Source organism: Sphingomonas sp. CFBP 8760, from assembly GCF_014841615.1.
Classification (GTDB): Bacteria; Pseudomonadota; Alphaproteobacteria; order Sphingomonadales; family Sphingomonadaceae; genus Sphingomonas.
In genome coordinates this window covers 229,384-285,860 of record NZ_JACYUG010000005.1, presented here as the reverse complement: position 1 = coordinate 285,860, position 56,477 = coordinate 229,384, and the positions used below count along the sequence as shown (strand labels likewise).

Genomic DNA, 56,477 nt, shown 5'->3' with positions numbered 1-56,477 from the left:
ATCGCGGCGACGCCGGCGTTGAAGCGGTCGATCCAGTCCCGCATTGTCGGGCGGTCCTCGATCGGGATCGAGGCGGCGACGTCCTGAAACCGGATCAGGTCGGTGGGCGCATTGTTCCAGATGCGGTCGATTTCGCGCGCCGGGAGCAACCCCTCGTTGCGGATGAAGTCGGTCATCCGGCCAGGGCGTGCCTTGGTTCCCTTGCGCCACAGACCCTCGACGGTGTGCAACCGCGGGGCGGCACGGGCCTCAACCAGCACGATCAGGCGCAGACACCAGCGCGGCAGATCGCGGATCTCGTTCGGCTTATTGGCTATGCACAGCCAGCACGCCGATTTCGGAGGGACCGGCAGGCCTTCCGCCACGATCCGGGCGGTGCAGGCATCTCTATCCCAACCCCACTGCCTGAGCGGATATTCGCACTCGTAGAGTGGATCGTCGATCGATAGCGCATGGTTCGCGCGTAGTGTATCGCGCGGACCAGCATCATAGCCAATAAGACGTCGGACCCGTTGACCACGCTCCCATGCGTCTATCGCTGGTTGCCATGTCGATAGGAAAGCGTCCTGCGGCGACTTCTTATATTTTAGGCTGCACGAACTGCCTCCGAGGCTCTTGCTAGGCAATGTTGCGTTGGTCAAGCACATCTCTAGCAGCCCGTAATATGGCGGCCAATGCTTGAACCTCTTGGGAATATACGAGACTATCTCATGGCGAATACCGCGCGCGTCCATCCAGGGCCGGATGACGTCGAGATAGGCATAGGTCGCCGGCTTCTCGACACCTGTGTCTGCGGTCAGGACCAGATCGATCTTCTCGCCGCGGGCGACCTTCTCGATCAGGAGGGCGGTGCTGTCGACCCCTACGCCGTAAGCGAGGACGACAGGCGCTGGAGGCATGCCGTCCATCTCACTTGGCCTCGGTCGTGCGTTCGGCGATCGCTACCGCCAGTGCATCATTGGTCATCGTGACCGTCACCGTCCGGTCGGCCGGGACCAGCCAGCGGTAATTCGACAGCAGCGAGCGCACCTGGACTTCGAGCGCGGCGTCGCTGCCTTCCAGAATGCCGATGACCCGTTCAGTCGCGTCGCGGATGAAGCGCAGCCGCTGGGTCTGCGGTGTATCGGCGTCGCAGTCGGTATCCGGATCGAATGCCGCACGACGGGTCAGATCGATGACATCGCCGGCGACCAGCTCGGCACCACGGCGAATGAAGATCGCCAGATCATCGATACGGCAGGACATGTCATGGTCCGGCGCGAACGCCACATCCGCCTCACAGAGCACCTCGGCGAAGGAACCGCCACGATGAAGCATCACGGACATTTCCAGCCCCTCGACATAGCCGTGATCGACATCGGCGGGAGCGCCGGTGTTCTCATCGACCGTGAAGGTGCAGCCGTCCTGGGTGACGTAGAACGCGATCGCCCCGACCCGGGCCAGCTCGTCATACCAGCGATATCCGGCGAAGGCCGTTTCCTCGTTCACCAGTTGACCGCCGAAAGGCGAGTGACGGGCGATCGCGAGCGCGGCGGGCTGGGCGATCAGGCTATCGATCTCGGGCATGACGACCATCGCAGGATCGGTGATGCGACTGCCGCTCGCATAGTTCTCGTCGTGATCGGCGTGCAGCGGGAGCCAGCCGTTCAGATACGGTTCTGCCTCGGGCATTTCGATGCCGAGCGCCTGGGCCTGCGACCAGTTGTCGAAGGCGAGCCGATGCAAGGGCTGCGCCGCGATCGTGCGGAAGATGGCTGCCGTGACTGCGCTGCGCAGGTCGCCCAGCGCGTCATTCTGCACGGCCTCCTTGCGGGCCGGCAGGACCAGCTGGATCGCCAAGCAGTCGAGGATATCGACCCGGGCATTCCAGAGGTGGCCGCGCCCGACCTCGCCGATAGTCGGCAGGCTGCACGCTATGGTCACGCCGTGGAAGTTCAGTCGCGGATTGCCGCTGACCTTCAGCTCCTCGCGGTAGATGCCGATCCGACAGCCGTTCCAGTCCTCGATGCGAACCGCGCCATCAAGCCAGCCGCTACGCGCGACCGGTTCGCCATTGAAGGTGACCGGCAGCGGATAATGACATGCCACCTGCCGAACGGCTTCTTCGAGCCCGTCGGACCATTCGTGCGGTATCCGTACCGTGATGGCGGTGCCGCAGACGATGGGATCGTTCGAGATCGCGATCGACCGACTGCTTGCCCAGGCACCGGCCGGAATGTGCGCCATCCACCCCTGCCGTTCTGGCTGTGACCACGACCGGATGATGACGTCGCGCCCGGCAAGGCTGAACACGCCCATGCCGGCAGGATCCTCGCGCGTTTGCGTTTCCTCAGACCATCCCGATCGGCCAAGCGTTACGACCGCGGCCGGGTCGGCGATACCGCTGCCATCATCGACGACGTGGAGCAGCTGATCGGCGGGATGTCCTGCCGTCGTGATTACGATGTTCGTCGCACCAGCCCTGCGGGCGTTCTGCAACAGTTCACTTAGCACGTCGTGTGCCGACCCGTTGAACAGTTGCCCAACCTTGGCGATGGTCTCGGGCGCGACGCTGGTGGCGATGGTGGCGGGGAGCATGGGCAGGACCTTTCGGACGTGCGCGGGGCCTTTCCCCGCACCTGCCTGTCCCCTCCCCCTCCCTCCTTGCGCCTTGGGGCCTATCTGGTCGCTTCAGACCTGATGCGGGGCGCGCCAGGTCCCCTTTCGTCCAGACATGAGCGCTGGCACGATCATACCGGTCAAGCGATGATGGTCAGGACGTCACCAAAGCGGACCGTATCGAGGAGCACGCCATTGGCATCGTTGATCTCGATCCGATTGCTGGAACAGATGCATTGGCCATTACGGATATGGCTCACGATCAATTCCCGGGCACCGACGATTGCTTCCTGCTTTGCATGTTCAAGGCTTGGCCGGTCGATCCCTTCCTCATCATAGGCATCGACGTGGGCAAACACGTGTAGATGAAACCGTGACATCTCCTAACTCCTTCCCGGCCAACTCTACGACCCGCCCGGTGTCGGGATACATAATGGGTTAAGGTATTGTAATATAATCGAATTTTGTTGGCGTCACTCTCGGTGTCGGCTTTCGTCGGAGGCGAAGACGGACCAGAGGTGAGCCTCGGCATCGATCAGGTGCTCGAAGCACTCGCTGGTGATCGCGACGTCGACGATCCAGCCGTTGCCGTACGCCTGGATGAAGCCGACTTTGTAGACGCGGCCGGCGCTATCCGATGGTGGGATCGTCGCCAGATCATGGCCTTCAGCCGCGAGGCTCGACACATCGCGGCCGGTGACGCGCCAATCATCGAACCGGGCTGCCTCGTCAGAAGCCGTCAAATAATCGCGAGTGGCGATGGTCCAGGCCGCGTTGACGTGGTCGAGGTCGAGGCCAAGCGCAGTGGCATCGCCGTTACCGACGATCGCAGGGTCGCGTGTCGCCTGCCACGACGCCAGCATGACCATGTTGGCGTCGAGGAAGTCGTGCCACGCGCACACCCCTGCCTCCACGGTCCGGTTGCGGATACGCATCTTACGCCATTCGGCCGGGTCGAGCTGCTGCGCCAATCGATGGGCAAAGTCACAGTCTAGCTCTGCGACGTGACCAAGGATTGCTGCTGCGATAAGGAAGAAATTCCTGCTTTATAGAATTTTATCAAGGTGTTATAATCGAATCGATAGGCCCACATATTGAGCACTTAAAAATTTGTTGACCGAAGGAATGAGATAAACAACACTCATCAAACCAATACAAACCGAAGAGGTGTGATATTAAGCAGGTGAAGAATCTTGCCTTTATTATTGCCAATTTGGCACTAACTTGTGGTGCCCCCGCATACGCACAGTCCGGATGTGGACCTTGCGAGCTCACTTATCAACGTGAGCGGTATGCATGTGCTAGCTACCCTAACAATAACTATCCTGCTAATTGCTATCAGCAGGCTGAGATTAACTTTGCTCGATGCAAACAAAGCTATGGATGCCCAGGATAAGTAATAAGAATAGGAGGCGACAATGCGTGTGTTAAAAATAGCAGGTTGGGCGTTGTCGCCTTTTATGGCATTTCTATCACAAGATGTGATAGCGGCGCAGTCCGCATATACCTGGGGAAAGCCAGGGGTTTCGCGTACCGATTATGACGCTGATGCTATTGCCTGTAGCCTTCCAACGGCCTTACGTGATGTAAAGCGGGATAGGGAAGCTAAAGTCTACGTACAGGGCTTCGAAGCCTTGGAGCGAGAAAATAATATGCCGCCCATGGCGCGGCCTGCTGATGAAGAGGGAATTGCAGCTCAAGCCAACCGGAATGTGCTATTGAAAAGAATATACGACCCTAGGCGTCAAGTTAATTCTTTACAGAACAAGTTGCAAAAAGAAGTAGAGACATGCTTGATAGGCCGTGGATATAGTATATTTCCACTGTCGAAAGACCAATCTCGGAATTTGAAGAAATTCGTACCCGGATCAGAGGAGCGTCGTGATTTTCTTTATCGCCTTAGCACGAACGCTGGCACCGTGGCATCCTCATCCTTAAATAAGAATAGTCACTAACGCGACCGCATAAATAATGCATCATTACGCATCGAACTAGAATTATTTATAATAATTATCTTATAGATGTCAAATTTGCCCCACAGCATATATGCATCTTACCATTTAAAATGGCCAATCTGCTAGCCAGTTATTGCTCGTTCCGACAGATCAGTGTCGTCCCAAGCGGTGACCCCTGGCCATGGCATAAGCTTATCAAGTCTATTGACGGGATGACCTTGCTCGATGCAGTTGAAGACGTTGGCAAGCCACTCCTGCGGGTTGACCGCGTTCAGCCAGCAGATCTCCAACAGCGTATACATGGCCGTGACACGCTCACTGCCACAGTCGGCATCGCAAAAGTCCAGTTTCGTCTGCCGAGAGCAACGGCATGTAGCGCATTCTCAGCTGGGTTGTTGCCGATCTCCAGCTGGCTATCGGTCTTGTAGGCAACGAGGCGGGCTTTAGTTTCACCGCATAGCGCAGCGCCGCTGCCACCGGCACACGCGCCGAAATCTTGGCGAGGACACCATTGGCCTAAGCGAAGAAGTCCAGCAGATACAGCCGCGACAGTTTGCGCATCCTACGTGAATCTGAATGCGGGGTCCGGTCAGGCGTCATGTGAGGCTCGATCTCGTATCGCTCGCGGATGATCGCCATCCCCTTACGGTCGACCGAGGCTTAGCCTACGACTCCAAACATTTTTTCACCGGTTCCCACCTTGTTTAAACCGGCAAAACCGAGCGCCTTGTCATCGGCCTCGGTCATCACGGTCAGGGTGCGAATGTCAGCCATCATAGTCTCCTCTGGGATGAAGTTGGGAAAGGGGGTGGCGTCGGCGTCAGCCGCGCCCGTCCATCAGCCGGGTCGCGCCACCAAAGGTGCGCAGGGCAGCCGCCATCTCGCGGCGGATGTTCGTCTTGTTGGAGACGATGATCTCCGGCACGAGCGGCTCGCCGGCCGAGGTGGCGTAGCCATGTGCGGGCTCGCCGCCTTCAGCCTCGATCCGGATCAGGTGACCACGCCGCGGCGCGGGTCCGACATAGCGGGCGGTGAACTCGCTGAGCTTGCCGGTCAGGCCCTTGATCGCCTTACCCCAGCGGATGTGGCCGGCACCGATGTTGCCCGCCCCGCCGTAGCCGCGGTCGAGCCAGCAGCGCAGATGGGCACGCTGTTGCAGCAGCGAGTTTTGCGTCCGCTCCATGTTCGCGCATAGCGGCAGCGCACCGGCAAAGGCGTCGACGATACGGAGATAGTCTCCCTGCACCGCGATCAGGACGTCATCGATCTCGACGCCGGCAAGGATGGCGCGAAGCGCATCGCCGTGGCGAGGGTCGGCGATGATCTCATCGGCGCGGGCTGCGGCGATCGGCACCGACGTCTTGACCGGGCAGTCGCTCACAACAAAGCCGGCATGGCGGTCGATCGTGACGATCGTCATTGCCTCAGTACCCGCGCGGGCGCGAACCTCGCCGGTCAGATGAAGACCGGTCACCCGCATCAGCCCCGGCGTCACCTCCTCGATGGTGGCGTCCGAAACAATCAGCAGCCGGCGCGACCACCGGGTCGGGCGGGCATGGTCGCTTGGCTTGGGCCAGCTGCTCGGCGCCGGGCGGGCGATTGGCTGCGCTGAAGCAATCGGCCGCTGATTGTCACGCCGCAAGGCAACAAGGTTGCTACGGCGGGCAGCGTCGAAAAGGTCGGACTGGTCACCGCCACCATCGGCGAAGCCGCGATCATAGGCGGCACGCTTCTCGGCCTTGCGCTTCGACCCGTCGACGAAAAAACGATGCTCGCAGCCGGCGTCAGCGGCAGTCCAGCCGCTGGCATAGGCGACGGCGATATCCCAGTCATAGCCATGCTCGTCACGGCCTCGCAGGATCGCGACCTCGTTATCGGAGATCGTGCCGTCCACGATGTGGGATTCTGTGAAGGCGAAGTTGCGCGCCTGCCGCTCGGCTTCCGTCCTGGCGCTGATCGCGTCGTTCAGAGGCTTCATCTCGGCTAGCCGTTCGCCACAACGCGCCATCCGGTCCTCCAGCGACGCACCGGGAGGCAGGTCGGGATACGTCCGCCAGATGCGGGCAAGCTCGGTTGCATGTTCAACCGATCGGCCCCGGTTTAGCCAGCAGCGCATGTCGGCGGAGTCGAACTTCTCCGGGGATACAGCCTCGGCAGGCCCGAATGGCTGTGCAGGCGGGAGCGATCCCGCCGGGATGGTCCCGGCGGGTTGCGATGTCATCATCAGCATGGGTTCGATCCTTCAGGAGAAGGCGAGCGGTGCCGGCATCGCCAGCCATTCCGGCTCGGTGTGCGCGATCGGCTTGTCGAAGCGTGTCGCCTCGTCCTCGCTGAACACCGTCGCCAGTCCGAGCCGGCCGAAGCCGTGATCGTTGTTCCAGAAGCTCAGGCCGTGTTCCTGGTCGGCAAGCGCCAGCACGAAGCCGTCCACCGCCTCATCGGGGTCGGCGATCGTGCGGGTGATCACGCGATCAAGGATATCGCGGGTGTTATGGTAGTCGATGCCGGCCGCGGTGATGACGACGCAGCCGCCCCCGAACTCGCCGACGCGAAGACGATCCATGCCGTGCGCCCATTCGAATGCGCAGGGCAGCGCCGACTTGCAGGCGGTAAAGATCAGGCGGGCGATCACCTCGATCTCGACCTGCTCTCCACTGAAGGTGACCGAGCACAGGCCTTCGGTGCCGGGCTCCTCGATGTCGATGTCGCAGCCGAGGCTGGGATGGGCAGGATCATCGATCAGATCGAGGAAGCTGCCGAAGGCGTTCGGCCCCTTGGCCGGAAACACCTCGCCGAAACGCACGCCGAGCGCATCGAACGAGAGCTTCAGATCCTCGTCGTCGCTGACGGTATCGAGGATACCGATCGCCTTCACGGCGAGGCTGAGCATCGTCGCATCCGCCGGCGACATGAGGATGCAGAAGGCGGCTTTGGTGTAGCTGTTAGACACGGGCGTTCTCCGGTCACGCCGGGGTTAAGCCGGCGCGCCATGCTTGTGGGGCTTGGGCTGGATCAGGCGGCGGTGAGGCGCTGACGCGCGGCTTCGGCCTGTTCCGGGAAAGCAGCGGCGAGGTTGCCGTGCAGGATGGCAAAGTCGGCGACCGGGAAGGTCCCGTCCGGGCCTGGCCGCGTCGTCAGCAATGCGCCGATCACCAGTTCGGCATGTTCGGCGCGTTCGATCGTGGCGACCTTGCCGGCATAGCCGACGGGCGGCGTGAACCCTGCCTCGATCCAGGAACCGAGACCTTCCTCCACGGCCTGGGCATAGGCTGCGACCGCCTCGCTGTCCTCGTCCTCCACCCGCAGGGCGAGCGTGCGATAGCAGCCGAAGTCGTGGCGGTTGTTGTGGACGATCAGCTTGCACCCTTCGGGGGGCATGCCGTGGCGGGCGATGATCGCCAGCTTATAGGTCATCACCTCGAGCGTATTGGCCACGTCGAAGTCGATGGTCTGCCCGAGCTGGGCGCATTCCTCATTGGCAGGCGCGCCGCCAAGATCGAAGATGTGGGACATGGGGTTTCTCCGTCGATCCACCGTGGATCAACAACCCCATCTCCCTCCCCTCCATTGCCCTTGCGGGCGCTTCAGGACCGCTTGAGGAAGGGCCGGGCTGCGATTTGGGCCGGACCGTCGGGCGTGGCCACGGTCTTCAGGCGATCGGTCTCCAGCGTCGCACCAAGCGTGTCAGGCAGGTCGGCATAGGTCTTGGCAATGGCGATCGCCTCTGCGGCGGTTTTCAGTTCATCGATATCGGTGCCGGCCCACCGCAGCATCTTGCTCTCTCCGGCCTTGGTCGGATGCGGCTTGCTCACTTGCACGAAGAACGTCCGAAGTGGCCGATCCCAGCCGATCGCAACGTTAGTGCCGGCCCTGCCGGCGAAGGTATGACGGCTCATTGTTTGATCCCCCAATCAGTCAGGCTGCCAGTGTGATCCATTCAGCGTGCCACGGGCGCGGATACGGCGCAAAGCGCATCACTCCGGGCAGCGGCGCATTATCGCGGGTCTGGCGGTCGATCAGCCAGTCGATGTAGCGACCGGCCGCGGCCCAGTCGTCTTCGAGCAGCTCATCCAGCATCGACGCCTGCCGCGCCTGGCTCTCGCTCAGCAACGACCAGTCAAGCATGTCGAGGAAGCGCTCTCGCCGGTCCATGTAGCGCGACAGGTGGGCGGCGTCGCCCCTTGCGACGCCGAGCGCGTGTTGGATGTCCATCGGAGCCCTCCTTCAGGCGGCAAGCTGGGTGGGGAGGTCATTCGGCCGGCCGGGACGGCTGAGGCCAAGGTCGCGGCACAGCCGGTCGGCGAAGCGGTCGGGCTTCAGCAGGTCGCGGATCGAGGCGAAGCGGTTTTGCTGTTCGAGACCGCCCGACACCGCCCGGTAGGATACCTCACGACCTTCGTGACGCGCGCCGATCTGCAGCATGACGGCGAGGTCGGCTGCGGCGAGCAGGATGTAGCCAGACTGGTCGACCGTGCCGGTGACCGCGCGGACCTCATAGGATTCGGTCGCTAGGCCAAGCGCACTGGCGAGCAGCAGCATGGCGCGCTTGCCGTCCTCGTGAAAACGGGCCTTGGCAGCGGCGTCATATTCGACACCGCGGATCGCCAGCGCCAGCAAGGTCGGGAAGCGCTTCAGTTCCTCGACCCGGCGGGTGCAGGCGGCGCGGAGCACGCCTTCATCGGCGCGGTTGGCCGAGACGGTGGCCATATGCCGGGTCAGCAGCGTCACGGCAGGATCGCTTTCCGGGCTGACGCCGGCGTTGCGGCAATCCTCCACCGCCTTCTCGATCGCGTGCAGGGTCGCGGTGACGGTGGTCAGGGCGCTCGGGTCCAGCGCTTGTTGGTGGCGGAAAGGCACATCGTAAATCATCGACGCATGCTCCGAAATGAGGACCGCGCGCTTCTCTTGCGCACACCCCTCACCCCCCTCTTTTCTCCGCAACACCGGCATCGCGCTCGTATCGTCAGCCCCTCAGGGCTGGGCTCCTGGGCATGCCTCGGGGACAAGATATTGCCGGTTTTTGGAAACATCTTTCCGGCCGTCAGGCGGCCTCGCGCTCCTCGGCATATAGGTCCGCTGCCCATGTCTCGATCCAGCTGGCGGTGATCTCGTCGTGTGACAGGTCGCCGGAGGCGATCAGGTCACGGACCTCGGCACGCGCGCGGGCAATGGCGCGCTCCCATGGGTCATCGCTGGGGGTCGGTAACGGCATCGGTGCTGTCGCGGGGGCGTGGCACGGCGGTTCAAGCAGCCGGTCGAGCTGGACGATCGTCCAACGCTCCATGTGATCTGCAGCGAAGGCGTCGGTCTTCGACCTCCCCGTTCGGTGCGCTTCGCGGCGTGCGGCCGTGCCCCATGCCTGTGAATCGATCGACGCGACGCGCCCGGCGAACGGTAGCAGCCATGGCAGTGCGGAGCCCTTCACTCCGAACAGGTGCGCGCGGACGCCGATCGGCAGGACGCGATCGAGGTAGCTGACGACAGCGATCAGACCTTCGGGTCCATGTATGTCACGCCGGCACATGCTGCCGACACCGACGACGGTCCCGGGCAGCATCGACAGGTGGAGAGCCTCGGCGCAGCGGCTGTAGTCCTCCGGCGTCCGGCCTTGCAGGACCGGCATCAGCCGCTCGATGATGCCGAGGTCAGCGGCGCGTTCCCGGCACTCGCGATTGGTCGCGACCGTGCGGCTGATGCGATCCAGGACCTCGTCGCGGTCGCCTGCGATCTGATGCTCGCAGCAATAATCGGCTGCGGCGATGCGCCGGAACGGATAGCTGGCCGCCAGCGCCATGTAGTCGGCGATCGACCATGGGAAACCGCCATAGCGACTAGCCAGAACATAGCCGGCACTATCAAGATCGAGGCTGCGCAGTCCTGTGGTATTGGCAAGTTGCCCGTGCCGCCAACCCTCCCAGCTGCGCCAACCGGCCCGGTCGCGCCATTTCGAGAGGCAGTTGGCTGATATCAGCATTGGTTGCTGCATCAGCTTGGCGCGGGCGAGGATCGGGCCGTTGTTCAGGTGCGGCAACCCGACGACGATCTCGATCGTCACGACAGTAGCTCGACACCCAGCGCCGCGAAGGTGTTCACGGGTTGGCCAGAGTCGTAGCGAGCGGCATCGCAGAGACCTTTGAAGTCCGGCCCATCATATTGGGTGAAGCCAAGGTGGTCGCAGCCGATGATGCGTTGGCCATAGACGCCGACCTTCCCGGGCGGCACCCAATCGGCCCAATCGCCAGAGGCGGAGCGCACGCCGATCTCGCCGATCGCCGCCTCGATGCTCGCGACCTTCTTCAGGACGTAGCTGTCGCTGGGGGTGATGACCTGGCCGGTGAAGCTGCCGTAGCGTTCCGGTCGCCAGTGTCGCGCGGTCTGGTGGGCGAGTCCGCGCTCGAACTCGAAGTGCTGGTCCTTCAGCGCGGCGAACTCCGCTTCGAAGCCAAGGATCACCAGCGTCCAGTCGACGTGCTCCTCGTAGTAGATGCTGTCGAGGCGCAGCGCCTCCGGCATCGCGGCCTGACGCTCGTCGGACAGGACGAAGCCGCCATGGGAACGGGTCTTCACCGACCAGATGCCGGGCAGGCGCTGGGTGGCCATTTCGGGCGTGTCCCAAATCGTATGCACGGGTGCAGGCGTGGAGGCGAAAGCGGGCATGGTCTTCTCCTTGAGCGATGCCCCTCCCTGCCCTCTCCCCTCTCCTTGGGCTTCAGCTGCCCCGGCGATCTCGGGAGCGGCTTTCGCAGGAAAGGCGTTCGCCGCGACGCCATTTGGCGGGATCGATGAAATAGCCGGCATGGACGCCGGCGTGCTTGGCCTCGGCGCGTTCATAGGCGGCGACATAGCGGTGGGCGCGAGCCGGATCGTCCTTCAGGTAGCTGGTCGCCGGGACGGCAAGGCCCGCAGCGATCATGTTCTCGCCAAGGTCTTGGCCCTGGATCTCGACGGTCCCGATCGGGCGACCGTAGCTCTGCTTGCCGGTGAGGCGGATCGTGCTGCTCCCGGCCTTCAGCAGCTTTGATGCATGGTCCTGCGCCGCCTTGCCGCACGGCCAGCAGCCATCGGTGGTGCGGCACAATTGCTTTTTTTCGAAGGCATCTGCACCCAGAAGCCTGACGTCGAAGGACACGGTATCGCCGTCAATCGCGCGGCCATCGGCGCGGATGACCGACTGGTCTTCGGCCTGGGAGGCTACACCCCCGCAGGCGGCAACGGCGAGAGCAAGGGCGACGATCATGCGCATGCGCGGGTATCCTGATTGATGGTGGTCGCTTCGACGATCCGCCATGGTTGCAACGGATCGTCGGTGGCGACGATCGCGGTGTCGATCCCGTCGCGGCGCATCCAGCGCGCGACGCGGACCGCGTTGGAATGGCTGTACAGCACCCGGCGCAGCGGTGAGAGGGGAGTGTCGTCTGGCATGGTCAATTCCATCATGCTGCTATTGGGGAAGCGGTAGGCGCAGCGAAGACGGTGCGGTGGACCTTCGTCTCGGGCACGACGGTCCAGGACATGTCGCGGAAGCCGGTGATCCGGTATCGCCCACGCCCTTCGGCGTTACGGAAGGTGATCTTCTCACCGATCTTCACGACGATGAACTCGGTGCCGCTGTGACCGTCACCGAATGAGATCGGTCGCGGAAACCGGAGCCGCATGCCGTTCTCGACCTTGCGGCCGTGCATACGCAACCGCACCAGGCAACGGCGCCGCCAGTTCAGGGCATGCTCCTTGGCGGTGGCCGAGAGGAGGCGAAGGATTCGGGCGGGGCAGCCGTCGTCGCATGGCCCCTCTGACTCGGCATTATCCTTGTAGGCAAAGACGTAGCCGTCCTTCGCCTTCGGGTTCCAGCGCACCTGACATACCATCGCCGTGACGTATTGGGGTTCCCCATTCCCGATGATTTCAACCGCGGCATACCAGACGCGGTTTCCGACGAACGCGCTGTCGATAACGCGCATGCCGCGCGTGCCGCCACCATCCAGCGTATTGTTGAAGGTGAATTGGTCGTCGAGATAAGCCTTGGGGTTTGCATGGCCGGCCATGCCGGCGCTGGTCATCGAAAGCCAACCCATGTCGTGTTCTCCGGTGAAGGTGGGTCATGCGGCAAGCCGCGCCTGAGGGGCATCGGCTGCAGCGGTTGAAAAGGCGCGCAAATATGAGAAAGCCTGTTCGGCCTTGCTCGCAGCGAGGAAGATCGCGGTCTTGTCCGCTTTCAGCACTTGTAGCCAACTCGCCAAGTAACTAGCATGACTGTCGTGTAGTTCGGTCGGCAAACCGAGATCACCGCAAATCATCGCTGCGCCAAGCTCGGCAACCAGCTCTTCCATGGCATAATCCTTGTCACCAAACTTCTTGCCAAAAGTGCGGTCTAGCCGGGTGCGGTGACCGGACCAGTGGGTGGTTTCGTGCGCTAAAATCGATGTGTGGCCGTCGGCCGACTTGAAGGTGCCAAGCCGTGGCATCTGGATATAGTCGAAGGTCAGGTCGAAGAAGGCGGCACTGCCGCCATGCCGAACCTTGGACGGGATCGCGTCGAAGAACTCATCGATGCGGTCCTGCCGATCGGACAGTAGTCGCGGTGTCGGCGCGATTGCTTCCGGATAGTAATAATCCGGCAGGCCGGATATTTCGTCGGCGTTGAAGACCTCATAGGAGCGCAGAAAGCGGATCATTCGGTCGGCGGACATGCCGAGCAAGTTGGGCACGCCGGCCTTGCGGAAGGTGTTGGCATAGACCGAGTAGGACGGTCGGGCGTCCGGACGGACCTCCCCGCCGAGTTCACGCGCCTGGCGTGCGGTCATCCAGTAGCGGCTGCGAAAGCCATGGGTGTCGCCGATCGCCCACAGCCACAGCGCATTTATTCCCGTGTATTCGATTCCTTCATGGCGGAGCGGGCGGCCGCCCTCGCCGATCAGCGACCACGGCCGCTGCCAGGGCGTAGTGCCGGCTTCAAGTTTGGCGATGATGGTGGCGGTGATATCGGCCGCGATATCGCGGGTTGCAGCGGGCATGGCGCTGTCCTTTTGGGCGGTATGAAAAGACACTGCCGGCGCCGCGTCGTCGCGGGCCGGCAGTGAGGTTGCTCAGAGGGGAAGCGGGTCCGCCCTATTCGGCCGCAACCATCTCGGGTTCGACCGCGTCGTCGTTGTCGTGCTGCACCTCGGCGACCACGTCGGTGCCGTCCTGTCCATCGACCGCGCCGCCATCTTCGTGACCGTCGCCGATCAGGGCAGCGAGGTCGTCACCGCCGGCGTCGACGTCCGTCGCCTCGGCATCGGTCTCGTCGCCGTCGCCGTCGCCGTCGCCGTCGATCAGGTCGGCAACGTCACCTTGTGCGTCATCGCCCTCATCGGCATCGGCCGCGATTGGCTTGTCGGTGAAGCACATCGCCCCCGGCAGCCACTTCAGCGCCACCTCCGTGATCGCCGGCTCGACGATCGCGTCACCGCCGAACAGCTTCTCGCACGTCTCCGAGATGACCGGCTTCTTTTCGGTGGCATGCCGGCTCGACAGCGCCGGTCCGCCAACCTCATGGAGGAGCGAGATCAACGACTTCTTGGAGACGCGGTCGAAGAAGTTCTCCGAGGTCGGCCGCCACCAGCTGGCAACGTCGATGTCCAGGATGGTGGCGAGGCGGCCGTGCATCGGGTTGAGCTCGTTGGTGCTGTAGGAGATCTTGGCCTCCAACGAAGTGGCGACGATGTACGCCAGCCATGCCGTCTTGACCTCGTCGTCGAGCGCCCGGAAGGCCTCGAACCGCACGACCTGATGGTCGGACGCGCGCCACGACGCATCCAGCCCCTCATGCACCTCGGTGAGGTAATCGCGCGCGCGCGCCTTGGGCATGTTGGTGAACAGGATCGGGTCCTGCGGCCGGTTCGCCCGGATCGTCGTGCCGACGTTCGCCGAGGTGCCGGAGCGCTCGTCGATCATCGCGAAAAGCAGATAGTCGAGCGCCAACCCCGGCGCCCCGATCAGCGCCGCTCCCAGCACGTCACGGCGCTGCATCGCGAGCTGGTCACTAAGGACCTGGCTGAGCGCCTTGCCACCCGGCGCGGCGTTGTCAGGCTCAACGACCTTGTCGCTGCCGCCCTTGGTCGGCGTCGGGGTGCCCTCCTCAATTCGGAAGGTAGGTGCCTGAATACCGCGATCGGCGACGTCATTGGCATCGCCCTGGCCTTCGCCATCGCCGTCACCCTGTCCGCCCTCGACATCGCCCTCGACCGCATCGGGCTCGACCACCGTCACCGTGATCGGCGTCTCGCTATAGTAGCTCTCGGTCAGGACCATGGTGCCGTTCTGGGCCAGCGTCAGGAACGCCCCGACCTTTGAGACCAGTTCGGGCGGCATGAACACCGGCCGGTTGTCCAGCGCCTCGAGTTCGGCCGCCAGGGCGTCGTTCTCGGTTTCCATCGCGGTGAACACGTCGTCGGCGAGTTCCTCGTTCTGCATCTCGTCATGCAGTACGGCCATGCGCTGCTCGATCTGCTCAGCGCGCTCGGCTTCTTCCAGCGTCATCGGCTGCTCAGGCAGGTTGATCTTGTAGAGGCCGCGCGTCGCGTCCCAGATGCTGTGCGTCGCGATCGGCCGGATCCAGGCAAGCCCACGTTCCTCACCGATCCGGGTGGCCTCGGCTTCCATCAGCGCAGCCGCGAGGGTGCGGGCGATCTCGGGATTCCGCCACTTCTCGCGGGCATCGCTGAACAGGTCGCGATCGATGACGCCGCCAGCGGCCTCGTAAGCCTCGGCGCCGACCAGGAGCGCGATCGGATCATCAGCGCGCATCATGTCGTTGGCGATGATGCGGCGGATCGAGTCCGCGGTATAGTTGCTGTACGAGCCATAAGTCGTCCAGGCGCTCAGCTGCGCCTCATGGCTGGCGGTCGACGCATAGGCCTTGGCCATGTCGAGGGTGATCTTGTTCTCGGCCAGCGCGGTGAAGATCGGCTCGGCGAGGTCGGCGAGGCGCAGACGGCCGTCGATGAAGCGGCGGGTCACCCCGAAGCGCTTGGCGACCGCGTCGATGTCGGTGCTGCCAGCGAGGAAGTGCTGGAAGGCGCGGCATTCCTCGGTCGGGCTGAGCTTCAGGTGGTGGAAGCTGACCGCCAGCGAGGTCTCGGTCAGTTCGGCGTTGTCGCCCTTCAGGACGCGCACCGGCACGTCATACTGCTCGGGATCGATCAAACCACGCTCGACCAGCATGTTGAGCGCCCGCAAGCGCCGGCCGCCATCGAACACCTCGAACATGCCACGCGAGCGGGCAACCGGCGTCACAAGCAAGTTCTGCAGGACGCCGCGCGCCTCGAGGTCGGCTGCGAACGGCTCGATCAGCAAGGCCGCGTCGGGGGCGGTGCGGACGTTGCTGGCGGAGAGGCGCAGTTTCGCGAGCTTCACGGACTGGATCATGGGAAATCACCCTTCTTATCTGAGCATCCGACCAATTTTCGGACACCCATCCCCTTCCCCCTTCTCTCCTTGTCATTTCAGGGGTCCCGGAATTGTTCGGATGTTCTGTCGCTCCAGTATTGTCGGCGAAGCAAAGCGGGCTATCTTCGCGTGGCCGGCGGACGGCAGACTCTGATGTGCGGACCACAGATGACCACCGAAACTGACACGATCGAATTCGCCACCGAACTGACCATCGCGTGGTTGAGCAATCCCAACACCCGGACATCTGCTGATGACGTGCCGGCGTTTCTACAGTCGATGCACAATGCGGTCGCTGCTCTCGGTGGCGACGTAGACGCGGCCCCGGCCGATGCTGCCTCGGTAGAGTACACCCCGGCAGTAACGGCGCGAAAGTCGCTTGCGAGCAAAGATCACATCATCAGCATGATCGATGGCAAGCCGTACAAGACCTTGCGTCGGCATCTGACATCCAATGGCTTGACCCCGGAGGAGTACCGCGAGCGCTACGGCCTCAAGAAGGACTACCCGATGGTCGCTGCGAGCTACAGCGAGAACCGACGGGAAATGGCCAAGAAAATCGGTCTTGGTCGTAGGCCCGGTCAGTCAGAGAATGCCGAAGCAGAGGCCACCACGCCCGCCGAGCCCGATACGGCCGCAGAGCCCAGTGCGCCTGCTGAGCAGGCCGCACCGAAGCCGCGTCGCAAGTTGAAGGTGGCGACGCCGACCGACGCGGAGTGATGCCGGGGATGGTCGACACGGGCCTACGAAGCACCGGCGTCGACCATCTTCACCTGTGGCAGGGCCCGTATTCGCTCATCGACCTTTCAGGAGCCGCTCCAGGACGATCTGCGCCTCGGCTGCCGGTACGAAAATGCGCGTCTTGTAAGCGATGATCTCGGAGAAGCAGCCGATCGACTTCAGCCATGCGTGTTGCGGCTGCGGGGCATCGACGATCTCGACCCGCTGTTTTCCATTCACGATCGCCCGCCGGATCGTCATCGGGAAGGGGCGGACCACGTCGACGGCGCGCCCGGACAGCACCGAACTGGCAATGGCGTCGATCGGCAGGTCGTCGGTCTTGGCGATGCCGAGCTTGGTGTAGAGCTGGACGACGTGCTTGTCGAAGACCAGGCGGCCGAGCCACGAGTTGCCGTGTTGATCCGCGATGCGGTTCACCGCGAGATGATCGGAGGGCAGCGCCGACCAGATCGGCAGCAGCAGACCGGTCGCGAGCCGGATCGTCTCGGTATCGACCTGATCCGCCGCCTCGGTGACCTCCGCCGTCCATTTGGCGATGAAGGTCGCCTCGTCGACGACGTCCCATGCGCTTTCCATCAGGTCAGCTGCGTGCATGTACTCGCGCCGGCAGGGACGCTGCAGTTCGATGCGCGCGATCGGCTGACCCTCGTTGTCCATCCAGGACGGTGCCTTGCTCCTGAGCGCCACCCGGCCGGAGCGGGCATTGACGACGAAGGCGGCGTCACGCTGCCATGTCGCCATGTTGAGGATGCGCTCCAGCGAGATCGGATTGCGGCGCCGGGCGATCTCGATCGTCAGCAGATGCGACGTCGCGCCGGAAAGCGGATCGGTCCGCAGCAACGTGTCGTCGATCACCGTGGCGGTATCGGCGATGATCGTCTCGACCCCGACATCAAGGGTGCCGGCCTCGCGCGCCGCGGCGACGCGGGTTTCAACCAGTGCCAGGAACTCGTCGAAGATCAGGTTCTGAATGCCGATCGGCAGCGCCAGCAAACGGTTCAGCCACCGCTGGATGGGCGGTAGGTCCTCTTTCAGGACGCCGTCGTTATCGTACAGCTCGAGGCCGGTGCGCGAGCAGAAGTCCTCCATCGTCGTACTGGTCAGCTTGCCGGCGTCGAGCAGCGCGAACCAGGTCAGAAGCGCGTCCTTGGCGTATTCGCTTTCGAGGTTGTCGGCTGGGTCGAACAGGTTCTGCCCGCCGGTCTGGCGCTGGCCGCGGGTGAGGGCACCCAGGCTGTCGAGGCGCCGCGCGATCGTCGAGGTGAAGCGCAGCTCGCCTTTGCAGTCGGTGGTCACCGGCCGGAACAGCGGTGTCGACGCCTGATGGGTACGGTGGGTGCGCCCCAAGCCCTGGATCGCGCGATCGGCGCGCCAGCCCGGCTCCAACAGGAAGTGGACGCGCTGCTGCTGGTTCTTGGCATCAAGGCTGGCATGGTAGGAACGCCCGGTGCCGCCCGCGTCGGAGAACACCAGCACCCGCTTGGTCCCGGCCATGAACGCCGCGGCTTCGACCTGACTGGAACGGCCCGATCGCGTCTCGATCTTCTGGCGTCCGTCGGAGGTCGGCACCAGACGCCGCGAGCGCCCGGTTACCTCGGCGACCATGTCGGTGCCGAAATGCTCGATCAGCGCGTCGAGCGCCGATTTGATCGGTGGCAGCGCGCAGATGTGTTCGAGCAGCTGGTCGCGGGCGGCGATGGCGTCGGGATTGTGGACCGGGTTACCGTCGAGGTCGCTCATCGGCGCCGAGCGCGGGGTGCCGGTGTCGTCGGTGTAGGTCTTCATCTGCCGGGTCGGGAAGGCCCGCATCAGGTAGTCAGCAACATACTCGACAGGCGATAGCTCGATTTCTGGATCAGCGCGCTCTTCTGCCGACATCTGCGACAGGCGGCGATCGAGGATCGCTTCGGCGGTGGTGACCAGCTGCAGCACCACCGACTGGTCGGCCTTCAGATGCTGTTCGACCGCGGCAATGACGGTGGGCAGCTTCATCGAGAGGAGGACCTGGCCAAAGAAGCGCTGCTTGGTCGACTCCAGTCGCGACCGCGCCGACGCCTTGGCGCCGCTATTGAGCGTCTCGTGCTTCAGGCCGTCGACGACGCCGGTCAGTTCGAGCGCGGCTTCCATATTTTGGTGGATGACCGACCACGCATTGGCATAGGTGTCGTAGATCTCGATCTGGGCAGGCGTCAGCGCGTGGCGCAGCACGTCGTACTCGACGCCAGCGAAGCTGAGCGCGCGCGAGGTATACAGCCCCAGTGCCTTGAGGTCGCGGGCGACCAGCTCCATCGCGGCGATGCCACCTTTGCGGATCTCGGCGATGAATGCTTCTCGGTCGGCAAAGGCGGTTTCCGGACCCCACAGGCCAAGCCGCACCGCATAGGCGAGGTTGTTGACGTCGGACGCGCCGGTCGCGGAGGCGTAAAGCACGCGCGCGCCAGGCAGATTGTTCTGGAGGAGGACGCCGCAGATGCCCTGCTGCGACCCTTCCTTCTTGCCCATCGCGCCTTCACCGCCAGCGACGCCGCCCATCTCGTGGGCTTCGTCAAAGGCGATGACCCCGTCGAAGTCGGTGTCGGCCCAGGCGAGGATCTGCTGCAGCCGGCTGTTGTCCGAGCGCATCGAGCGCAGCATCGGATAGGTCACGAACAGAACGCCCTCCGTCAGCCGGATCGGCTCGTCGATCTTCCAGTTCGAGAGCGGCTGCACGTCGCCGATCATGCCGCCAAGCGCGGTCCAGTCACGCCGCGCGTCTTCGAGCAGCGGCTCGTTCTTCGACACCCAGATGTGCCGTCGCCGGCCCTGCATCCATTGATCGAGGATGCAGGCGGCAACCTGCCGGCCCTTGCCGGCGCCGGTGCCGTCGCCGAGGAAGAAGCCCTTGCGATAGCGGCTGCCCGCCTCGTCGAAGCTCAGGCCAACGCCATTCTCGGCCGGCTTGAAGGTGCCCGGCAGCAACTGGCTCCAGGCGTGGCCGGCATAGACCACCGTCTCCAGCTGCGACGACGACAGCATCCGCTCGGCAACGGTGCGTTCCGGCAGGTGCGCGATATGGGTCGGGATCGGTGCCGGGATCGAGCCCATTGCCACGGATTCGACCAGTGCGGTCGGATGGTCGCCGGCGGTGTCGAAGACGATCCGGCTCGGCCGGTAGGGCAGGTAGCAGCCGATCTGATCGGCGAGCGGTGCCGGCGTCGGCAGTGTCCGGTAACCGACTGGCAGCACGTTGTTGCGGATCGGTGCGTGATAGGTACGGGCGACCGTCGCCTTGGCCTGGCGCACCGCGCCGAACAGGCTGGGCTTGCTCACCGGCAGCGTCGCTATCGTGGTTTCACCCACCAGCGCGGCGCGCGGGGGCACGGTCACGGCATCAATGAACTCCGCGACCGAGCTGCGCTGGATGACGACATGGCTTGTCCCGCTGGCGACCTTGTCGATGACGTAGAGCCGCACCGCGATATCGGTGCCGTGCTTGCGGTAGCAGTGTTCCAGCCGGAGCGAGGTCCGCACCGTGCAGCCGGTCAGCACCGCCTCATAGGCCGCCTTCAGCCGGGCGGAGGCTGCGAACCAGTCGGGCATAACTGCCACCACCCGGCCACCCTTGGCGACGCGCCGGATCGCTGCCTGCAGATGGCGAAGCGCGGCTAGGTCGTCTTCGCCGCGGCCGATGCTGCGCGAGAATGGCGGATTCATCACCACCACCGTCGGCTTGGGCAGGCGGGCGTGCAGGCTGACCAGCGCCGCGCCGTCGTGGCCGGTGACCACCGCGTCCGGGAAGATGCCAGCGAGGCGTTCACGGCGCTTGGCGTCGATCTCGTTCAACTGCAGGCTCGCGCACGCCGGCGCCTGGACGATCAGGAGGCCGTTGCCGGCGCTGGGCTCGAGGACGATGTCGTCCGGACCGATCGCCGCCATTAGCACTGCGATCGCCGCGATGTCGACCGGGGTCGAGAATTGCTGGAGGTTGATCTGCTCCTCGCTGCGCACCGTCTGGGTCGGCAGCAGTTGCATGAAAGACGATGCCGCATGGACGTCGGCGAGGTTCGCGATCTGATACGGCCGCGCCGCCAGGTGCAGGGCGATGGCGTGTTCGAGCATCTCGAAGCTGTCGCGCTGCGTCCAGCGGCCGTCGGCGTCCGACCCGCCGAACGCTACAGTCATCGCCTCGTTGAGGTCGCGGCGCGCGATCGGCGTACCCGCTGCCAGCAACCCGGCAATTTCTGCCGCAGCGGCGAGGTCAGTGACGGGCGGGAGATCGAGTAGGTCGAACATGGCAGGGCTCCTTGGTGCTGGCTGCCAATCCGACAGCTCACCGCCCCCTTCCCCCTCCCCTCTCTTTGGCCTCGAGTGCCCCGGCCCAGTCCTTGTGGCCCACGGGGAAGTCGACCTGGATCACCCTGTTGTCGCCTGCGTAGCGGGCAATGCTCCGCGATACCGCCCGGCGTCCGGCCAGGTCGTTGTCGCCGGCGAGGATCAGCTTGGTGACGCTGTCCGGGATGGTGATGATATCGAGCCGGCGCGAGCCGAGCGTTGCCCAGCAAGGCAGGCCCCGGATCTGTGACCATGCCCGCGCCGTCTCGAAGCCCTCAGCGAGCCCAATCGTCGGTCCTAGCCCGCCGCCCCGCCATGCGCCGGTGCCAAGCGTCCCGAGCGTCGCCTTCTGGATGTAGCCACCATCGGGATTGAGGAAGATGCGCTGGAAGGCGACCAGGCGCTGACCTTCACGTACCCCGACCAGCAGCGCCGGCTTGAACACCGTCGTCGGTTTGGGACCAAGCGGGCAGCGCGGATGGAAGCGGACATCCGTCGGCGCCGGCAGCAGGCACCGCGATGCCAGATAGCGCTCCGCGAGGTTGCCGGACACGCTGCCCGCCTCGTTCCATAGCCGATGGATATTGGCGGTGCCGGTCGCCTGGGCCGGGGCTGGTGGTTCATAGCGACGCCCGAGCGGGATACGATCGAGTTCGCGCAGGATGTCGCTGGCGTTGCACCCGGCAAAGCAGGTCACCAGCAGCCCGCGGTCACCCTGCCGGATCGACAGGCTCGGTGTACCATCGGCATGGGCGGGGCATCGGCACGTCGCAGTGTTGCCGTGCCAGGTGCCGCCAAGCGCGCCGACCAGGTCGACCATGTGCTGGGATGGTCGGTTGGCGATGAGGGTCATGGCTCATACCCTCAGCGCGTACCGGCAGGGATGCCGGCGATGGTGTAGAAGGTCCGTGCAGGGTCGAAGTAGGCGGCAATTGCCTCGGCTGCCGCATCTGCATCCGTTGGCAGATCCCGCCCGGTTTTCTGCGTAACGTAAGCCGCAAGCGCCTTATGCGCGGATGCCTCGTCGGCATGGAAGTCGAGGACATCCTTGGCACCGTGATCCCTGATGAAGAGGACGAACTTGTTCATGACTAATGGCCTCTTACTGAGGGCTGCCTTCACCGGCCCGCCCTGGGATTGAAGGGTTGAGGCCGTTCATCACGACCCTTCTCTCACCCTCCCTCTCCACTCCGGTTTTGATGGGCCAACGGCCGTCCCGGTCGTTTACCGACTGCTAAAAGGTGCCTGCTATCGTCATGGGGAACTAGAACCATTGTGCGCCGGTTTTCAGCACTGCGTCTTAATTTGAGGTGACGATGAACCAGTTCTCGCAAATTGAGATTGCCAACTGGATCGCCATCTATCTGGCTGCGGGCATGTGCTGCGCGATCGCCATGGTCCTCTCCGTCAGCGTTACGTTACATGGCCTGTGGCAGGACCGAGCATGGCAAGACGTTCGCAGCGTCCGTGGGGCAGTTCTATTCCTGCCAAAGGCGTGGTGGAGATGGCAGAAGTTGTATCTACTATCTACGCCTGTAACGCTTATTATTGTAAGTTATTTTGCTGCCACGATGACATGGAGTTGATCGCTTAGATATCGAGTGTCCACAGAATTTTGCGGGTGGCATTACCTTGCTCGACTTCGGATGGATCGAGGGTCACGAGGTCACCGAGCGTTTGCATGCGAGGATGGGTGACCGCCTTCGCCGCTTCATAGTCTTCACTATCGAAGCCCATCGCCTCCACCACCAGCGTCTTCACCTCACCGGTCATCCGCGACCTTGCCTCCAGCATGAAGTCCGGTCGGCAGGGACCATCCGGCGTCATCGTATCGAACAGCGGCTTGCCGATCGCGACGTCGACGCCCTGGACGTGAAGTTCGCGCTGGGCGGCGAGGATGGCGCGCAGGGTCTGGCGTTCGAAGTCGGATTCGACCGGTACGAACATCCGGCCGTTGTGGATCGGCTGGGCATAGGCGCGCAGGGGCGCATAGCCACGCGCCTCCGGATACTCGCCGGCGACGACCAGGACGATGAAGGGGCCAGCGATGCGGTTTCCCCGGATCGAGGGTGACTGGACCCGGGTGGCGATCCGGATCGGGTCACCGTCGGGGACATGTATCTCATTGCCTTTGATCGTCTTGGCGTAGAGCGCCACGAAGCCCTGCGGCGCATGGGTCTTCGGCCATCTCGGGGCCAGCACGCGCAGCGTGCCATAGACCACGTTGGTCTCGAGCGGTCGCGCATGTGTCCAGAAGGCGCGGGCCAGCTCGATGCCGGGTGCGATCTCGATCTTGGCAGCCGCACGACCGAGCGCAGCAAATTCCTCTTTGATCGACCATTCCTGACCGAACATGAGCGGCGCGATCTGATTGCAGCCGGCGTTGTCGAGCAGCCGCCAGAGCAGGCGGGCCAGCCGCGGCGTCGAGGCATTGCGGGTGCGATCATCCTGGGCATCGTCCTCGGGACGCTGCGCAAGCTTCTCCGGCGCCGGCCGCAGCACCTCGAAGAACCCCGCAGGCGGATCGGTCGGCGTGTTGCGCGTCCGGACCTCGGTGAGGCGGTTGGTGGCCTGATCGCGGAAGAACGGGCAGTCGGGACGATGCTCGGGACGCTTGGTGCTGGTCAGCCGACGGAGGTAATAGGTTTCGGCCTCGGAGAGGTAAGCCGGCGTCAGGATTGGGGGTGCCTCGTCGGTGCCAAGGCAGTCACAGGCGATCCAGCGCTCGCCGATCCGGGCATTCTGGACCAGCGTCACCCCGGCCTGTTCGTCGTGATACGAGCCCTCGCCGACGTACCAGCGCACCAGCGCCTCGCGCAAAGGTGGCGGTAGCCGGATCCGGTCCCGGCTGTTTCCATCGGTATCGCGGTGGATCAACCACATGTTCGAGTGACCTTGAGGCGCTGATTTGAGCCAGTTTCGGCAGGTCCGGTGGCATTGACAAGCGCAAACTTCCGGACCTCAACTCTTGGATATCACGCCGTCTGGGGGTTTTCCGTGCGTTATCCAGTTGCTGTTGTTGGCCTTTGCGCCGGTCTTATCATCAGCTCGCATGCGCTTGCCGCGCCGAAACGTGGCCTCGTCCGCAAGGTGCAGCTCATCTCCATGACGGGCACCCCTCCGGTCGAGGAAGAGGCAGTAGCGCCAGACAGTGCAGAGCCGCTGGCGGCGGTCGATGCCCCGCCCCTGCCGGCGTCCTTCGCGGTCCATGATCTCAGTCGCCGGTATGTGCAGTTTCGCATGCAGCAGGAGATGGCGGCAGCGGTAGCTTCGCCGGCTGCGACCGCCAGCGAGCCAGCGATCGTCGCGGCGTTCTCCTCGATCCCGGTCCCGGGTTGGCTGCGTGGCGGCATCGGCCCCATTCAGCAGGTGCCCTTCAAACCCGGCTGCGCGCCGCTGGCGTATCAGCCGTCGGGTTTCCTTGGTCGCGGTGCGGAGGCACGCCGGGCAGCCTATTACGGGATGATGAATGCGGTCGCCTGCGAGCACGGCATCCCCACGGGTCTGTTCGACGCGATGATTATCCGGGAAAGCGGTTACAACCCAAGCGCTACCTCTCGGGCGAACGCCTATGGTCTCGCACAATTGATGCCGGGCACCGCGATCGGCCTTGGCGTCGACCGATACGATCCCGTGGAGAATCTGCGTGGCGGCGCCCGATATCTCCGGCAGCAGCTAGACCGCTTTGGCCAAGTCCACTTGGCACTGGCGGCTTACAACGCAGGACCGAGCCGTGTTCGTGGTGGCGTGGTTCCGCGGATCACCGAAACGCAGGCCTACGTATCAAACATCATCGCCAATTGGTCGAGGCTAACGGCTCCTGCCGAATCCCTCTCATCGATATATAATCGACCGATTGGATACAAGAGGATCGCCGCCATGCAGCACTTTTAGGCGGTGAGCACCTTTTGCTTGGGCCTCATGCGAACCGCTGTGTTGACCAATTTGCGTCTACGTCCAAGAGCATCGGTTCTCTCACCTGAAACGACCTCAACAAGACTCAAGTCGTACTCAGGCAACCGGTTTTCCGCCTCGATACTCTTCAGGATTTGCTTGAGTCGTTTCACGGGACCCATCGAGCCAATCTTATGGTGAAGTTCCTCGATAGCTATATCGATCGGTCCAGCTTCACAGTAACAATGCGCGATCTCGTACAACCGCCGTTCGATCGCGCCTAAGCGGAAATAATCGTGGTGGTAATGGTAAATCCGCTGGTCCCGCTGAATAGCACGGTACAGCCAGTTGCACGGACGAACGCGGACGTATCGAAGGGCTTCGTCTCCGTTCGTCATCTTCTCGTACCGGACCTGTGCTTCTGACAGCCAAGAGAACCAACCTCTATCGATTACGGAACCAGTTTCGATATTAGTCTTGATTTGCGTGCCCTGGAGACGTTCCAATGCTTCAGCAAAACGCCGATAATCGCGGACCGAGGGCCGCTCCACGCCGGTTATGCGGAAGAAATCATGAGCGGCGAATGTCACGTCTTCGTCGGCAACCTGACCATCACTGATCGCCTGCGCGACGAGGGAGGCCACATACAGGAGGATTTCCTTGTCCCACATCGTCGCGACGCCGGTTGCGCTTGGCCGGATTTGGATGGTCACCTGGTCATGCTTGTACTCGATTGGCTCGAGATGCGCATTCTTTGAAAGCACGAAGAACGGGTAATCCATGATGCTCCGCTCGCCGCGGACCTTACCATGAAGCGGGCTGTCCATATCGAACAGTGAAATCTGCCGCGCTTCCGCAGGTGATTTCGCCATCGTCGATCCCCTTTGCAAACACCCCTTCTTACCACCCCCTCCCCTCAAATCATCCCCGGCCGGACATAGGGTAACTGAAAGCACGAGCTTTTAGGGCCCAACGGCATCTTCTCCCTCGTATTCCTCCGTAGCTCCCCGGGCTCAGGGTGCTAGGCCTCGTGCTTTCAGTTACCCTATCTCCATTCACCGCGGCGCGGGCGCACCACGGACTGTCGACCGCAGCGCGGTTGCCAAAAGCTGGCCGATGGATCGTGTGTCGGTGCCACTCGACAGCGATCGTATCGGCTGCCTTTTCATGTGATCCTTCAGTCCGTGAAACGTCCGGCCGAGGTTTAGCTTACCTGCTGCGGCATTCTTGTTCATGCCACGAAGGTAAGCTCCGGGACGGTCGACGTCGCCTCGAACATGTTTGTGCGCCGTCGCGAACACCGATGCTGCGGCTCCCTTTTGCCCCATCAGTCGGCAGGCTTCACGCCAAACGTCCGCGGGGATCGAGGCCTGGGCGACCAGCCTCTCGGCGTCACCGATCACAAGACCCCATGTCATTTGTTCACCGGGTCGAGATATCAACTCTGGTGCCACGGCCGCGATGAAGCTCGGATCGACACCGTGATGAGCGAGATCCATCTCGACGTCGCTCTGCGGCTCGTTGTTTCGGACGTCATAGCCCGCATCACTCCGCTTCACCGCCAAGCCTCTACAGTTAGTTGCTTTAGCAATGGAGGGTTGAATTGTAGTTGTATAGCGCGTGTCATTCTCGACGCCCTTGGGTGAATCTTTTGGAGCTTTCGGAGGCACATCCGCAACCTCGACGGCTGTCTTGATGCTGTCCGCTAGCGCAGCGGCGTGGCTTTCCAGCTCTGCTACACAAGCCTGCAGCAGCCCTTCGTCCCGAACCTTCCTCATCTGGTGGACTGCGAGTTGGGCAATTTCGGTGATGCTGGCAGTATCGATCCCACCAATCGCCTCATCGAGCGCGAATTGAGCCAGGCTACGGATGCGACGGCGTGCAGACGTGAGGCGTTTGCGTAACACTTCTAACCGCAAATCCGCCGCTGTACCTTCGGCGACTATGCTGACGAAGTCAGCATAGCGCACGCCGAGTGGGCTAAGGTCTATGCCATAAGCGTAGATCAGGCGGCCATCTCTGCCCCTGGCGCCGACACGTTTGCCGTTGGCGCTGTCACGATGGGCAATGAGGCCCCAGCGGGTTGCACTGGCAAGCAGCTTCTGAAGCTGCCTAACCCCGATACCCAACTTCTGGCTGAGCTTTTCATTAGACGGAAAGACAATCGGACGTTGCCCCTCGGCCCAATCTACCTCTCGCGACCAACTCATCAGTGTGTCGATGGCATGCACGAGGCGCGGGGGTATCCCAATGTAAGGCGCCGCGCGCTTTAGCGCCGTCAGGACATGCCGATGGCTGATGTTCTCAGGCAAACCGGAAAAGCTGTCAGCGAGACGTTCAGTCGATGCTGTACGTTCGTCTACTCGCCGATGCCCAGCCCCCGGAGCGAAGACACAAACACTCATTCGGAGAATCCCCTTTTGGATTTCCGTGCGGACGCAGAAGTCAGTGGCGCCTGAAGCGCATAATCCTACTGCATCATCGTAATTCAGCTATGCTGCTACTATTGAGCAGCACCACCGAAATTCCGAAAATCCCAACCTACCGCCGGGCTTTTCTTTTCTGCACGGCATTCCCTCAATTAGGTTTCGCGAAGCCAGACGACCCCGAGATCGCCTCCCGTGATTCCGGAACCGGCGATATGGACAGCCTAAACATCAGATGTGTGCGATGTCGTGCCCGCTGGCTCGTGCTTTCAGTTACCTTATCGAGGAAATCCTCGTGCTTTCAGTTACCGTATGTCCCCCGGCCGGATAGCGGGGCAACGCGATAGGGTAACTGAAAGCACGAGGAGGCGTGGCGCAACGCGACGCCCGCCCTCGAAAGCCGGGGTTCCACTCGTGCTTTCAGTTACCCTATCTACCGACCGAGCGATCTAGGCCTCAGGGGGCGGTCGCTACGTCAGGAGGGCTGCGCAATCAGTGTAAGTTATTCTTCGCCAAATTCATCAAATCGTTGGGACCGGCGCCGGCCAAGCTTTTTATATTCAACCTCGATCGCGCGCACCAAAAGGTTTTGGGCCGCCTCTCCATGTTCAGGCCTGATATCATCGAACCCAAGCCCATCGACATGCTGCACGACGGTAATGATCTGTTCGGGAAGGCCGGTCACAATACCAAGGCACATCGGTATGACCTTCAGGAGGTCCTTTAATTCGATACCCTCGTTTTTCTGCAGAACTTCCTGGGCGTACATCGCCTCGATCTTGCTGATGGACAGAGCTTCGAGGATCGCTACCAGCTCCGGCATTCTGAGGGCGACGCGCTTGTCGACCTCGCGGTGGAGCCCGTCGTGGAGACGGCTCCGACCGATTTTGGTCATGTACGCCAGCTCCCTGACGCTCATCCCTTTGAGGTCCATCCTGGCTAGGATGTAATCTTCCAAATCGAAGCTTGGAATCGCCCCCTCTGGCTTTTCCGTCCAACTTCGCGTCGCTTCGCCCATGCCCCGTCTCCCCGGTACATCTCGTGGGTAGACGCACGGAATCGCAAAAAGCAACCCTAAGCTGGTCCGAGACAAATCTTTATGGACGCTTCGGCCGCAACCGAATGACGTTGGTGTCTTTCTTTTTCAATGAAACGCGATAACTTTCCGCTTCAGAGGCGGAAAGGCCTAGTTTGGTTAGGACCTCTGTAGCATTGCGCTCGACCACTAGGTCAAAAAGCATCAACGAGACCGCATCCGGTAGTAGAACTGTTTGGCCAAGTGCCTCGCCGAGGGCGACCGCAGCCGCCTCGATCGTACCAGCACTCGTTTCTAAGATAGTGAAGTCTATCTTCACCTTACCTTCGCTTGAGATAATGCGAAGGTGGTTTCTCATATCCTCGGCATCATAGCTATCCGCAAGGTCTGGCGTGCGGTTGGCACGCTCGTTAATTACCATTGGCAAAGAATAATAAAAGCGGTGCTTATTAGACAGGAGCCTGATACTCTCGGTGGTTAGGCGAAAATAGTGATCCGAAACGGAAATATGATACGCCTTTTCAGCCGCCACTGTCGCTAACCCTCAATCTCGAGTCCACTCCGGACTTTGGCTTACCCCGCATACTCCAAAAAGCGGCGAGCTGCATCCTTCGACTCAAGGGCTAAACCAGTTACGATCCGAATGCCAAATTGGATGCCCGGATTTCCCGGGCAGCCTGCCCGCGTTTTCAGGGCGGGTGCCCGGATTTCCCGGGCGGCTGCCCGCCGCAGCCGGGCACGGTGATTCGCAAACGACAGAATTGGATCTGAAAGTTAAAAAAACCATAAGCTTCGGCTTGGTTCCGACGAATGCCGATTGCGGCCGGAGAAACGCACCGGTCAGTCTCCTCTTGGGCGCGCTGAACAGCGCTCGATCGAACGGAGACTCCTACCATGAAGACCATGCTCAAGATCGGCCGTCGCGCCGAGACGACCGCCCTGGCGGTCATCGGCGCCGCAGCTGCGGCCGCTGTCCTTGCCACCCCGGCGCTGGCCGGTGCGGACGCCACGTTCAACACCGCCCTGAATGCCTTCACCGGCTTCCTGGAAGGTTCGGGCGGCAAGATCATCACCGTGTTGTCGCTGGCTGGCGGTGTCGTCGGTCTGGCCTCGGGCCGCTTCTCGCTCGGCCAGGTCGCCATCCCGGTCGGCGTGGGCGTCGGTGCTGGCACCGGTATCCCCATCGTCACCTCGACCGTCACCGCAACCATCTGACCCGACCCGGTGCCGGCGTTGATAGCAGCTTCGCCGGCACCGTCCTTGAAGGTGGCGTGATGTCAGCCGATAAGTACGTGATCCCATCGCATCTCGACGATCCTGAGCTGATCGGGTTCTGGACGCTCGACGAGTTCCTCGCGATGGTCATCCCCTTCACCTGGGGGATCCTGTCCCAACACATCGTCATCGGGATCGGCCTTGCCGTCCTGGGCTGGTGGGCCCTGAGGAGGGCCAAGGCGGGACGGGCGACTTCGTGGTTGATCCATCTGGCCTATTGGCATCTGCCGGGCGGCTTTCCGTCGCTCAAGGCCACGCCACCTTCCTATCTTCGACTGATGGTGGGCTGACATGGATTTCTCCTACCAGCACGCGCAATCCCAGCGCGTCCTCCGCCAGCGTAATTTGCTTGGCATCGCCGCGCTGGTCCTCGCCGGCGTAATTGCGCTGCTGCTTCTGATGTCGGCGACGCGGAGCCGCGAGATCGTGCTGCAGCCAGTACTTGGCTCGCCGGTCACGCTGTCGACGTCGGGCGTATCGCGCGAATATCTCGAGCTCATCACCCGCGATACCGCGGTGCTGACCCTCAACCGCACCCCCAGCAGCCTCGACTATTGGATGAAGTCGGTCCTCGCGATCGTGTCGCCCAAGTCGCAGGGCGCGATCAAGGCAGACCTCCTCAAGATCGTCGACGAACAGCGCGGCTCGAGCATGTCGCAATACTTCACGCTGGAGGGCATGGAGATCGATCCCAAAGCGCTCCAGTCGACCGTGTCGGGCAAGCTCAACACGGTGATCGGTCAGAAGATCGTCTCCTCCGAGCAGCGCACCTTCGTCTACGACTGGGAATATGCCGGCATGACCCTGAAGCTCGTCGGCTTCAGCATGGTCCAACCCAAGACCCGACCGGGAGCCGCGATGTGACCGCGATCTACGCATTTGGCAGTGCCGCGCTCGGCACTGCCCTCTCCACCCGCACCTTCTGCTGGCTGAGCCGCATCGCGGGCTTGGCCCTCATCGCCGTTGCGGTCTTCATCTTCGCAGCGCCGGCCTTTGCTGCTGGCGACCAGACGTTGATGGCCGCTGACGGCGCGCAGGTGTCATGCACCGCGTCCTCGAAGGACCTCACCCGCATCAGCCTCGTCGGCGATGAGTTTGCAGGGGTCTCCAAGATCAACACCGGCAACCCGGCGGACGACTTCTCGGTCGTCAACGAGCCGGTGCGCGGCGACATCTACCTGTCGGTGCCGGAAGGCTTCGGCCGGCAGGTGCTGTCGTTCTTCGGCACGTCGAAGCGCGGCTACGTCTACAAGTTCCAGTGCCGGATCAGCGGCGACCAGGCGGTGCAGGTGTTCGTCTCGAACCCCGCGATCGCCAAGGCCGATGCAGTCGAAGCCGGCACCACCACCAAGATCGCCCAGACGTCCACGCCGGAAGAAGCCGCGGTGACGCTGGTGCAGGCGATGTACGCCAACAAGTCGGTCGACGGCTTCGAGATGCGCCAGCGCTCGCTGAAGCCGGTCTATGTCGGCAACCTCAAGGTGCAGATGATCGCGGAGTATCGCGGCGAGGCGATGACCGGCCGCGTCCTGCGCATCGAGAACAAGGGCACCGCCGAGGCGACGCTGACCGAGGCCAGCGTGGCGCCGGCCAGCGCGCTGGCGGTGTCGATCGCCGAGCCCAAGCTCACGCCGGGTCGGGTCACGACCGCCTACCTCGTCTCGCGGAACGGAAACTAAGCCATGGGCCTCAAGAACATCTTCAATCGCGAGCGCAAGGCCCTCGACGCACCGGAAGCTGGCGACGCGGACGGCGTTTCGCCGGTCGCGTCCGAACTCGATGGCAACATCGAGACCCGCAAGAAGCAGCAGATGAAGCTCGCGGCCGGCTGCGGCGTCGTCCTGGTGGCGTCGTCCTTCTGGATCTTCAGCGGTGATGACGCGGTCAAGAAGATCGACCCCGACAGCGCGGACAAGAAGACGGTCTCGGTCAGCGACATGACCAACAAGACCAAGTCCGAGCAGGAGTGGATGGCGCAGTCCGAGAACCGCTTCCAGTCGACCGAGAACCAGCTGAAGGGCGTCGACGGCACCAATGCCCGTCTCGCGCAGCTCGCCGAGCAGGTCGATGCGCTGCGGGCGCAGAACACCTCGATGTCGCAGGACGGTACGCGCGTCGTCTCCGCCTACCAGGCCGAGAACGAGCAGCTGCGCCGACAGGTCAACGAGCGAGCCGCAGCACCGGCGCCGATGCCGGGACGGCAAGCGATGTACGGTCCGGGCAGTGCTGCCATGTACGGCAATCCCGGCGCTGCCGGCCCCGGCCTAGCGCCCGCGCCCGCCCGGCTCAGCGAAGTGAAGATGGTGTCGTTCGGCTCGGCCGAGACCGGTCCGGCCAGCAAGGTAGCGAAGGGCAGCACGATCTATACCGATAGCCCCAACTATCTGCCGGCGAACAGCTTTGCCTCCGCCAAGGTCGTGGTCGGCGTCGATGCCTCGGCCGGCGTCAACAGCCAGGCCGATCCGCTGCCCGTCGTGCTGCGCATCACCGGGCCGGCGCGCTCGGTGCTGCAGAACGGCAAGCTGCTGACGACAAAGATTCAGGGCTGCCTCATCAACGGTGCCGCCCGCGGCGATCTGTCGAGCGAGAAGGTCTACATCAAGCTCCAGAAGATGACCTGCCCACAGCCGGGTGGGCGCTACGCGGAGTCCGAGGTCAAGGGCTTCATCGCCTTTGGCGGCAAGACCGGCGTGCGTGGACGTGTCGTCAGCCGCGAAGGCTCGCTGGCGATGCAGGCGTTCTTCGCGGGCCTCGTCGGCGGGGCCGGCACCGCGCTCAACTCAGCCTTCACCGCGCCGGTGGCGACGATCAGCGCCAATGGCAACGGTGGCATCAACCACACGCCCAACCTCGGCAACGTCGGCCTGCGCGCGCTGGGTGGCGGCGCGCAGGAGTCCGGCAAGGACCTCTCCAAATACCTGATCGAGCGCGCCGAGCAGTATCAGCCGGTCATCGAAATGCCGACCGGCGTCGACGTCGAAATCGTCTTCCTGGAGGGTGTTTATGTCCGCAACTGAGAACCCGCGTCGGCGCGTCCGGAGCGCGCTGTTCACCGGCGTCGTCGGCGCACTTGCCGGTGCGTCCGCGTTTGCCGGCATGGCGATGGCCGCCAACTTCGGCAGCGCCGGCGACACCAAGGTCGCCGAACGCCTCGAGGCCCGCCTGCCCAAGACGCAGGTGTCGAAGGTCGATTGCGCCGTGGTCGACGGCCTTTGTGAGGTTACCGCCGGCAGCAATCTGTTCTACGTCGATCGTAGCGGCCGCTATCTCGTCATCGGCCGGGTCTACGACATGGAGACGCGTCAGGACCTGACCGCCACCCGGTTGCTCGAAATCAATCCGGACACCCTGGTCGGCGGGGCCGCCAAGGCCAACGCCGCGCCCGATCGAGGCGACGCGCCGCTGACCAGCGCCGATCGGCCGGCAGCGCCGACGACGCCGAAGCATCTGTCGCTGGCTGCCCTGCCCAAGGACGGCGCGATTGTGTGGGGCAACCCACAGGGCAAGACGGTCACCGTCTTCAGCGACTTCGAGTGCGGCTATTGCAAGGCGCTCAGCAACGCGCTGGTGTCACTCAACGTGCGGGTGGTCGAGCGGCCGATCTCGGCGCTGGGTACCCGCGCGCTGTCCAACCAGGTCTACTGCGCCAGGGACCGGGTGAAGGCATTGCATAGCGCTTATGCCCGCGAGCCGCTCGGCACCTCGGCAAGCTGCGACACCTCCGGCCTCGACGCCAATGAGCGTTTCGCCAAGGCGAACGGCCTGCTTGGCACGCCGGTGCTGGTGCGCGGCGACGGCGCGGTCATGGAGGGCTTCCGCTCGGCCGAGCTGGTCGCTGCCTTCATCGCGGGCAGCAAGTCGTGAGCCGCGCCCGCCTCCTCCTCGCGGTTCTCGCCGGCAGTGCCGCGGTCAGCGGTTGCACCACGCTCGACGGCAATGCGAAGGGCAGCTTCTCGTGTCGCGCCCCCGACGGCATCTGCGCGCCGAGTTCGTTCATCGACGATCGCGCGCTCGCGCTGATCTCCGGCGAAGACGGCGATCGCCTGATTACGCCTGCCGGGCCGTACACCGCGCCGCGCGCCGAGGGTCGCGGCTTCGACACCGCTGCCGTCGCTCCGGCGCGGAGCCAGGAGCGGGTGCTGCGGATCGTCTTCCCGGCACAGATCGATGCGGCCGGTCGGTTGCACGAACAGACTGCGGTTCATGCCGTGGTCGAGCGCGGCGACTGGCAGCAGGCGTTGGCCAGCAATGCGGTCGCGACGACGCCGGCGCAGGTGCGGGCGGCAACGGGCGGCGACACGCTGCTCGCCGCGATTGACCGCGCCGATCAGCCGCTGGTTTCAGACGGTGACGCCGGCGTTGATCCGGACCTGCCGAGCGCTGCGGCTGTTGCGGCCGCTCGTGCGCAGGCAGACCCGGTTGGCGACATCAAGGATCAGGTGGCGCGCCGGCTGTCGCGGACCGCGCGCCGCCCGGCACCGACGGCATCCGCCGTGCAAGCGCCGATCGCCGTGCCTACTACCGTCCGGCCTGCCACGATCGCCCCCGTCGCGGTCGGCATGACGACCGCGCCTAAACCCCTCCCCGCATCCGAGTCTGTCCGTCCAAGCGCTGCGGCCACTTCGGCGCCAGTGGCGATCTCTGCGACCTCGGGCATCGCGGTGCCTAAGTACGCTACGCCGGCAGGCCGCGCCGCAATCGCGTCGGTCGCGGGCAATCCTGCGATCCGGTCGGGGCTCGCCCGTGCCGAGCCGGAAGCGCGTGAGGCGGCCAAGTCGGCCAGCCCGCTGCCGGTGCTGCGCGCATCCTCGTTCCCTGGAGTGGACCAATGAAGATCCTTCGCTGGCTGCTCTCGACCATCCTCGGCGACGCCAAGGTCCCGGAGAATGGCCGTCCGGACACCGCGGTGCCGCGGTTCGTCCACTGGCTGCCCTACCGGGGCTACGATCCCAATACCAAGCTCTACTACAACAGCGCCTCGCGCGGCTTCTTCCTCGAGGCGACGCCGATGATCGGCGCGACCGAGCAGAGCCATGAGATGCTGGCGCAGCTGCTGTCCGAAGGCATCCCGACGCCGGGTGCGCTGCAGGTCCATGGCTGGATGAGCCCGCGGATCAGCGATAAGCTCTCGCAGTGGTACATGCCGCGCTATTCGGCGTCGGGCATCTACGAGCGCATGGCCCGGCACCGCACCGAGTATTTGATGGGCGGCGTCTGGAAGTCGCTGTCCAACTCGGCCCCCTTCTGCCTGCGCAATCATCGCCTCGGCATCTCCTATTCGACCCCGGAATCGAGCCGGGTGTCGAACGACGAGATCATCTCGGTCATGGAAGGCATGATCTCGGCGCTGGAATCGCTCGGCGTCCATGCCCGCGCGGTCGATCCCAAGGGCCTCATCTCGTGGATCGATGACATCACCTCGCCGACCACGGCGCCGGGTGACGACACGATCACCTACAATCCGTTCGACTCGATCGCCGATCAGGCGGTGCGCCACGATCTGGAAATGAAGATCGAGCCGGACCGCATCCTGCTGCGTACCGAGCGTTTCCGGCCGACCGGCAAGACCGTCGATAACGCCCCCGAGATCGGCGAGATCTATCCGGACACGTTCGACGTCCGCTCCTTCTCGGTCCGCAACCTGCCGCAGCGTTGGGCGCCGTGGGACATGGCCAAGCTCATCGGCGACATGTTCGCCGACAAGCTGCGCATGCCCTGCCCGGTCTCGACCAACCTGTGCCTCGACTTCCCGGATGCGGAAGCCGCAGGCCAGCGCGCCGGCCGCAAGTTCATGCGCACCACCAGCCTCGCTGACAGCAAGTCGGCGCGGATGCTGCCGCAGCTGCACGACCAGTCGAAGGAGTGGGGCTTCGTCAAGGATGAGCTGCGCCAGGGCAGGAAGCTGGTGCAGGCGTTCTACTCGGTCACCTCGTTCAGCCCCAAGGGCAACGGCGATGCCAACGAGCGCATCCTGAAGTCGGTGTACCGGGCAGCAGGCTGGGACCTGCTCGACGATCGCTATCTGCAGATCCAGGGCCTGCTCGCGGCGATGCCGATGACGATGGCCAATGGTCTGTCGTTCGACCTGAAGAACATGAAGCGGCTGCGCACGGTGCTGACGACGACGGCCGCCAGCCTGATGCCGCTGCAGGGTGAGTATCTCGGCGGCAACAGTCCGCACCTGATGCTGATCGGTCGGCGTGGCCAGCCGTTCTTCTGGTCGCCGTTCGAGAACACCGCCGGCAACCACAACGTCGCCGTGTTCGGCAAGTCCGGCTCAGGCAAGTCGGTGGCGTTGCAGGAGATTTGCTCCTCGATGGTCGGCTCCGGCGCCAAGGTCGTCGTGATCGATGACGGCCGCTCGTTCGAGCATTCCTGCAAGCTGCAGGGCGGCGCGTTCGTCGAGTTCACGATGTCCTCGGCCTTCTGCATCAACCCGTTCTCGATGATCGACCCGGTGCTGGCGGAGACCGATGAGGATTACCTCATGGATTGCTTCGCGATGCTGAAAAGCATCGTCAACCAGATGGCGCGCCACATCGACAAGCTCAACGATACGGAAAGGGGGCTCATCGACGGCGCGATCAACGAGGTCTGGGCGGCCAAGGGCCGGCAGGGCTCGATCAACGACGTCATCGCCGCGCTGGACGCCACCGAGAACCAGATCGCGATCGATCTCGGCATTGCGATGCGGCCGTTCTCGTCGACTGGCACCTATGGCCGCTTTTTCGAGGGCGAGGTCTCGTTCGAGCTGAAGAACCGGCTCACCGTGTTCGAGCTGTCCGACCTGTCGTCGCGGGAGGAGCTGCGCTCGGTTGCACTGACCGCGATCATGTTCATGGCCAGCCAGGCGATGCGCCGCGAAGACCGCTCGGTGCCCAAGGCACTGCTGCTCGATGAAGCATGGCAGATGTTGAAGGGCGGCTCGATGGCCGACTTCATCGAAGCCTATGCCCGGACCTGCCGCAAATACGGCGCGTCGCTGATCACCGCCACCCAGAGCCTCAACGACTATTACAAGTCGGATGGCTCCAAGGCGGCGCTGGAGAACTCGGACTGGTTCGTGATCCTGCAGCAGAAGGCGGAGACGATCGCCGACTTCAAGAAGCACGACCGCTTCGAGATGGACGACTACACCGACGCGCTGCTCCGCTCGCTGAAGCGGCAGGGCTCCGAATATTCCGACGTGATGATCAAGGGCCCGGAGACGCTGGCGGTCGGCCGCCTCGTCCTCGATCCCTATTCGGCGACGGTCTACTCGTCGTCGCCGCAGACCTTCGCCGCCATCCATGACCTGCTGGCCCAAGGCCTGACCATGGAAGAGGCGATCGAGCGGGTCGCCTATCCCGACAATCCCGAAAAATGGACCGATCCCAGCGCCGATGAAGCGCTGCCGATCGCCGCGGAGTGACCAGCATGGCTACCGTTCTTCAGGTGTCCCGCAGCGGCCGCAAGGTCGACTACGGGTACGGCCTCTACTTCGGCCTGCACATGGCGGGCTTCCTCACCACCACGCTGCTGATGACGTGGGGCCTGTTCGTGTTGTTCTTCCTCGCGATCGGCGGCTTCTCGCTCGATGGCATGATGAACCACGTCCAGAACCTGACCAGCCGCTACCTCGCCGCGGACGGGACCCGCGTCGACCAGTTCAAGCTGATCGTCGGCGGGGTCCACATGGTGCTCAGCGCCGCGCTCATCTTCTTTCGTCGTCACGCCATCCTGCCGCGTGACGCTGGCCGCCAGGAGCGCCCCGCATGAGCGACAATCTCGGATTTCACGACAGCTCGATCGACCACGATCTGGGGATCGACCCCCGTTCGCGCACGCCTGTTCGCCCCGCTGCAACCCCTGCTGCGACCTCTGCCGCTGTCGCGCTTCCCAAGCGTAAACCGGTGTTTGCCGGCTACAGCGCGGGCCAGCTCGCCATCGGTGCTGCTATTCTCGTCGCGCTGGTCTGGGCGATGTGGGTGACGCGGGCGATGACCGCCGACAAGCCGCAGCAGATCGTCAAGGCGGACCTGTCGCGGATCGTTGGCGAATATGTCCAGGCACAGGCGCGCAGTGCCACGCCGCCCGATCAGATACAGGCGCAGATGCGCGCCTTCATGGCTTCACTCGACACCGAGCTGCAGCGTCGCGGCGCCGATGGCCAGGTTATCCTCGTCGGTGAGGCGGTGCTTTCCAAAAGCGTGCCTGACATCACTGCCGACGTCGCCAAGGCGGTCTATGCCTCGGGGCTGAAGGCGCCGATGCCGGCGACGCCGACCCAGATGGGCGCGATGATGCAGGGTCAGGTCCCGACCGCGCCGGCGATCACGCCGGTTGCGACCGCGCAAGTTGCTCCGGTCGCACCGGCTCCCAACCCCTTCGCGGACATGCCAGTCCCGGCCGCAGGACAGGACGTGGCAGCGGTCGATCCGTCCGCAGGTGGCGCGTCGGTTTCGACGTTCGGAGGCCCCGGTGTCCAGTAACGCCACCACCCTGCCGGCGCTGGCCGAAGGCTTCCGGCCGCGCAAGCGGCTATGGGCGGCGATTGGCCTGTTCATCGCTGGCGGCATGGCGTTCAACACCATCACCGAGTGGCGTGACACCCACGGGCTGCTCATCAACGCCTCGGAATCGCTGCCGAACTGGGCGTTCGTGATCCACAAGACCGCCGTGCCCAAGCGCGGCGAGTATGTGTTCTTCGTGCCGCCAGCGGTGCCGCTGGTCATCAAGCATTTCGGTGCAAAGAAGCAGATGTTCGGCAAGATCGTCTACGGCATGCCGGGTGACACCGTCGTCCACCGCAGCGCCGACGTGTTCGTCGCCGGCAAGCTGGTCAGCCACATGAAGCCGGTCACCAGGTCGGGCGAGACGCTGGTAGCGGGTCCGACCGGCGTGATCCCGCAAGGCTGCTACTATGTCGGCAGCCCGCATAAGGACGGCTTCGACAGTCGCTATGCCGCGATCGGCTACGCATGCGCCGACAAGATCGTCGGCGTCGGGCAACCGATCCTGTGAACCGGACGCTGGAGTCCTTTGCGATCGTCGCGCTGCTGTCGGTGTCGTTGACCTCGGCGACCCGTGCGCGTGACCACGGTGTCGTCGGGCAGGCGTTCCCGATCATCGAGCCTGATCTGCTCGCGACGATGGAAGCCAAGCTCCAGCATCTGCAGGCTACCGGTGGCATCGATCGCATGAACACCGAATTCGCGCGCCGCGCGGAAGCCCGCGTGCGCCGGCCCAAGCCGGTCGACGGCATCACTGCCGCGACCGAGACGCGCGAATGGGCCTATGACCCGACGATCTTCATCGAGCACGACGTGCAGGACCAGAAGGGCAATTACATCGCCCGCCGTGGCCAGGCGGTGAACCCGCTCGACTTCACCGTTGTCCGGCAGGCGCTCATCTTCGTCAACGGCGACAGCGCCGCGGAGATGGCCTGGGCGACCAGTCAGTACAGCGACCTGAAGGCCAAGATCATCCTCGTGAACGGCTCGCCGATCGAGGAGATGACCGCCCGTAAGCGCCGCTTCTACTTCGACCAGGAAGGTCGCCTCACCGGCAAGCTCGGCATCCGTCACACCCCCGCGATCGCGGTCCAGGACGGCCGGGTGATGAAGCTCTCCGAAATCAAGCTCAAGGGAAACAGCTGATGCCGCTCTGGCTCGACCTGCTGCGCACGCCGATGGCGGCGCCTGAGACCGACGACCTGCGCGCCATGCGCCGGACGTTTCAGGTTCTGTGCGTCCTCTCCGCGATCGGCGTGCTGGCGATCTCGCCGCTGGTGCGGCTGTTCGGCCGCCCCGCGTCGTTCGTGGTGGCGGCGCTGCTCATCACCACCGCGCTGCATACCGCCCTCTATGTCTTCCGGAAGAACCGGGCGGACAACGCCTTCCTCGACGCTGCGGTGTCGGAGGAGGCGTGAGCCAGCTCGCTGACTTTCAGACCGTTCCGGCTAGCGGGTGGGGACGCGGCTTGAAGTTTCTCGCTTCATGCCTGCTCTGGCTGAACGTCGTTCATCTGTTCTTTGTCGCCCTCGTCATTCGCTGCGCGATCGCGGAATGGCTCGATCCGACCGATGTGACGATCACCGCCCGTGATCTGCACTTTGTCGCACTGAATATCGCGGTGCTGGCTGGCGTCTATGTCGGTGTTGCCAAGCTCGCTGCCTTGAAGGTCCGGTCATGAAGACGCTGCGCCTGCTCGCGGTAGCGCTGGCCTTCCTCCTCGTATCGGTGCTGCTCAGCCCGCGCGCCGATGCGCAGGCACCCGCGCCCGCGGTGCCAGCGGCGAAGTCGACCTGCACCGGCAAGTTCGTCAATCCGATCACCGACGTCTGCTGGTCGTGCATGTTCCCGCTGTCGGTCGGCGCGCTGAAGATCTGGCCAAGCACGCGGCCCGATACCGACAACCCCGATCTGCCAGTCTGTGCCTGCGGCAGCCCGGTGCCGCGCATCGGCATCTCGGCCGGCTTCTGGGAGCCGGTCCGTCTCGCTGATGTGACCACCAAGCCGTGGTGCTTCGTCAATCTCGGCGGGACCAAGATTTCGCCGGGCTTCGATATCGGCCAGGGCCAGATGACCGGGCCGTCGCAGGTGGGTGGCAACGGCCAGAACACCAGCAAATGGCATGTCCACTGGTACGTCTATCCGCTCCTGTACTGGATGGAGATCCTCGCCGACTTCGCCTGTTTCGAGGCGGCGTCGTTCGATATCGCCTACATGACCGAAGTCGATCCGCTCTGGCAGGATGAGTCGCTGACCGCGCTCATCAACCCCGAAGCGGTGCTGTTCTCGTCGCCGATCGCGCAGGCCGCGTGTGCCGGCGATTGCATCGCCTCCACCGCCAAGCTGCCGCTCGATGCGACCTTCTGGTGCGCGGGCTGCCAGGGGCCGATGTATCCGGTCAACGGCAACATCTCCGCCTCGATCGGGCATGTGCAGGCGTCGCGTCTCGCCCTTGCCCGCTTTGCCTTCAAGATCCACCGCGAAGGCCTCGCCTGGGGCACGATGGGCTCCAAGGGCCTGTGCAACAAGTACCCGATGCCGGTGCTGCGCAAGCAGCAATACCGCACCCAGATGGTCAACCCGATCCCGACCGTGAACGGCAAGGCTGCCTGCCTGCCGCTCGGTGCCTCGACCATGCCGCCCCAGGCCGGTCGCGCCTTCCCCGTGAAGGGGGAGGACATGGGTTACCTCGTCTGGCGCAAGCGCAACTGCTGCGTGCTTTGAGGAGACACTGATATGCGCCGCCTCACCATTGTCATCGCCGCTCTTGCCGGTTTCGCCGGCATCCAGGCGATCGCCCAGACCGTCGATGGCCTCGACCTCGAGGCGATCAAGCGTCGCGCTGCCGCCATGCAGGGCGATGCCGACGTCTTCGCCGAGCATATCCGCAATCGCGGCGATGCCTTCCGCGAGGAAGCTGTCGCGGTGCAGGCCAAGGCTACCGGCAACCTCGTCAATCTCGCCAAGGCCGATCTGCCGATGAACGGCGACGGCGCGTTCGACTTCGATGAAATCATCAAGGGTGCCAGCCAGAACGTGTCGTCGACCGGTCGCGGTGAGGCGCCGCAGTTCATCGCGTTTGCCAGCCTGTCGATGCCGATCCCGGCGCTGCGCCAGCTGATCGCCGACACGTCGAAGGCGGGCGGCGTCGTCGTCTTCCGCGGCTTTCCGGGCAATTCGATGAAGCAGTTCAGCGCGATGCTGGCGAAGGTCGTCAACGAAAAGGACCAGCTCGCCAATGTCGGCATCGATCCGCGCCTGTTCCGCGCCTTCGACGTCCAGGCGGTGCCGACCTATGTCGCGGTCTCCTCCGACTTCGATCTCTGCTCCGGCCTTGCCTGCAAGACCGTGGTGCCGGCGCATGACCGCATCACCGGCAACGTGTCGGTGCGCTACGTCCTCGACACCTTCGTCGCCGGCCGTGGTCCTGGCGCTGGCGTCTCGTCGGTCGCGCTGCGTAACATGGCCAAGGGCGCCTAGGTGAAGCGCGTCGCCGTCTCCTTGCTGCTCGCTGTCCTCGCCGGCGCCACCAGCGGCGTCGTCGCGCAGACGACGATCGAGGAGGCGCGCAAGCAAGGTAACGACCTCGGCAAGGCGATGCGCGCTGATGCAAGCCTGGGGCCGAGCGAGGCGAAGCTGTCGGGGCTGCCCAATTATGGTGGCACAGATCTGCCCGAGAAGGTCTATTTCGACGATCCCGACCGGCTCGCGGCCGATGGTGGCATGAAGGCCGGCACCAACGACGCGTTCGGCACCGTCACCGACAAGGGCCGCACCCGGCCGAGCTTCAGCAACGCCGAAATCCTTGCTGCCACCTCGCGCGGCACGCTGATCGAGAAGGATCCCGAAGCCTATCTTGGTGGACAGTCGATTGGCGGGACGGAAGGCACCTGCACGCCGCTGCCGCCATCGGTTGGCGGCAAGGGTTATTATGAGGCGACCTGCAACCAGGGCGCCAAGGTCAGCGAGGCGGCGGAAAGCTGCCGTGGCAACGTCGTGCCGACGGTCGTCAACACGCTGCGCTACGAATACTGGGGCGCGACCAACGTCAGCATGCTGGCGCCGCAGGCCTTTCTCAACGCACAGGTCGCGGCCGGCGTCTGCCGCGCCACCGGCGTCACCATGCACGCCTGCGATGCGCAGATCGAGATGGGTGCAGGCGGCACTGACGTCGAAGGCTATCGCCGCTTCTGCAAGCGTAACATCCGCAGCCAGGCCTTCACCGTGTCCTGCTCGAGCGAGCTGCCGGCGGGGCCACTAGAGGGTCACTTCAACTCCAAGGCCGGCACGCCCTACTACCGGACGGAAGGCTTGCGCAGCGTCACCATCGGTCGCAACGAGGGCACCTGCCCGGCGCTGGCGGCCGACGCCAGCTGTGTGCCGCAGGCGGCCGAGGTCTGCACCGAAGGCCCCGAGACGCGGACGATCGACGGCGTACCGGTGACGCAGTCCTGCTGGGCGTGGTCGCGCACCTTCACCTGTCAGCGCCTGACCCCGGCGAGCGATTGCAGCGCCCTCGATGGCAACCGCCTGTGCAGTTTCTTGCGCGATGAATGCCTCGACGAACCGCAGAGCGGGGCCTGTCAGGTCTCGCAGCGCGTCTACAGCTGTCCGCTTCCCGACGATAAGGCGCCGACCGACAAGCAGTATGTCTGTGGCGGCGACGTCTACTGCCTGAACGGCAATTGCGAGACGATCGAGCGGGAGGCGTCGACTGAGTTCAAGGATGCGCTGGTCGCACTCCATGCGATCGGCGACGCCGGCAAGCAGTTCGATCCTGCCAACCTCACCGTGTTCTCGGGCGAGCGCGGCACCTGCACCAAGAAGATCTTCGGTGCGTCGAATTGTTGCTCGGGCAGCGGCGTGCCGCTGCTGACGCCGTGGCTGTGCAGTTCGGCCGAGAAGCAGCTCGATGAGAAGGACGACAAGGGGCTCTGCCACAAGGTCGGGTCCTACTGTTCCGACAAGGTGCTGGGCGTCTGCGTCACCTCCAAGGATGCCTATTGCTGCTTCGGCAGCAAGCTCAGCCGCATCCTTCAGGTCGAAGGCCGCAAGCAGATCGGCAAGGCCTGGGCCAAGCCTAAGGATGAGACCTGCAAGGGGTTCACGATCGAGGAGTTCCAGCGCCTCGACCTTAGCCAGATGGATTTTTCAGAAGTCTACGCCGAGTTCATGGATGCAGCCAAACTGCCCGATGAAGTCTCCGTGATGGCCGACATTCAAACCAGGATTCAGGGGTATTATGATCTTCACGGGCGCTAATGATGTGGAGGGCCCGGGGGGGCCGTGCGCGATCGACATGTCGGTGCTCGATCTCGCCATCTTCCTGCGTATCCACCGCTCCGGTCGCGGCACCTCGGCGGGCGAGATCGCGCAGACCATCTCGCACTGGTTCAAGTGCGACATCGATCCACGCGAGGTCGAGCAGTCGTTTCCACGCATGGCGGAGGCCGGCTGGCTGGTCCGCCGCGAGACCGGCATGCGCGCCACCATCAAGGGCCGCAAGCACGGCCGCAGCCATCTACGCGGCATCGTCCGGATGCTCGATCAGGGCACGCGGATGCTCGATGTCGCCGCGATGATGTCAGTTCTCAAACTCGCAATGATTGAGCTCGACGGGGAGCATGATGATGAAGACGATCAGGACTAAGCGCAGCGGCCGGGTTGCCGCCTCTCTCCTCATGCTGCTGACCACGGTCGCGCCGGCAGCCGCACAAACGATGGACCTGCAAAGCGCAGCGATGGCGGAGGCGGTCGGCGACGACGACGCACGGGCCAGCGACGCCGTCGTGCAGCCCGCGTTCGCGAGCGACGTTCGCGAGCAGCAGCAGGGCGACGACTTTTATTGCGGCGAGCGCAAGCTCGGCCAGTGGTTCTACTGCGAGAGGCCGAAGGCTAAGCCGTCGGCGCCGCAGGCATCCGCGCAGCCGCAGGTGTCTTCGACCGAACGGCTGAAGGCGATCACCCGCCAGCTGGACGAGTTGAAGGCGCGCGCGATCCTGGAGCCGACCGAGGCAAACGTCATCGCCTATGTTCGCTATCAGCGCGAGCAGCTCGACCGTGCGTCGACTTTCTCGGACACCTGGCAGCGGGCGCTCTGGCAGAACCCGGATATGGACTACACGCTGCAGCGGCCGGTCTCCACCATCGCCAAGCGCGCATGGTCGGACAACCGCTCCGCCACTCGTGACCAGGTGCTGTCACGGCTCGGCCAGCGCTACGGGATGTTTTACTTCTTCGCGCAGTCCTGTGCCGCCTGCGAGGTCTTCTCGCCGATCCTGCGCTCGGTTGCTGATAGCCACCGTATCAACGTCATGGCGGTCTCGACCGATGGCGGCCCCAGCCGCCAGTTCCCGAATTACGTCGTCGACAGCGGCCAGCGTCAGCGCATGGGCGTGCCCTTGGCAACGCCGGCGCTCGTCCTGTTCGACACCGTCACCCGCAAGACGGTGCCGATCGGCTTCGGCGTCATGTCGGCCGACGAAGTGATGGAGCGCATCTTCACGCTCACCAACTCCAGGCCCGGCGGTGACTTCTGATGGCCAACACCCCCTCTCCCCGCCCCTCACGCCTCCGCGCCTTTCTGCGTCGGACCGCTGCGGTCGCCATGAGCCTTGGTGCCGCCAGCATGGTGCCGGTCGACATTGCCCGTGCCGACGTCGCCGGCGCGATGAACGACTTCTTTCAGGACGCAGGTGGCGCGGCCAACGTCACCGGCCCGAGCGCCTATCAGGGCCAGACCGCCGGCTACTATTCGATGGGCAACGTCTGGGCGCGGTTCCCGCAGAAGAACATCCAGCCGTTCAACCTGCAGATGCCCAAGGCCACGGCCGGCTGTGGCGGCATCGACATTTTCACCGGCTCCTTCTCGTTCATCAACGGCGCCGAGATGGTGGCAATGATGAAGGCGACGGCCAACAATGCGCTGGGCTTCGCCTTCCAGCTCGCGATCGACAGCGTGTCACCCGAAATCGGCAAGGTCATGGATGGCATGGCAAACAAGGCGCAGCAGATGAACCAGATGAACATCAGCTCCTGCGAAGCCGCGCAGGGGCTGGTCGGCGGGCTCTGGCCGAAGATGTCGCAGGCCCGTAACACGATCTGTGCGACGGTGGGCAACAGCCAGGGTCGGTTCTCGGACTTTGCCCGCTCGCGGCAAAAGTGTGGTGATGACGCTGAGCAGACCGCGACGCTGGACGGGAATACCGATCCGACGATGGCTGACAAAATCCCCGGTGCGCCGCGTAATTACACCTGGGATGCGATCAAGAAGAGCAATAAGTTCGGCAGCGACAAGCAGTTCTCCGAATTGCTGATGACGCTGGTCGGCACGATCGTCATCAACCCCAAGGCCAAGGAAGGCTCGAAAGTGGGCTTCGTCGGGCCGGCGGAAGACGCGGTGGTGACCGCTCTGCTCGATGGTGCCGGCACCGGTACGCCGGTCAAGATCCTGCACTGCGAGGATGAAAATTGCCTCGAGATGACCGAGGACGATCTGCGGCCGGGTCCGGGCCTGCGCACCAAGATCAAGAACCTCATCACCTCGATCAACGGCAAGATCCGCACCGACAGCGCGCTCGACGCGCAGGAACAGCAGCTTCTCAACATGACGACGCTGCCGCTCTACAAGATGCTCGCGGTGCAGGCGATGGCGCACCAGAACTTCGCCGATGGCGAGACCAACGCGCTGGCCGAGATCGTCGCGGTCAACCTTCTGTCCGCGATGATCGATAACATGCTCGATCGGATCAGTCAGGCTACCGTCTATGTCCAGCCGGCCGATGCCGAGATGGGCAAGATGTGGCGTGACCAGCTGACCGCGGCGCGTGCCCGTTATGCGCAACGCGATATCGCCCTGAAGGGCGGGCTCGAGCAGACGATCGCGCTCATCAACAAGTCGGTCATGCTGGAGTCCACCCTTCAGAACAGCATGTCGCCGGCGATGGCGGCGTCGCTCAATTTCTCGCGCGGTTTGAGCGCGCAGGGCCTCAACTAAGGACGTTTGGCGATGGTCGAGGTCTTCACGATTGGCGGTGGCGAGTACATCGTCAACACGTTCAACGCCGTTGCCGCGTGGACCGGCGGGGGCGGTTACCGGGCGCTTCTGCGCGTCGTGATGGTCCTCGGCCTGATTTACGCGTTGCTCGCCGTCGCCTTCACCATGAACGTGCGTGCCTGGCTGAACTGGTTCCTTGGCTCCAGCCTCATCTACATGTGCCTGATGGTGCCGACCGTCAGCGTGAAGGTCACCGACCGGATCAATCCATCGCTCGCGCCGGCGACCGTCGCGAATGTGCCGCTGGGGCTCGGCGTGATCGCCAGCTTCACCAGTCAGGTCGGCGACTGGCTGACCCGAACGGCCGAGACGGTCTTCACGATGCCGAGCCAGCTCAGCTATTCGAGCAATGGCATGGTGTATGGTGCGCGCCTGCTCGATGCGACGCGCAACTTTCAGATCCGTGACGCCGAGTTCTCCACCAACCTGTCCTCGCATTTCAAGAACTGCACCTTTGGCGACATCATGCTCGGCCAGAAGTCGATGACCGATCTTGCGGCCGCCAAGGACCTTTGGGCAGCGATGGGGCCGGGGTCGGCTGCACGCTCGCAGCCATGGGTTGTTCGCAGCGGCGCGGCTACCGATACGCAGATCATCCCATGCCGGGCGGCCTACGCCGAACTAAGCAGGGACTGGGTCGAGATGATAAAGGCGCATACGCCGCTCTGGGCGAAGGAAACCTATCCCAAGCTTTCCACCGCGGTTGCGTCCGCCAAGCTTCAGTCGGATGTGCCGATCGTCAATCAGGCCTTCCTTGCGTCGAGCGCGAATTACGAGACGATCGTCCGGCAGAACACCGCGATCAACGCCTTCATGATGGCGCGTGACGGCATGTCGGGTGGTCCGGGGGCGGCCTCGATCGATACGTTCGCGACGACGAGGGCGGACATTCAGGCGCGCAACACCTACAACTCGATCGCGCAGCAGGCGATGAGCTGGGTGCCGATCCTCAACATCGTCCTGACCGTCGTCTTCTATGCGATGTTCCCGGTCATCTTCCCGCTGTTCCTGATGCCGCAGACCGGCGTCGGCGCCCTCAAGGGCTACATGACGGGCTTCTTCTACCTTGCCGCCTGGGGACCCCTCTACGTCATCCTCCATATGATTTGCATGACCCGCGCGACCGGCGCGGCGCAGGGCGTCTCGGAGGGCGGCATGTCGCTCGGGACCTACGCCGGCATCGGCGCGGTCAACGCGGAGACCGCGACGATCGCCGGGTTCATGCTGATGTCTGTGCCGTTCCTGGCGGCCGGGCTCGCCAAGGGCGCGATGAGCATCTCCGGGCAGGCGACCTCGGTTCTCTCGCCGGCACAGAATGCTGCCGAAGCTGCGGCTGCCGAGCAGACGACGGGCAACTACAGCTACGGCAACACCAGCTTCGCCAGCTCTACGTCCAACATGCGGCAGAGCGACCAGTGGCAAAACGCTCCTACGTTCTCGACCGGTGGCATCGCGTCCAGTTTCCGTCACGGTAATGGTGCGACAAGCAACAACTTTGGTGACGGGCAAAACGTGTATGACACGTCAAAGGCGATATCGAATATCCCGTTCAATACTTCCGCCATTCAATCGGCCATGGCAACAGAGAGCCGTCAGTCTGGTTTGGCAGCACGGGTTGCGGACGGGTTCGAGCAGGCTAGCCGCCGTGAGGTCTCGCATTTGAACGCCCTGCGTAATGGTCATTCCTGGTCGAACGAGAGCTCGTCTGGATTCAGTTCCAGTTCCGGCGATCGGGGTGGAAGCAATACTGAGCTTAGCGACCGGAGAACGATTGCTGACAGTGACGGGGTTCAAAATCGACATTCGGTCGGGGATGGTACTGGCCATCGCGTCGAGACTGGCAAAAATACTAATTGGTCGGACCAAATCACTGGAGGTGTTAAAGTCGGAGTTGGTGCAAGTTCCGACAAGAAGGGATCGGGCGGTGGTCCTCTTGCTGCTGCGGCACGCTTTCTTGGTATTAACGGTGAAATCAGTGGCGGTTACAGTCAGACCTATTTGCGTGCGGATACTACAGGCAATACCGATAGCGCAAATACAAGTCGCGATAATTCCATAAGCCTTACGGATGGCGTGAATAGGGACCACGCATCCGGAAGATCAGTAAGCACGAATGATGGAACCTTCCATCAAAACGAAAGCTTTGCTCGGTCGTCCAATTCGGAGGCTAGGACTCGTGCAATTGAGGAGTCTCTTAGCAAAATCGAGTCCTACAACGAACAGGCTCGGCACTACCGAGAGTTGTCTCAGTCGCTTGAGCAGCACGCAAGCTATTCTGAGAGCAGCGGCTTCAACCTATCGACCGACCTGCGTCAGGACCTTGCTCGTTGGTACGATAAGGAAAATGCGGCCAGTCCTGGTGGCAACATGCTGCCTGGCCTCTGGGAGACTAATCTTGACAGCACCCGCGAAAACGCTCGTAACATTGCGATTGGAAAATGGGCTTCGGAAAGGTCGGGTGCGATTGAACGTGATATTCAATCTGCCCTCGAAAACCCTGCACTTGCCAATATGAAGCTTCCCGGCGTAGCTTCTGAAGCGAGCATAGCGAGGCATTATTCAGGTGGCGCGCCGGTCGGAGCCGCGCATCCGGTTTCTACAGGAAAACCTGACACAAGTTCGGAATCTGATATCATCTCGTCGGGAGCAAGGGAGCTTTTGGACGAAGAGCGTAGACAGAAAACCGAAGGTCGCCGTGCGTTAGCTTCCGGCCCTAAGGGCCCAGAAACCGATTGATGTCAGGTAAAAAGCATATGTGCCCCACCAGCGAGTATGCCTGTAAGGGCGATAAGGAAGATGACAGCGGTCCTCTTCCCGCTGGACGGCGTGCTTTCGCTTGCATTGCTCGATGAGTACGGATTCACATGCCAATATCCTGAACCACGTCCTGGCATTGCGTCCGTGTCAAAAATCATCGGGTTGATTGGATCAAATTGCATGGCGCACCTCGCTCGACAAGGTAGAGCGAAATGAGTATCTTGGCAACTCGGGATCAAAGGCGTTTCTCAGTCGCTCACCATCGCCCGCCGGCGCTGAACGACCTTTCTGGAACCCTCATCTTTGGCTTCTCGTGGTTGCTGGTGATGGCGATCGGCTTGATGCCACTCGCCGAGGCATCGTTAGCGCGCTCGCCTTCGATAACGATGCCAACCACCATCGCGTTCTTCGTGGCTGTTGGTAGCGCGGTGCTGTTACGCCGGCGCTACTCCTGGTTGGGTTTGGTCCTTCACATTTTCGGTCAGATCGCGATCTGGCTGTCGCTTTTCGTCATGTCGCTGGCGATCGTGCTAGCGGTGTTCAGCCATTGATGCTGCCCCTGTGCCTCATCCTTGGCGACAGCACGGCGGTCGGGACAGCTGACGCGCTCGCCGCGCAGGGGCTACAGTGTGCGGTGCATGCCCGAGTTGGCGCCTCCTCGACGGAAACCCTTCGGACTTTTCGCGGTAATGCTCCGGTCGAAAGGGCGGTCATCGGGCTTGGCTCAAATGACCCGGAGAATCCACAGCTCGTTCGGAACCTAGTCGCGCTCCGCCAGCGGCTATCTGCGGTCCGTGTGACCTGGTTGGCACCATATAATGCGGCTGCTGCAGAAGCGGCGGTAGCGATAGCTCGCTCTTTCGGCGACGACGTTGTCCACCTGTCATCAGTGGCGACACGAGACCGGATTCATCCCGTGAGTTACCGGCAGGTAGCATCCTCACTGCGCTGGACCGGCGCTGCGATCGCAGTCAGCGGCTATCGTGTTCCACCTTCGGCAACGCGGCCACCTCCGACCCCGATGATCCGCCAGGCCGTCGTTCTTAGCTTCTAACGCAACACGTCATTGGGATTTCCGGCGACCTGCTGGTATAACCGCTCGTAAGGACTGCAAATGCGAACCTAAGCGCTGCAAAGCGCATCTAAGATTTGCAAAGCCAAGTGCTTTTCGGGGATTGGGCGCTTTTAACCCGCATGCGGGCGCTGCAAACATTTGGATTATTTTGCAACGCTTACATGCTATCTCGTTGATATTGCTTGATCGATTTTGCAATCCTTACGTGCGGTTTACAGCTTTCCACCACGTCGCGACATTCGAGCTATCGATTGGCATCGACCCAAAGCGGTCAGTCGTTAGTCGCCCAGTGGCGGACATCCGGCCAGCCCCATCTCTGCCAAGAAGCAGACGTCGCACTGATCAGGATGGCAGGCTAGGAACGAACCCTATGCCGCGCCCATATCAAATTGCTACTCTGCAAGTCGGTCGTGCAATCGCTGCGATTGTCGTCGTCATCTATCATGCGACGCAGATGACAGTCGGGGTCGCGGGGCCGTTTCCAGGGTCGTCCCTTTTTCTGCACGGCGACCTAGGAGTGGATTTCTTCTTCGTCCTGTCTGGCTTTATCATTTGTCATTCCGTGCCCGGAAACTCGCTTGGATCCTTCCTCCGTGCCAGGGTGCGTCGTCTCTACCTGCCCTATCTACCGGTCGGCATCGCCATGGCGCTGTTTCTCGCGTCGATCGGGTTAAACATGAACAGTTGGTCCTGGCTTCCAACCATAACCCTAGCCCCTGTCGGTAACCCCGCTCTCGCCGTAGCATGGACACTGCAGCACGAGATCGTCTTCTATGCCGTGTTCGCGGCCGCCTACTTTTCCGGTCGTCTTGCCGTCGGGCTCATGTTGTGGGCAATCCTCATCGTGGCCGCAGCGATAGCGGGAGTGGCGTTCCTGCCTCTGGCGCTCATCAACTTGGAATTCCTGATGGGGGTCGCAGCCGCTGCCGCATTTCAACGCGGCTGGGGCAGTCCACGCTGGTACGGCCTGGCCTCTGTGCCGTTTCTTGTTTGGATTGGTCTCGGGGCAAAAAACGACATGTCAGTCTTGGTCGGTCTCGCCATCGCTTTCACTATCGTGCCGGTTGCTCAATGGGAGCGAACCGGAACGCTGATCATACCGCGCTACGTTCTTTTCCTCGGCGCGGCATCCTACTCGATCTATCTCGTTCACGTCATTGCCATCTCGACGGTGGCGAGACTGGTTTCGGGTTGGCCCTTGATGATGACCGGGAGCATCGCCGCCGGCATCATCGCAGGCCTCGTCTATCATATTGTTATCGAACGTCCGCTACTCCGCGGTAGGTTTGGAACGACAGTCCGGCTTGTCTCCTCAAAGATTTCGCTTCGCAAGCGGACTTTCTGAAAGACACCAGTTCTTGTCGTTCACGACGGCTGAATGACGCCCTGCCAACGGCCAAAGAGGATGAGACTGGGACCAAAAATGGTGCGACGGTCCCACCCTCTTCGGCCGTCGATCTATAGCTTCAAAAAAGAAACAGGCGTCACCGTGGCGTGTCCACGACGTCCGCAGCTTCCACAGCGCAGCCGGGTAAGCGCCTCCAGGATCGGTCCGTCAGACTTGAAACGCTCGACGATCTTACCCCCCGGGAGATTGATCGTACGTCCGCACGCGCACACGATCCGCATGTCTTCACGGGCAGTGGCCCATTCAGCAAGCGTGGTGAACTTCGACTGGTTCGATGCCGGCATCTAGCGCTCGCTGTCGATCACGATGGCGTCACCTCCTCGTAGCAGCCCGCCCGGCGTAGCTGACGCACGATCCCATTGAAAGCCGCAGTTACGCCCTGGGCTCTTCCTATGTCATTGGTTTGCGATCCGGAATCCCAGTAGAGCGCCAGTGGCCATTTTTCCGGGCAATGCGGCAGCAGGCAACGAAGCGCCAAGCGGATCTCGGGAACGTCGACGCGGGCCTCGGCACAGCGCGCTACGCCGCAGCGCAGGATATGCACCGACAGCGCGATCACGACGCGCTGATGCCTTGGCAGCTTCGACACGGTCTCAATGGAAGTCGTGCGACTTGAAGCGCACGACCTCCTCTGGATCCATGCCGTCGGCGTGGGGCGGCCAATACTGGTTGCGCGGTTCGGGCTGCCAGCCCTTGTCGCCGCGATCGGGTGAGCCGGGATGCTGGCCGGCGTCGCCGCGGCCGGTCTTGTGCGGGAACGACATATCACCGACGCGGTGCAGGAGGTCGCCATGGTCGATGATCCGGTTGCAGATCACATGGATGATCTCGCCTTCCTTCTGAACCTGTCCCTTCATGCCGACCATCGAGGCGGACATGATCGTGCGGCGCTGCGCCTCGAAGCGATCCGGCCACAGGATGCCGTTGGCGATGCCGGTCTCGTCCTCGATGGTGATGAACAGCACCCCCTTGGCCGATCCTGGCTTTTGGCGAACCAGAACGATGCCGGCGACCTCGACGTAGCGGCCGTCGCGGATGGTGGCGAGGTCAGCGCACTTGGTGACGCCACGCCTGGTCAGCTCGTCGCGCACGAAGGTCAGCGGGTGGGCGCGGAGTGACAGCTGCAGCGCCCGGTAGTCTTCTATCACCTCGCGGCCGTCGGTCAGCGGCCGCAGTGCTACCTCCGGCTCGCCACCTTCGGCGCTGAAGGTCTCGGCCGAGCGATCGGCCGCAGCGAACAAGGGCAGTGGTGCCTCACCGAGCCCCCTCACCTTCCACAGCCCCTGCCGGCGGTCGACGCTGAAGCCGTGGAAGGCATCGCCATCCGCCAGCTTCTCGATCGCGGCGCGCTGCACCCCCGATCGCCGCCACACGTCCTCGACGCTCTCGAACGCCGTCGTGCTCCGTGCCCCAACGATCTTCGCGCCGTCCGCGTTCGACAGGCCACGGATCTGGCGCAGCCCCAGCCGCACCGCGAGGTAGCGGCCGCTGGCGCGTTCCAGCGTGCAGTCCCAGCGGCTGGCATTGACGCAAGGCGGTCGCACCTCGACACCGTGGTTACGCGCATCGCTGACGATCTGTGCCGGCGCATAGAACCCCATCGGATAGGCGTTGAGCAGCGAGGCGCAGAACACGTCCGGATGGTGATGCTTCATCCACGACGACGCGTAGGAGATCTTGGCGAACGAGGCGGCGTGGCTCTCTGGAAAGCCATAGCTGCCGAAGCCTTCGAGCTGGCGGAAGGTGCGCTCGGCGAAATCGCGGGGGTAGCCGCGCGCGACCATGCCCTCGACCAGCTTCTCCGAGAAATGCGACACACCGCCGGTGACCTTGAAGGTCGCCATCGCGCGGCGCAGCTGGTCCGCCTCGGCGGGGGTAAAGCCGGCGCCGACGATCGCGACCTTCATCGCCTGTTCCTGGAACAGGGGCACGCCGAGCGTCTTCTCCAGCACCGCGCGCAGTTCCGGCCGGGGATATTCCGGCCGTTCAAGACCCTCGCGTCGGCGCAGATACGGGTGGACCATGTCGCCCTGGATCGGCCCCGGCCGCACGATCGCGACCTGGATGACCAGGTCGTAGAAGCGCCGTGGCTTCATCCGTGGCAGCATCGCCATCTGTGCCCGACTCTCGATCTGAAAGGTGCCGAGCGTGTCCGCCTTCTGGATCATCGCGTAGACGTCGGGGTCATCGTCCTGCAGATCGGCAAGCCCGACCCGCACCCCCTTGTCCGCTTCGAGCATATTGAAGGCTCGGTTCATGCAGCCGAGCATGCCGAGCCCGAGAATATCGACCTTCATGAATTTCAATGAATCGATGTCGTCCTTGTCCCATTCGATGATCTGCCGATCCGCCATCGCGGCGGGCTCAATCGGCACCAGGTCATCGAGGCGGTCGTGGGTCAGGACGAAGCCGCCCGGGTGCTGGCTCATGTGACGCGGCACGCCGATCAGCTTGCGGGCCAGTTCCAGCGTCAGGCGCAAGCGGCGATCGCCGATGTCGAGATTGAGTTCTTCAACCTGCTTTTCGCCAACCCCGTCGGCTGACCAGCCCCACACCAACCCCGCCAGCGATGACGTCAGATCCTCCGGCAGTCCAAGCGCCTTGCCGACGTCGCGGACGGCACCGCGGGCGCGGTAGCGCTGGACGACCGCGGTCAGCGCGGCACGATCACGGCCATAGGTCTCGTAGATCCACTGGATGATCTCCTCGCGGCGCTCATGCTCGAAGTCGACGTCGATATCCGGCGGCTCACGGCGTTCACCCGAGACGAAGCGCTCGAACAGCAGCTCGTGCTTGATCGGATCGATGCTGGTGACGCCGAGCACGAAACAGACGCAGCTATTGGCGGCTGAACCGCGGCCCTGGCAGAGGATGCCGCGCCGGCGGGCTTCGCGCACGATCGCGTAGACGGTGAGGAAGTAGGGCGCGTAGCCAAGCTCACCGATCAGCCGCATCTCGTGGCTGATCTGGTCGGTATAGTTCTGCGGCACCTCGCCATCGAACATACGGTCGACCGCTTCGGTCGCCAGACGTTCGAGCGCACCTTGTGCACTCAGGCCATCGATCAACTCCTCGTGCGGATACTGGTACTGCAGCTCGCCAAGATCGAAGGTGGAGATGCGCGCGATATCGACGCTCGCCTGCAGCGCGTCTGGATAGGCGCGGAAGCGGCGGACCATCTCGTCAGGCGATTTCAGCGCACGGTCGGCGTTGACCTCGCGGCGGTAGCCAAGCTCGTCGACCGTGCATTTCTCACGCACCGCGGTCACCACGTCCTGCAGCAGCCGTGCCTCTGGCGCATGGTAGAGCACGTCGCCGGTGACGACGGCGCGCACGGCCGCCCCACCCGCTTGCCGCGCCAGCGCATCGATGCGCACCGTGTCCCCGGGCCTGCGGCGCTGGAACAGCGCCATGTAGCCCCGTCTCCCGTAGATCGCCTTCAGGTCCTTGAGCGCAGCAAGGTTCTCCTCGTCCGCCTCATGCGGCAACAGGATAGCGATGATCCCATCCGACCATGGCTCAAGGTCGTGCCAGTGCAGCAGGCACCCGCCCTTCCCGGCCCGCTTCTTGCCGAGCGTCAGCAGTCGCGTGATCCGCGACCACGCGGGACGATCGGTCGGATAGAGCAAGAGCCGCCGTCCGCAGGACAAGTCGACGCGGGTGCCGGCGATCGAGCGGACGCCGGTCGCCTTCTGTGCCTCCCATGCCCGCACGACGCCGGCGACGGTGCCAATGTCGCTGACCCCGATCGCCGGATAACCCAGCAATGCAGCAGCCGCGAACAGTTCGTCCGGGCTGGAGGCGCCGCGCAGGAGTGAGAAGTGCGTCAGCACCTGCAGCTCGACATAGTGGGTCATCCAAAGACCCCGTGCATCCACCAGGACAGGTCGCCGGTGTCGTCCTCAAAGCCGTCGCCGCGGCGGAACACCCAGAAGCGACCGCCTTCCTCGTCCTCGACCCGGTAATAGTCGCGCACCGCCCACACTTCCGCATCGCGGCGCCACCATTCGCCGTGGACGCGCTCGGGTCCGTCGCCGGCGACGACCTTGTAGGTACGTCCACGCCATTCGAAGCGTCGCGGGGNTGAGTCGGGCTCTGAGCTGGGTAACGGATGTCTTGGGGTCACTGACGAACGACGGTAGGTCAGAGACGATCTCACGTACGCCGATGGTCGGTTGATACCTCCCGTAGATCCCCGTCAGCATGACCAGCCCACCTCCCGGATTGGCGTCAGTTGCCGGATGCCACGTTCACGGGGTGCCGCCGGCCGGACAACTGGTGCGCGGCGAACAGAAGAATGCCGATCGCCAGTGGGATCAGGTAATAGATCAGGCGGAACATGAGCAGCGCTGCGAATAGCGCTGATCGATCAACATCCGGTAGTGCGAGCAGCATGACCGCCTCGAAGACGCCGACGCCGCCCGGCGCGTGAGCGAGCAGTCCGGACAGGAATGCCAGCAGATAGCCGATCAGCATCGCTGGAAACACCGTGATGGGCAAACCGGGCACCAGTACGAACAGCGCCGCTGTCGCCAGCATCAGATCAAGTGCAGCGAGCAGGAATTGAACCGCTGCGGTACGAGGTGCGGGCAGGACCAGCGTCCATCCGAACAGCTGCAGCGCCTGACCGGCACGGCGGTGGAGAATGGTGACATAGCCGGCGAGGAAGATGAGGATCATCATTCCTGATCCCGCCTGCAAGGAGTGGCTGGCTTGCCATCCACCCACCGCCAGAGCGTCCGGTATGGCGACGAACCCAATGCCCAGCAGTAGGAGCACGCCCATCCAGAAGGTCATGCCGGTCATGATCATGATCTGCATGACTTCACCTGGCGTCAGCCCCTTGCGCCGATAGATGCGCAGACGGGCCACGCCTCCAGTGATGAGCGCGAAGCCGAAGTTATGACTGAAGACGTAACTGGTGAACGATGCCAGCGCGGCAGTGCGGTATGCCACGCGACGGCCGATGATCCGCAGGGACATGACGTCGTAGCCAGTCAGGACGACATAGCTGACGATCGTCAAT

Annotated in this window: 56 protein-coding genes and 2 pseudogenes (2 of these 58 only partly in view); 27 read left to right on the top strand and 31 right to left on the bottom strand. The window is 63.3% G+C overall.

Features of this window, described 5'->3' with window-relative positions; translation table 11 throughout:
• From IFT82_RS09305 to IFT82_RS09290, 4 genes are all read right to left on the bottom strand, one after another.
• Positions 1–908, bottom strand: the 5' portion of a protein-coding gene (locus IFT82_RS09305; protein WP_192126014.1) for a hypothetical protein. Its footprint begins 25 nt before the window's first position; 908 of the gene's 933 nt are visible here — the first part of the coding sequence; the start codon lies at positions 906–908; the stop codon falls past the left edge of the window.
• Position 909: 1 nt separating this feature from the next.
• Positions 910–2,577, bottom strand: coding sequence for an ATP-binding protein (locus IFT82_RS09300; RefSeq protein WP_192126013.1), 1,668 nt, complete (start codon positions 2,575–2,577; stop codon positions 910–912).
• A 161-nt stretch (positions 2,578–2,738) separates the two neighbouring features.
• Positions 2,739–2,978 carry a DUF6894 family protein gene (locus tag IFT82_RS09295; protein ID WP_192126012.1) on the bottom strand — a complete coding sequence of 80 codons (240 nt, stop codon included), beginning with the start codon at positions 2,976–2,978 and terminating at the stop codon, positions 2,739–2,741.
• A 93-nt stretch (positions 2,979–3,071) separates the two neighbouring features.
• Positions 3,072–3,569 (bottom strand): hypothetical protein, encoded by a 498-nt coding sequence (locus IFT82_RS09290; protein WP_207105770.1) that lies wholly within the window; start codon positions 3,567–3,569, stop codon positions 3,072–3,074.
• Positions 3,570–4,016: 447 nt separating this feature from the next.
• On the opposite strand from IFT82_RS09290, the gene IFT82_RS09285 reads away from it, so the two are divergent.
• Complete coding sequence (locus IFT82_RS09285) at positions 4,017–4,553, top strand: hypothetical protein (protein WP_192126010.1); 537 nt, start codon at positions 4,017–4,019, stop codon at positions 4,551–4,553.
• Between the two features lie 122 nt (positions 4,554–4,675).
• On the opposite strand, the gene IFT82_RS09280 is transcribed toward IFT82_RS09285, so the two are convergent.
• The 15 genes and pseudogenes from IFT82_RS09280 to IFT82_RS09210 form a co-directional block, all read right to left on the bottom strand.
• A complete protein-coding gene (locus IFT82_RS09280; protein ID WP_192126009.1) occupies positions 4,676–4,855 on the bottom strand; it encodes a transposase domain-containing protein in 180 nt (59 codons plus the stop codon).
• Positions 4,825–4,992: pseudogene (locus IFT82_RS21460) on the bottom strand (IS66 family transposase); the annotation flags it as partial. The gene IFT82_RS09280 and the pseudogene IFT82_RS21460, both read right to left, overlap by 31 nt.
• A 381-nt stretch (positions 4,993–5,373) precedes the next feature.
• Positions 5,374–6,783 carry a hypothetical protein gene (locus IFT82_RS09270; RefSeq protein ID WP_244646618.1) on the bottom strand — a complete coding sequence of 470 codons (1,410 nt, stop codon included), beginning with the start codon at positions 6,781–6,783 and terminating at the stop codon, positions 5,374–5,376.
• Between the two features lie 12 nt (positions 6,784–6,795).
• A complete protein-coding gene (locus IFT82_RS09265; RefSeq protein WP_192126008.1) occupies positions 6,796–7,503 on the bottom strand; it encodes a hypothetical protein in 708 nt (235 codons plus the stop codon).
• A 62-nt stretch (positions 7,504–7,565) separates the two neighbouring features.
• On the bottom strand, positions 7,566–8,066 hold the full coding sequence (locus tag IFT82_RS09260; protein WP_192126007.1) for a hypothetical protein: 501 nt from the start codon (positions 8,064–8,066) through the stop codon (positions 7,566–7,568).
• Positions 8,067–8,137: 71 nt separating this feature from the next.
• Positions 8,138–8,449, bottom strand: coding sequence for a hypothetical protein (locus tag IFT82_RS09255; protein ID WP_192126006.1), 312 nt, complete (start codon positions 8,447–8,449; stop codon positions 8,138–8,140).
• A 19-nt stretch (positions 8,450–8,468) separates the two neighbouring features.
• On the bottom strand, positions 8,469–8,765 hold the full coding sequence (locus IFT82_RS09250; RefSeq protein WP_192126005.1) for a hypothetical protein: 297 nt from the start codon (positions 8,763–8,765) through the stop codon (positions 8,469–8,471).
• Positions 8,766–8,777: 12 nt separating this feature from the next.
• Positions 8,778–9,422: a hypothetical protein gene (locus IFT82_RS09245; RefSeq protein WP_192126004.1), complete on the bottom strand. Its 645-nt coding sequence runs from the start codon at positions 9,420–9,422 to the stop codon at positions 8,778–8,780.
• Positions 9,423–9,594: 172 nt separating this feature from the next.
• Positions 9,595–10,608: a deazapurine DNA modification protein DpdA family protein gene (locus tag IFT82_RS09240; protein WP_192126003.1), complete on the bottom strand. Its 1,014-nt coding sequence runs from the start codon at positions 10,606–10,608 to the stop codon at positions 9,595–9,597.
• Positions 10,605–11,210: a DUF7007 domain-containing protein gene (locus tag IFT82_RS09235; RefSeq protein WP_192126002.1), complete on the bottom strand. Its 606-nt coding sequence runs from the start codon at positions 11,208–11,210 to the stop codon at positions 10,605–10,607. The genes IFT82_RS09240 and IFT82_RS09235 overlap by 4 nt, the downstream gene beginning before the upstream one ends.
• Positions 11,211–11,262: 52 nt before the next feature.
• Positions 11,263–11,796, bottom strand: coding sequence for a thermonuclease family protein (locus tag IFT82_RS09230; RefSeq protein ID WP_192126001.1), 534 nt, complete (start codon positions 11,794–11,796; stop codon positions 11,263–11,265).
• Positions 11,787–11,975, bottom strand: coding sequence for a hypothetical protein (locus tag IFT82_RS09225; protein ID WP_192126000.1), 189 nt, complete (start codon positions 11,973–11,975; stop codon positions 11,787–11,789). The genes IFT82_RS09230 and IFT82_RS09225 overlap by 10 nt, the downstream gene beginning before the upstream one ends.
• An 11-nt stretch (positions 11,976–11,986) precedes the next feature.
• Complete coding sequence (locus tag IFT82_RS09220; protein ID WP_244646617.1) at positions 11,987–12,610, bottom strand: DUF6927 domain-containing protein; 624 nt, start codon at positions 12,608–12,610, stop codon at positions 11,987–11,989.
• Between the two features lie 39 nt (positions 12,611–12,649).
• Complete coding sequence (locus IFT82_RS09215; protein WP_192125998.1) at positions 12,650–13,564, bottom strand: ArdC family protein; 915 nt, start codon at positions 13,562–13,564, stop codon at positions 12,650–12,652.
• Between the two features lie 94 nt (positions 13,565–13,658).
• Positions 13,659–15,959, bottom strand: a complete 2,301-nt coding sequence (locus IFT82_RS09210; RefSeq protein WP_192125997.1) for a ParB/RepB/Spo0J family partition protein — start codon at positions 15,957–15,959, stop codon at positions 13,659–13,661.
• A gap of 189 nt (positions 15,960–16,148) precedes the next feature.
• Here IFT82_RS09210 and IFT82_RS09205 point away from each other — a divergent pair, with 189 nt between their 5' ends.
• Positions 16,149–16,700, top strand: coding sequence for a MucR family transcriptional regulator (locus tag IFT82_RS09205; protein ID WP_192125996.1), 552 nt, complete (start codon positions 16,149–16,151; stop codon positions 16,698–16,700).
• Between the two features lie 75 nt (positions 16,701–16,775).
• Here the strand turns inward: IFT82_RS09205 and IFT82_RS09200 are convergent, their stop codons facing one another.
• Genes IFT82_RS09200 through IFT82_RS09190 form a run of 3 tightly spaced genes read right to left on the bottom strand, consistent with a single transcriptional unit; the run spans position 16,776 to position 22,121 of the window.
• Complete coding sequence (locus IFT82_RS09200; protein WP_192125995.1) at positions 16,776–20,993, bottom strand: strawberry notch-like NTP hydrolase domain-containing protein; 4,218 nt, start codon at positions 20,991–20,993, stop codon at positions 16,776–16,778.
• Positions 20,994–21,030: 37 nt separating this feature from the next.
• Entirely contained in the window at positions 21,031–21,885 is an 855-nt protein-coding gene (locus tag IFT82_RS09195) for a DUF7146 domain-containing protein (protein ID WP_192125994.1), read from the bottom strand.
• A gap of 11 nt (positions 21,886–21,896) precedes the next feature.
• Positions 21,897–22,121, bottom strand: coding sequence for a hypothetical protein (locus IFT82_RS09190; protein WP_192125993.1), 225 nt, complete (start codon positions 22,119–22,121; stop codon positions 21,897–21,899).
• 227 nt (positions 22,122–22,348) lie between these two features.
• Here IFT82_RS09190 and IFT82_RS09185 point away from each other — a divergent pair, with 227 nt between their 5' ends.
• Positions 22,349–22,618, top strand: coding sequence for a hypothetical protein (locus IFT82_RS09185; protein WP_192125992.1), 270 nt, complete (start codon positions 22,349–22,351; stop codon positions 22,616–22,618).
• Positions 22,619–22,622: 4 nt separating this feature from the next.
• Here the strand turns inward: IFT82_RS09185 and IFT82_RS09180 are convergent, their stop codons facing one another.
• A complete protein-coding gene (locus IFT82_RS09180) occupies positions 22,623–23,915 on the bottom strand; it encodes a hypothetical protein (protein ID WP_192125991.1) in 1,293 nt (430 codons plus the stop codon).
• Between the two features lie 114 nt (positions 23,916–24,029).
• Here IFT82_RS09180 and IFT82_RS21320 point away from each other — a divergent pair, with 114 nt between their 5' ends.
• Positions 24,030–24,926, top strand: coding sequence for a lytic transglycosylase domain-containing protein (locus IFT82_RS21320; RefSeq protein WP_342355080.1), 897 nt, complete (start codon positions 24,030–24,032; stop codon positions 24,924–24,926).
• Here IFT82_RS21320 and IFT82_RS09170 read toward each other — a convergent pair.
• The 4 genes from IFT82_RS09170 to IFT82_RS09155 all read right to left on the bottom strand — a co-directional run bounded on the left by IFT82_RS09170 (position 24,923) and on the right by IFT82_RS09155 (position 28,920).
• Positions 24,923–25,798, bottom strand: coding sequence for a replication initiator protein A (locus IFT82_RS09170; RefSeq protein ID WP_192125990.1), 876 nt, complete (start codon positions 25,796–25,798; stop codon positions 24,923–24,925). The genes IFT82_RS21320 and IFT82_RS09170 overlap by 4 nt on opposite strands.
• Positions 25,799–25,981: 183 nt before the next feature.
• Positions 25,982–27,331, bottom strand: coding sequence for a plasmid replication protein RepC (repC, locus tag IFT82_RS09165; RefSeq protein ID WP_192125989.1), 1,350 nt, complete (start codon positions 27,329–27,331; stop codon positions 25,982–25,984).
• 523 nt (positions 27,332–27,854) lie between these two features.
• Positions 27,855–28,370 carry a hypothetical protein gene (locus IFT82_RS09160; protein WP_192125988.1) on the bottom strand — a complete coding sequence of 172 codons (516 nt, stop codon included), beginning with the start codon at positions 28,368–28,370 and terminating at the stop codon, positions 27,855–27,857.
• Between the two features lie 79 nt (positions 28,371–28,449).
• A complete protein-coding gene (locus IFT82_RS09155; RefSeq protein ID WP_192125987.1) occupies positions 28,450–28,920 on the bottom strand; it encodes a hypothetical protein in 471 nt (156 codons plus the stop codon).
• Between the two features lie 362 nt (positions 28,921–29,282).
• Between IFT82_RS09155 and IFT82_RS09150 the strand changes: the two genes are divergently transcribed.
• The 23 genes from IFT82_RS09150 (at position 29,283) to IFT82_RS09040 (ending at position 51,388) form a co-directional block, all read left to right on the top strand.
• Positions 29,283–29,603 carry a TrbC/VirB2 family protein gene (locus IFT82_RS09150; RefSeq protein ID WP_159512611.1) on the top strand — a complete coding sequence of 107 codons (321 nt, stop codon included), beginning with the start codon at positions 29,283–29,285 and terminating at the stop codon, positions 29,601–29,603.
• 59 nt (positions 29,604–29,662) lie between these two features.
• Complete coding sequence (gene traL / locus IFT82_RS09145) at positions 29,663–29,953, top strand: type IV conjugative transfer system protein TraL (RefSeq protein WP_159512612.1); 291 nt, start codon at positions 29,663–29,665, stop codon at positions 29,951–29,953.
• A gap of 1 nt (position 29,954) precedes the next feature.
• Positions 29,955–30,527 (top strand): type IV conjugative transfer system protein TraE, encoded by a 573-nt coding sequence (locus IFT82_RS09140; RefSeq protein WP_192125986.1) that lies wholly within the window; start codon positions 29,955–29,957, stop codon positions 30,525–30,527.
• Positions 30,524–31,342: a TraK domain-containing protein gene (locus IFT82_RS09135; protein WP_192125985.1), complete on the top strand. Its 819-nt coding sequence runs from the start codon at positions 30,524–30,526 to the stop codon at positions 31,340–31,342. The genes IFT82_RS09140 and IFT82_RS09135 overlap by 4 nt, the downstream gene beginning before the upstream one ends.
• Before the next feature lie 3 nt (positions 31,343–31,345).
• A complete protein-coding gene (locus tag IFT82_RS09130) occupies positions 31,346–32,680 on the top strand; it encodes a TraB/VirB10 family protein (protein WP_192125984.1) in 1,335 nt (444 codons plus the stop codon).
• A complete protein-coding gene (locus IFT82_RS09125) occupies positions 32,667–33,527 on the top strand; it encodes a DsbC family protein (protein WP_192125983.1) in 861 nt (286 codons plus the stop codon). The genes IFT82_RS09130 and IFT82_RS09125 overlap by 14 nt, the downstream gene beginning before the upstream one ends.
• The gene (locus IFT82_RS09120; RefSeq protein ID WP_192125982.1) at positions 33,524–34,495 is read left to right on the top strand and encodes a TraV family lipoprotein; all 972 of its coding nucleotides are present in this window, start codon (positions 33,524–33,526) and stop codon (positions 34,493–34,495) included. Before IFT82_RS09125 ends, IFT82_RS09120 begins: the two co-directional genes overlap by 4 nt.
• A complete protein-coding gene (gene traC, locus IFT82_RS09115; protein WP_192125981.1) occupies positions 34,492–37,074 on the top strand; it encodes a type IV secretion system protein TraC in 2,583 nt (860 codons plus the stop codon). Before IFT82_RS09120 ends, traC begins: the two co-directional genes overlap by 4 nt.
• Positions 37,075–37,079: 5 nt before the next feature.
• The gene (locus IFT82_RS09110) at positions 37,080–37,421 is read left to right on the top strand and encodes a hypothetical protein (RefSeq protein ID WP_192125980.1); all 342 of its coding nucleotides are present in this window, start codon (positions 37,080–37,082) and stop codon (positions 37,419–37,421) included.
• On the top strand, positions 37,418–38,134 hold the full coding sequence (locus IFT82_RS09105) for a type-F conjugative transfer system protein TrbI (protein WP_192125979.1): 717 nt from the start codon (positions 37,418–37,420) through the stop codon (positions 38,132–38,134). Before IFT82_RS09110 ends, IFT82_RS09105 begins: the two co-directional genes overlap by 4 nt.
• A complete protein-coding gene (locus tag IFT82_RS09100; protein ID WP_446740952.1) occupies positions 38,124–38,666 on the top strand; it encodes a S26 family signal peptidase in 543 nt (180 codons plus the stop codon). Before IFT82_RS09105 ends, IFT82_RS09100 begins: the two co-directional genes overlap by 11 nt.
• Entirely contained in the window at positions 38,663–39,301 is a 639-nt protein-coding gene (gene traW, locus IFT82_RS09095) for a type-F conjugative transfer system protein TraW (protein WP_342355079.1), read from the top strand. Before IFT82_RS09100 ends, traW begins: the two co-directional genes overlap by 4 nt.
• On the top strand, positions 39,301–39,573 hold the full coding sequence (locus IFT82_RS09090) for a hypothetical protein (protein ID WP_192125977.1): 273 nt from the start codon (positions 39,301–39,303) through the stop codon (positions 39,571–39,573). The genes traW and IFT82_RS09090 overlap by 1 nt, the downstream gene beginning before the upstream one ends.
• Positions 39,570–39,836 (top strand): hypothetical protein, encoded by a 267-nt coding sequence (locus IFT82_RS09085; protein WP_192125976.1) that lies wholly within the window; start codon positions 39,570–39,572, stop codon positions 39,834–39,836. The genes IFT82_RS09090 and IFT82_RS09085 overlap by 4 nt, the downstream gene beginning before the upstream one ends.
• Positions 39,833–40,879: a conjugal transfer pilus assembly protein TraU gene (gene traU / locus IFT82_RS09080; RefSeq protein WP_192125975.1), complete on the top strand. Its 1,047-nt coding sequence runs from the start codon at positions 39,833–39,835 to the stop codon at positions 40,877–40,879. Before IFT82_RS09085 ends, traU begins: the two co-directional genes overlap by 4 nt.
• A gap of 12 nt (positions 40,880–40,891) precedes the next feature.
• Positions 40,892–41,635, top strand: coding sequence for a type-F conjugative transfer system pilin assembly protein TrbC (trbC, locus tag IFT82_RS09075; RefSeq protein WP_192125974.1), 744 nt, complete (start codon positions 40,892–40,894; stop codon positions 41,633–41,635).
• On the top strand, positions 41,636–43,417 hold the full coding sequence (locus IFT82_RS09070; protein WP_192125973.1) for a type-F conjugative transfer system mating-pair stabilization protein TraN: 1,782 nt from the start codon (positions 41,636–41,638) through the stop codon (positions 43,415–43,417).
• A 37-nt stretch (positions 43,418–43,454) separates the two neighbouring features.
• Positions 43,455–43,805 (top strand): hypothetical protein, encoded by a 351-nt coding sequence (locus IFT82_RS09065; RefSeq protein ID WP_192125972.1) that lies wholly within the window; start codon positions 43,455–43,457, stop codon positions 43,803–43,805.
• The gene (locus tag IFT82_RS09060; RefSeq protein ID WP_446740951.1) at positions 43,780–44,694 is read left to right on the top strand and encodes a conjugal transfer protein TraF; all 915 of its coding nucleotides are present in this window, start codon (positions 43,780–43,782) and stop codon (positions 44,692–44,694) included. The genes IFT82_RS09065 and IFT82_RS09060 overlap by 26 nt, the downstream gene beginning before the upstream one ends.
• Positions 44,695–44,762: 68 nt before the next feature.
• The gene (locus IFT82_RS09055; RefSeq protein WP_199860415.1) at positions 44,763–46,151 is read left to right on the top strand and encodes a conjugal transfer protein TraH; all 1,389 of its coding nucleotides are present in this window, start codon (positions 44,763–44,765) and stop codon (positions 46,149–46,151) included.
• Between the two features lie 12 nt (positions 46,152–46,163).
• On the top strand, positions 46,164–48,947 hold the full coding sequence (locus IFT82_RS09050; protein ID WP_192125970.1) for a conjugal transfer protein TraG N-terminal domain-containing protein: 2,784 nt from the start codon (positions 46,164–46,166) through the stop codon (positions 48,945–48,947).
• Between the two features lie 233 nt (positions 48,948–49,180).
• Positions 49,181–49,519: a hypothetical protein gene (locus IFT82_RS09045; protein ID WP_192125969.1), complete on the top strand. Its 339-nt coding sequence runs from the start codon at positions 49,181–49,183 to the stop codon at positions 49,517–49,519.
• An 894-nt stretch (positions 49,520–50,413) separates the two neighbouring features.
• Positions 50,414–51,388 (top strand): acyltransferase family protein, encoded by a 975-nt coding sequence (locus tag IFT82_RS09040; protein ID WP_192125968.1) that lies wholly within the window; start codon positions 50,414–50,416, stop codon positions 51,386–51,388.
• A 364-nt stretch (positions 51,389–51,752) separates the two neighbouring features.
• Here the strand turns inward: IFT82_RS09040 and IFT82_RS09035 are convergent, their stop codons facing one another.
• The 4 genes and pseudogenes from IFT82_RS09035 to IFT82_RS09020 form a co-directional block, all read right to left on the bottom strand.
• Positions 51,753–52,010 carry a hypothetical protein gene (locus tag IFT82_RS09035; protein ID WP_342355078.1) on the bottom strand — a complete coding sequence of 86 codons (258 nt, stop codon included), beginning with the start codon at positions 52,008–52,010 and terminating at the stop codon, positions 51,753–51,755.
• Positions 52,011–52,044: 34 nt separating this feature from the next.
• A complete protein-coding gene (locus IFT82_RS09030) occupies positions 52,045–55,308 on the bottom strand; it encodes an error-prone DNA polymerase (protein ID WP_192125966.1) in 3,264 nt (1,087 codons plus the stop codon).
• Positions 55,305–55,534, bottom strand: a pseudogene (locus IFT82_RS20850) (DUF6504 family protein); the annotation flags it as partial. The pseudogene IFT82_RS20850 and the gene IFT82_RS09030, both read right to left, overlap by 4 nt.
• Before the next feature lie 147 nt (positions 55,535–55,681).
• A protein-coding gene (locus IFT82_RS09020; protein ID WP_207105769.1) for a lysylphosphatidylglycerol synthase domain-containing protein crosses the window boundary here: on the bottom strand, positions 55,682–56,477 show its 3' portion. 122 nt of this gene lie beyond the right edge of the window; only the last 796 of its 918 coding nucleotides appear in the window; its start codon lies beyond the right edge, outside the window; its stop codon occupies positions 55,682–55,684.

Excerpts from the sequence above, each read along its gene's own strand:
- IFT82_RS09190 (WP_192125993.1), bottom strand. The coding sequence starts at position 22,121 with ATGAACAAGTTCGTCCTCTTCATCAGGGATCACGGTGCCAAGGATGTC.
- IFT82_RS09250 (WP_192126005.1), bottom strand. The coding sequence starts at position 8,765 with ATGGACATCCAACACGCGCTCGGCGTCGCAAGGGGCGACGCCGCCCAC.
- IFT82_RS09200 (WP_192125995.1), bottom strand. The coding sequence starts at position 20,993 with ATGTTCGACCTACTCGATCTCCCGCCCGTCACTGACCTCGCCGCTGCG.
- IFT82_RS09150 (WP_159512611.1), top strand. The coding sequence starts at position 29,283 with ATGAAGACCATGCTCAAGATCGGCCGTCGCGCCGAGACGACCGCCCTG.
- IFT82_RS09280 (WP_192126009.1), bottom strand. The coding sequence starts at position 4,855 with ATGTATACGCTGTTGGAGATCTGCTGGCTGAACGCGGTCAACCCGCAG.
- IFT82_RS09065 (WP_192125972.1), top strand. The coding sequence starts at position 43,455 with ATGTCGGTGCTCGATCTCGCCATCTTCCTGCGTATCCACCGCTCCGGT.
- IFT82_RS09050 (WP_192125970.1), top strand. The coding sequence starts at position 46,164 with ATGGTCGAGGTCTTCACGATTGGCGGTGGCGAGTACATCGTCAACACG.
- IFT82_RS09055 (WP_199860415.1), top strand. The coding sequence starts at position 44,763 with ATGAGCCTTGGTGCCGCCAGCATGGTGCCGGTCGACATTGCCCGTGCC.
- traU (WP_192125975.1), top strand. The coding sequence starts at position 39,833 with ATGAAGACGCTGCGCCTGCTCGCGGTAGCGCTGGCCTTCCTCCTCGTA.
- IFT82_RS09220 (WP_244646617.1), bottom strand. The coding sequence starts at position 12,610 with ATGACCAGCGCCGGCATGGCCGGCCATGCAAACCCCAAGGCTTATCTC.
- IFT82_RS09295 (WP_192126012.1), bottom strand. The coding sequence starts at position 2,978 with ATGTCACGGTTTCATCTACACGTGTTTGCCCACGTCGATGCCTATGAT.
- IFT82_RS09215 (WP_192125998.1), bottom strand. The coding sequence starts at position 13,564 with ATGCCCGCTGCAACCCGCGATATCGCGGCCGATATCACCGCCACCATC.
- IFT82_RS09130 (WP_192125984.1), top strand. The coding sequence starts at position 31,346 with ATGGGCCTCAAGAACATCTTCAATCGCGAGCGCAAGGCCCTCGACGCA.
- traL (WP_159512612.1), top strand. The coding sequence starts at position 29,663 with ATGTCAGCCGATAAGTACGTGATCCCATCGCATCTCGACGATCCTGAG.
- IFT82_RS09260 (WP_192126007.1), bottom strand. The coding sequence starts at position 8,066 with ATGTCCCACATCTTCGATCTTGGCGGCGCGCCTGCCAATGAGGAATGC.
- IFT82_RS09090 (WP_192125977.1), top strand. The coding sequence starts at position 39,301 with ATGCCGCTCTGGCTCGACCTGCTGCGCACGCCGATGGCGGCGCCTGAG.
- IFT82_RS09140 (WP_192125986.1), top strand. The coding sequence starts at position 29,955 with ATGGATTTCTCCTACCAGCACGCGCAATCCCAGCGCGTCCTCCGCCAG.
- IFT82_RS09125 (WP_192125983.1), top strand. The coding sequence starts at position 32,667 with ATGTCCGCAACTGAGAACCCGCGTCGGCGCGTCCGGAGCGCGCTGTTC.
- IFT82_RS09160 (WP_192125988.1), bottom strand. The coding sequence starts at position 28,370 with ATGGGCGAAGCGACGCGAAGTTGGACGGAAAAGCCAGAGGGGGCGATT.
- IFT82_RS09210 (WP_192125997.1), bottom strand. The coding sequence starts at position 15,959 with ATGATCCAGTCCGTGAAGCTCGCGAAACTGCGCCTCTCCGCCAGCAAC.
- IFT82_RS09300 (WP_192126013.1), bottom strand. The coding sequence starts at position 2,577 with ATGCTCCCCGCCACCATCGCCACCAGCGTCGCGCCCGAGACCATCGCC.
- IFT82_RS09225 (WP_192126000.1), bottom strand. The coding sequence starts at position 11,975 with ATGCCAGACGACACTCCCCTCTCACCGCTGCGCCGGGTGCTGTACAGC.
- IFT82_RS09060 (WP_446740951.1), top strand. The coding sequence starts at position 43,780 with ATGATGATGAAGACGATCAGGACTAAGCGCAGCGGCCGGGTTGCCGCC.
- IFT82_RS09185 (WP_192125992.1), top strand. The coding sequence starts at position 22,349 with ATGAACCAGTTCTCGCAAATTGAGATTGCCAACTGGATCGCCATCTAT.
- IFT82_RS09180 (WP_192125991.1), bottom strand. The coding sequence starts at position 23,915 with ATGTGGTTGATCCACCGCGATACCGATGGAAACAGCCGGGACCGGATC.
- IFT82_RS09040 (WP_192125968.1), top strand. The coding sequence starts at position 50,414 with ATGCCGCGCCCATATCAAATTGCTACTCTGCAAGTCGGTCGTGCAATC.
- repC (WP_192125989.1), bottom strand. The coding sequence starts at position 27,331 with ATGAGTGTTTGTGTCTTCGCTCCGGGGGCTGGGCATCGGCGAGTAGAC.
- IFT82_RS09235 (WP_192126002.1), bottom strand. The coding sequence starts at position 11,210 with ATGCCCGCTTTCGCCTCCACGCCTGCACCCGTGCATACGATTTGGGAC.
- IFT82_RS09255 (WP_192126006.1), bottom strand. The coding sequence starts at position 8,449 with ATGAGCCGTCATACCTTCGCCGGCAGGGCCGGCACTAACGTTGCGATC.
- IFT82_RS09245 (WP_192126004.1), bottom strand. The coding sequence starts at position 9,422 with ATGATTTACGATGTGCCTTTCCGCCACCAACAAGCGCTGGACCCGAGC.
- IFT82_RS09105 (WP_192125979.1), top strand. The coding sequence starts at position 37,418 with ATGAGCGACAATCTCGGATTTCACGACAGCTCGATCGACCACGATCTG.
- IFT82_RS09285 (WP_192126010.1), top strand. The coding sequence starts at position 4,017 with ATGCGTGTGTTAAAAATAGCAGGTTGGGCGTTGTCGCCTTTTATGGCA.
- IFT82_RS09045 (WP_192125969.1), top strand. The coding sequence starts at position 49,181 with ATGAGTATCTTGGCAACTCGGGATCAAAGGCGTTTCTCAGTCGCTCAC.
- IFT82_RS09030 (WP_192125966.1), bottom strand. The coding sequence starts at position 55,308 with ATGACCCACTATGTCGAGCTGCAGGTGCTGACGCACTTCTCACTCCTG.
- IFT82_RS09170 (WP_192125990.1), bottom strand. The coding sequence starts at position 25,798 with ATGGCGAAATCACCTGCGGAAGCGCGGCAGATTTCACTGTTCGATATG.
- IFT82_RS09195 (WP_192125994.1), bottom strand. The coding sequence starts at position 21,885 with ATGACCCTCATCGCCAACCGACCATCCCAGCACATGGTCGACCTGGTC.
- traC (WP_192125981.1), top strand. The coding sequence starts at position 34,492 with ATGAAGATCCTTCGCTGGCTGCTCTCGACCATCCTCGGCGACGCCAAG.
- IFT82_RS09230 (WP_192126001.1), bottom strand. The coding sequence starts at position 11,796 with ATGCGCATGATCGTCGCCCTTGCTCTCGCCGTTGCCGCCTGCGGGGGT.
- IFT82_RS09270 (WP_244646618.1), bottom strand. The coding sequence starts at position 6,783 with ATGCTGATGATGACATCGCAACCCGCCGGGACCATCCCGGCGGGATCG.
- IFT82_RS09110 (WP_192125980.1), top strand. The coding sequence starts at position 37,080 with ATGGCTACCGTTCTTCAGGTGTCCCGCAGCGGCCGCAAGGTCGACTAC.
- trbC (WP_192125974.1), top strand. The coding sequence starts at position 40,892 with ATGCGCCGCCTCACCATTGTCATCGCCGCTCTTGCCGGTTTCGCCGGC.
- IFT82_RS09205 (WP_192125996.1), top strand. The coding sequence starts at position 16,149 with ATGACCACCGAAACTGACACGATCGAATTCGCCACCGAACTGACCATC.